Annotated in this window: 52 protein-coding genes, 1 pseudogene and 1 riboswitch (2 of these 54 running past the window's edge); of the genes and pseudogenes, 31 read left to right on the top strand and 22 right to left on the bottom strand. The window is 60.4% G+C overall.

The annotated features are described in order from the left end of the window. The 16 genes from arnC to V6F78_RS04975 form a co-directional block, all read left to right on the top strand. On the top strand, nucleotides 1-561 hold the 3' portion of the coding sequence (arnC, locus tag V6F78_RS04900) for an undecaprenyl-phosphate 4-deoxy-4-formamido-L-arabinose transferase (RefSeq protein WP_047274376.1). It extends 453 nt beyond the left edge of the window; only the last 561 of its 1,014 coding nucleotides appear in the window; its start codon lies off the left edge, out of view; it ends in the stop codon at nucleotides 559-561. Then, nucleotides 558-2,549, top strand: coding sequence for a bifunctional UDP-4-amino-4-deoxy-L-arabinose formyltransferase/UDP-glucuronic acid oxidase ArnA (gene arnA, locus V6F78_RS04905; protein WP_047293504.1), 1,992 nt, complete (start codon nucleotides 558-560; stop codon nucleotides 2,547-2,549). The genes arnC and arnA overlap by 4 nt, the downstream gene beginning before the upstream one ends. Then, nucleotides 2,549-3,433, top strand: a complete 885-nt coding sequence (arnD, locus tag V6F78_RS04910) for a 4-deoxy-4-formamido-L-arabinose-phosphoundecaprenol deformylase (protein WP_047293506.1) — start codon at nucleotides 2,549-2,551, stop codon at nucleotides 3,431-3,433. Before arnA ends, arnD begins: the two co-directional genes overlap by 1 nt. Then, complete coding sequence (gene arnT / locus V6F78_RS04915; RefSeq protein WP_047293509.1) at nucleotides 3,430-5,082, top strand: lipid IV(A) 4-amino-4-deoxy-L-arabinosyltransferase; 1,653 nt, start codon at nucleotides 3,430-3,432, stop codon at nucleotides 5,080-5,082. The genes arnD and arnT overlap by 4 nt, the downstream gene beginning before the upstream one ends. Beyond that, nucleotides 5,079-5,423: a 4-amino-4-deoxy-L-arabinose-phosphoundecaprenol flippase subunit ArnE gene (arnE, locus tag V6F78_RS04920; protein ID WP_047276589.1), complete on the top strand. Its 345-nt coding sequence runs from the start codon at nucleotides 5,079-5,081 to the stop codon at nucleotides 5,421-5,423. The genes arnT and arnE overlap by 4 nt, the downstream gene beginning before the upstream one ends. Continuing rightward, complete coding sequence (gene arnF / locus V6F78_RS04925) at nucleotides 5,420-5,827, top strand: 4-amino-4-deoxy-L-arabinose-phosphoundecaprenol flippase subunit ArnF (protein WP_047274368.1); 408 nt, start codon at nucleotides 5,420-5,422, stop codon at nucleotides 5,825-5,827. Before arnE ends, arnF begins: the two co-directional genes overlap by 4 nt. Continuing rightward, nucleotides 5,824-7,200, top strand: a complete 1,377-nt coding sequence (locus V6F78_RS04930; protein WP_332726748.1) for a UDP-glucose dehydrogenase family protein — start codon at nucleotides 5,824-5,826, stop codon at nucleotides 7,198-7,200. The genes arnF and V6F78_RS04930 overlap by 4 nt, the downstream gene beginning before the upstream one ends. A 74-nt stretch (nucleotides 7,201-7,274) precedes the next feature. After that, the gene (locus tag V6F78_RS04935; RefSeq protein ID WP_332726749.1) at nucleotides 7,275-8,882 is read left to right on the top strand and encodes an ArnT family glycosyltransferase; all 1,608 of its coding nucleotides are present in this window, start codon (nucleotides 7,275-7,277) and stop codon (nucleotides 8,880-8,882) included. Nucleotides 8,883-8,952: 70 nt separating this feature from the next. Further along, the gene (gene pnuC / locus V6F78_RS04940; protein WP_047274361.1) at nucleotides 8,953-9,516 is read left to right on the top strand and encodes a nicotinamide riboside transporter PnuC; all 564 of its coding nucleotides are present in this window, start codon (nucleotides 8,953-8,955) and stop codon (nucleotides 9,514-9,516) included. Then, a complete protein-coding gene (locus V6F78_RS04945; RefSeq protein ID WP_169838998.1) occupies nucleotides 9,513-10,037 on the top strand; it encodes an AAA family ATPase in 525 nt (174 codons plus the stop codon). The genes pnuC and V6F78_RS04945 overlap by 4 nt, the downstream gene beginning before the upstream one ends. Nucleotides 10,038-10,360: 323 nt before the next feature. Continuing rightward, nucleotides 10,361-10,825: a hypothetical protein gene (locus V6F78_RS04950; protein WP_169838997.1), complete on the top strand. Its 465-nt coding sequence runs from the start codon at nucleotides 10,361-10,363 to the stop codon at nucleotides 10,823-10,825. 1 nt (nucleotide 10,826) lies between these two features. Next, entirely contained in the window at nucleotides 10,827-11,390 is a 564-nt protein-coding gene (locus V6F78_RS04955; RefSeq protein WP_169838996.1) for an adhesin, read from the top strand. Between the two features lie 68 nt (nucleotides 11,391-11,458). Continuing rightward, on the top strand, nucleotides 11,459-12,205 hold the full coding sequence (locus tag V6F78_RS04960; protein WP_047293517.1) for a hypothetical protein: 747 nt from the start codon (nucleotides 11,459-11,461) through the stop codon (nucleotides 12,203-12,205). A 60-nt stretch (nucleotides 12,206-12,265) separates the two neighbouring features. Then, nucleotides 12,266-12,946 (top strand): C39 family peptidase, encoded by a 681-nt coding sequence (locus V6F78_RS04965; RefSeq protein ID WP_070414518.1) that lies wholly within the window; start codon nucleotides 12,266-12,268, stop codon nucleotides 12,944-12,946. Nucleotides 12,947-12,992: 46 nt separating this feature from the next. Beyond that, nucleotides 12,993-13,739 (top strand): hypothetical protein, encoded by a 747-nt coding sequence (locus V6F78_RS04970; protein WP_047293521.1) that lies wholly within the window; start codon nucleotides 12,993-12,995, stop codon nucleotides 13,737-13,739. A gap of 46 nt (nucleotides 13,740-13,785) precedes the next feature. Then, a complete protein-coding gene (locus tag V6F78_RS04975) occupies nucleotides 13,786-15,075 on the top strand; it encodes a hypothetical protein (RefSeq protein WP_169838994.1) in 1,290 nt (429 codons plus the stop codon). A gap of 49 nt (nucleotides 15,076-15,124) precedes the next feature. Here V6F78_RS04975 and V6F78_RS04980 read toward each other — a convergent pair whose 3' ends face one another. Next, nucleotides 15,125-16,450, bottom strand: coding sequence for a sigma-54 dependent transcriptional regulator (locus V6F78_RS04980; RefSeq protein WP_047293525.1), 1,326 nt, complete (start codon nucleotides 16,448-16,450; stop codon nucleotides 15,125-15,127). Nucleotides 16,451-16,794: 344 nt separating this feature from the next. Here V6F78_RS04980 and V6F78_RS04985 point away from each other — a divergent pair, with 344 nt between their 5' ends. Further along, nucleotides 16,795-17,061: a hypothetical protein gene (locus tag V6F78_RS04985; protein ID WP_047274621.1), complete on the top strand. Its 267-nt coding sequence runs from the start codon at nucleotides 16,795-16,797 to the stop codon at nucleotides 17,059-17,061. A gap of 86 nt (nucleotides 17,062-17,147) precedes the next feature. Here the strand turns inward: V6F78_RS04985 and V6F78_RS04990 are convergent, their stop codons facing one another. The 6 genes from V6F78_RS04990 to V6F78_RS05015 all read right to left on the bottom strand — a co-directional run bounded on the left by V6F78_RS04990 (nucleotide 17,148) and on the right by V6F78_RS05015 (nucleotide 27,108). Then, on the bottom strand, nucleotides 17,148-17,711 hold the full coding sequence (locus V6F78_RS04990; protein ID WP_319021835.1) for a vWA domain-containing protein: 564 nt from the start codon (nucleotides 17,709-17,711) through the stop codon (nucleotides 17,148-17,150). A gap of 101 nt (nucleotides 17,712-17,812) precedes the next feature. Further along, a complete protein-coding gene (locus V6F78_RS04995) occupies nucleotides 17,813-18,820 on the bottom strand; it encodes an ATP-binding protein (protein ID WP_169838993.1) in 1,008 nt (335 codons plus the stop codon). A 13-nt stretch (nucleotides 18,821-18,833) separates the two neighbouring features. Continuing rightward, on the bottom strand, nucleotides 18,834-22,604 hold the full coding sequence (gene cobN / locus V6F78_RS05000; protein ID WP_047293528.1) for a cobaltochelatase subunit CobN: 3,771 nt from the start codon (nucleotides 22,602-22,604) through the stop codon (nucleotides 18,834-18,836). Nucleotides 22,605-22,607: 3 nt separating this feature from the next. Then, nucleotides 22,608-23,675, bottom strand: coding sequence for a cobalamin biosynthesis protein CobW (cobW, locus tag V6F78_RS05005; RefSeq protein ID WP_047293538.1), 1,068 nt, complete (start codon nucleotides 23,673-23,675; stop codon nucleotides 22,608-22,610). A gap of 92 nt (nucleotides 23,676-23,767) precedes the next feature. Next, a riboswitch (cobalamin riboswitch) is annotated at nucleotides 23,768-23,968 on the bottom strand. A 44-nt stretch (nucleotides 23,969-24,012) separates the two neighbouring features. Next, nucleotides 24,013-25,593: an amidase gene (locus V6F78_RS05010; RefSeq protein WP_048374818.1), complete on the bottom strand. Its 1,581-nt coding sequence runs from the start codon at nucleotides 25,591-25,593 to the stop codon at nucleotides 24,013-24,015. 42 nt (nucleotides 25,594-25,635) lie between these two features. Beyond that, entirely contained in the window at nucleotides 25,636-27,108 is a 1,473-nt protein-coding gene (locus V6F78_RS05015) for a coniferyl aldehyde dehydrogenase (RefSeq protein WP_257011191.1), read from the bottom strand. A 146-nt stretch (nucleotides 27,109-27,254) separates the two neighbouring features. Between V6F78_RS05015 and V6F78_RS05020 the strand changes: the two genes are divergently transcribed. The 6 genes from V6F78_RS05020 (at nucleotide 27,255) to V6F78_RS05045 (ending at nucleotide 33,269) form a co-directional block, all read left to right on the top strand. Then, complete coding sequence (locus V6F78_RS05020) at nucleotides 27,255-28,235, top strand: flavin reductase family protein (RefSeq protein ID WP_047274627.1); 981 nt, start codon at nucleotides 27,255-27,257, stop codon at nucleotides 28,233-28,235. A gap of 50 nt (nucleotides 28,236-28,285) precedes the next feature. After that, on the top strand, nucleotides 28,286-29,059 hold the full coding sequence (locus tag V6F78_RS05025) for a glucose 1-dehydrogenase (protein WP_047293543.1): 774 nt from the start codon (nucleotides 28,286-28,288) through the stop codon (nucleotides 29,057-29,059). 65 nt (nucleotides 29,060-29,124) lie between these two features. Next, nucleotides 29,125-29,916: a fumarylacetoacetate hydrolase family protein gene (locus V6F78_RS05030; RefSeq protein ID WP_169838991.1), complete on the top strand. Its 792-nt coding sequence runs from the start codon at nucleotides 29,125-29,127 to the stop codon at nucleotides 29,914-29,916. A gap of 22 nt (nucleotides 29,917-29,938) precedes the next feature. Beyond that, on the top strand, nucleotides 29,939-30,868 hold the full coding sequence (locus tag V6F78_RS05035; protein ID WP_047277065.1) for an acetaldehyde dehydrogenase (acetylating): 930 nt from the start codon (nucleotides 29,939-29,941) through the stop codon (nucleotides 30,866-30,868). Between the two features lie 10 nt (nucleotides 30,869-30,878). Beyond that, a complete protein-coding gene (dmpG, locus tag V6F78_RS05040; RefSeq protein WP_047274630.1) occupies nucleotides 30,879-31,901 on the top strand; it encodes a 4-hydroxy-2-oxovalerate aldolase in 1,023 nt (340 codons plus the stop codon). 54 nt (nucleotides 31,902-31,955) lie between these two features. Continuing rightward, the gene (locus V6F78_RS05045) at nucleotides 31,956-33,269 is read left to right on the top strand and encodes a spinster family MFS transporter (RefSeq protein ID WP_047293547.1); all 1,314 of its coding nucleotides are present in this window, start codon (nucleotides 31,956-31,958) and stop codon (nucleotides 33,267-33,269) included. On the opposite strand, the gene V6F78_RS05050 is transcribed toward V6F78_RS05045, so the two are convergent. Beyond that, nucleotides 33,270-34,352, bottom strand: coding sequence for an NAD(P)H-dependent flavin oxidoreductase (locus tag V6F78_RS05050; RefSeq protein ID WP_047293549.1), 1,083 nt, complete (start codon nucleotides 34,350-34,352; stop codon nucleotides 33,270-33,272). 121 nt (nucleotides 34,353-34,473) lie between these two features. Next, entirely contained in the window at nucleotides 34,474-36,042 is a 1,569-nt protein-coding gene (locus V6F78_RS05055; protein ID WP_047293551.1) for a L,D-transpeptidase family protein, read from the bottom strand. A 126-nt stretch (nucleotides 36,043-36,168) separates the two neighbouring features. Here V6F78_RS05055 and V6F78_RS05060 point away from each other — a divergent pair, with 126 nt between their 5' ends. From V6F78_RS05060 to V6F78_RS05075, 3 genes are all read left to right on the top strand, one after another. Beyond that, the gene (locus V6F78_RS05060; RefSeq protein ID WP_047293553.1) at nucleotides 36,169-36,882 is read left to right on the top strand and encodes a murein L,D-transpeptidase catalytic domain family protein; all 714 of its coding nucleotides are present in this window, start codon (nucleotides 36,169-36,171) and stop codon (nucleotides 36,880-36,882) included. A gap of 130 nt (nucleotides 36,883-37,012) precedes the next feature. Beyond that, nucleotides 37,013-37,285, top strand: a complete 273-nt coding sequence (locus V6F78_RS05065; RefSeq protein ID WP_047293554.1) for a hypothetical protein — start codon at nucleotides 37,013-37,015, stop codon at nucleotides 37,283-37,285. A gap of 267 nt (nucleotides 37,286-37,552) precedes the next feature. After that, on the top strand, nucleotides 37,553-37,780 hold the full coding sequence (locus V6F78_RS05075; protein ID WP_332726750.1) for a DUF7683 domain-containing protein: 228 nt from the start codon (nucleotides 37,553-37,555) through the stop codon (nucleotides 37,778-37,780). Between the two features lie 64 nt (nucleotides 37,781-37,844). On the opposite strand, the pseudogene V6F78_RS05080 reads toward V6F78_RS05075, so the two are convergent. Next, nucleotides 37,845-38,096: pseudogene (locus V6F78_RS05080) on the bottom strand (DNA adenine methylase); the annotation flags it as partial. Beyond that, nucleotides 38,015-39,094, bottom strand: a complete 1,080-nt coding sequence (locus tag V6F78_RS05085; RefSeq protein WP_442965105.1) for a tyrosine-type recombinase/integrase — start codon at nucleotides 39,092-39,094, stop codon at nucleotides 38,015-38,017. The pseudogene V6F78_RS05080 and the gene V6F78_RS05085, both read right to left, overlap by 82 nt. Nucleotides 39,095-39,540: 446 nt before the next feature. Between V6F78_RS05085 and V6F78_RS05090 the strand changes: the two genes are divergently transcribed. Continuing rightward, entirely contained in the window at nucleotides 39,541-40,161 is a 621-nt protein-coding gene (locus V6F78_RS05090) for a tyrosine-type recombinase/integrase (RefSeq protein ID WP_332726751.1), read from the top strand. Nucleotides 40,162-40,630: 469 nt separating this feature from the next. Continuing rightward, on the top strand, nucleotides 40,631-41,563 hold the full coding sequence (locus V6F78_RS05095; RefSeq protein ID WP_332726752.1) for a hypothetical protein: 933 nt from the start codon (nucleotides 40,631-40,633) through the stop codon (nucleotides 41,561-41,563). A gap of 394 nt (nucleotides 41,564-41,957) precedes the next feature. Here V6F78_RS05095 and V6F78_RS05100 read toward each other — a convergent pair whose 3' ends face one another. Continuing rightward, on the bottom strand, nucleotides 41,958-43,250 hold the full coding sequence (locus V6F78_RS05100; RefSeq protein WP_047292077.1) for a carbohydrate porin: 1,293 nt from the start codon (nucleotides 43,248-43,250) through the stop codon (nucleotides 41,958-41,960). Nucleotides 43,251-44,124: 874 nt separating this feature from the next. Here V6F78_RS05100 and V6F78_RS05105 point away from each other — a divergent pair. Further along, entirely contained in the window at nucleotides 44,125-46,524 is a 2,400-nt protein-coding gene (locus V6F78_RS05105) for a membrane-bound PQQ-dependent dehydrogenase, glucose/quinate/shikimate family (RefSeq protein WP_088500413.1), read from the top strand. A gap of 479 nt (nucleotides 46,525-47,003) precedes the next feature. Here V6F78_RS05105 and V6F78_RS05110 read toward each other — a convergent pair whose 3' ends face one another. From V6F78_RS05110 to V6F78_RS05125, 4 genes are all read right to left on the bottom strand, one after another. Beyond that, complete coding sequence (locus tag V6F78_RS05110; RefSeq protein WP_332726753.1) at nucleotides 47,004-47,798, bottom strand: DNA adenine methylase; 795 nt, start codon at nucleotides 47,796-47,798, stop codon at nucleotides 47,004-47,006. A gap of 150 nt (nucleotides 47,799-47,948) precedes the next feature. Next, the gene (locus tag V6F78_RS05115; protein ID WP_332726754.1) at nucleotides 47,949-48,476 is read right to left on the bottom strand and encodes a lysis system i-spanin subunit Rz; all 528 of its coding nucleotides are present in this window, start codon (nucleotides 48,474-48,476) and stop codon (nucleotides 47,949-47,951) included. Then, nucleotides 48,473-49,018, bottom strand: coding sequence for a glycoside hydrolase family 19 protein (locus tag V6F78_RS05120; protein WP_332726755.1), 546 nt, complete (start codon nucleotides 49,016-49,018; stop codon nucleotides 48,473-48,475). Before V6F78_RS05120 ends, V6F78_RS05115 begins: the two co-directional genes overlap by 4 nt. Before the next feature lie 47 nt (nucleotides 49,019-49,065). After that, nucleotides 49,066-50,112 (bottom strand): phage late control D family protein, encoded by a 1,047-nt coding sequence (locus V6F78_RS05125; protein ID WP_332726756.1) that lies wholly within the window; start codon nucleotides 50,110-50,112, stop codon nucleotides 49,066-49,068. Nucleotides 50,113-50,241: 129 nt separating this feature from the next. Between V6F78_RS05125 and V6F78_RS05130 the strand changes: the two genes are divergently transcribed. Then, the gene (locus V6F78_RS05130) at nucleotides 50,242-50,538 is read left to right on the top strand and encodes a type II toxin-antitoxin system MqsR family toxin (protein ID WP_048374838.1); all 297 of its coding nucleotides are present in this window, start codon (nucleotides 50,242-50,244) and stop codon (nucleotides 50,536-50,538) included. 2 nt (nucleotides 50,539-50,540) lie between these two features. Then, on the top strand, nucleotides 50,541-50,942 hold the full coding sequence (locus V6F78_RS05135; protein ID WP_047275764.1) for a type II toxin-antitoxin system MqsA family antitoxin: 402 nt from the start codon (nucleotides 50,541-50,543) through the stop codon (nucleotides 50,940-50,942). On the opposite strand, the gene V6F78_RS05140 is transcribed toward V6F78_RS05135, so the two are convergent. From V6F78_RS05140 to V6F78_RS05165, 6 genes are all read right to left on the bottom strand, one after another. Further along, complete coding sequence (locus tag V6F78_RS05140) at nucleotides 50,939-51,145, bottom strand: tail protein X (RefSeq protein WP_169862366.1); 207 nt, start codon at nucleotides 51,143-51,145, stop codon at nucleotides 50,939-50,941. The genes V6F78_RS05135 and V6F78_RS05140 overlap by 4 nt on opposite strands. Then, nucleotides 51,120-51,965: a phage tail protein gene (locus V6F78_RS05145; RefSeq protein WP_332726757.1), complete on the bottom strand. Its 846-nt coding sequence runs from the start codon at nucleotides 51,963-51,965 to the stop codon at nucleotides 51,120-51,122. Before V6F78_RS05145 ends, V6F78_RS05140 begins: the two co-directional genes overlap by 26 nt. A 16-nt stretch (nucleotides 51,966-51,981) precedes the next feature. Beyond that, nucleotides 51,982-55,026, bottom strand: coding sequence for a phage tail tape measure protein (locus V6F78_RS05150; RefSeq protein WP_332726758.1), 3,045 nt, complete (start codon nucleotides 55,024-55,026; stop codon nucleotides 51,982-51,984). Nucleotides 55,027-55,174: 148 nt separating this feature from the next. After that, the gene (locus V6F78_RS05155) at nucleotides 55,175-55,483 is read right to left on the bottom strand and encodes a phage tail assembly protein (RefSeq protein WP_332726759.1); all 309 of its coding nucleotides are present in this window, start codon (nucleotides 55,481-55,483) and stop codon (nucleotides 55,175-55,177) included. Between the two features lie 11 nt (nucleotides 55,484-55,494). Continuing rightward, nucleotides 55,495-55,998, bottom strand: a complete 504-nt coding sequence (locus V6F78_RS05160) for a phage major tail tube protein (RefSeq protein WP_047280276.1) — start codon at nucleotides 55,996-55,998, stop codon at nucleotides 55,495-55,497. 12 nt (nucleotides 55,999-56,010) lie between these two features. Next, on the bottom strand, nucleotides 56,011-56,952 hold the 3' portion of the coding sequence (locus V6F78_RS05165; protein ID WP_332726760.1) for a phage tail sheath family protein. The gene runs 231 nt beyond the window's last position; 942 of the gene's 1,173 nt are visible here — the last part of the coding sequence; its start codon lies off the right edge, out of view; it ends in the stop codon at nucleotides 56,011-56,013.

Consider the following 56,952-nt stretch of genomic DNA (forward strand, 5'->3'; position numbering starts at 1 on the left):
GGGGTTGCCATGAGTGACTACGGCTGCATGTTGCGCGCCTATCGCCGTACCATCGTCGACGCCATGCTGGCGTGCCGCGAACGCAGCACGTTCATTCCGATTCTGGCCAACAGCTTCGCGCGGCACACCACTGAAGTGCTGGTCGAACATGCCGAGCGCGAGCACGGCGATTCCAAGTACAGCCCCATGCGCCTGATCAACCTGATGTTCGATCTGGTGACCTGCATGACCACCACGCCGTTGCGCCTGCTGAGCATCATCGGCTTCAGCATGGCTTTGCTGGGCGGGCTGTTCGCCATCCTGCTGATCGTGTTGCGCCTGATCTTTGGGGCGACCTGGGCCGGTGACGGCACGTTCGTCCTGTTTGCGGTGCTGTTTGTGTTCACCGGCGGACAGTTCATTGGCATGGGCCTGCTGGGTGAATACCTGGGCCGCATGTACAGCGATGTGCGGGCCCGGCCACGCTTCTTTATCGAAAAAATCGTGCGCGCCGAGCCGGCCAAGGCTGACGTTTCGACGACCCCTTCTTCTATTTCCACCTCGACACAGGTCCAATCATGAGTTTGAAAGCCGTAGTTTTCGCCTATCACGATATTGGCTGCACCGGCATCGATGCTTTGCTCAACGCCGGGTATGAAATCGCAGCGGTGTTCACCCATGCTGATGACCCGAAGGAAAACAACTTTTACGGTTCGGTTGCCCAACTGTGTGCGCGCAAAGGCATTCCGGTGCATGCGCCCGAAGACGCCAACCACCCGTTGTGGGTCGAGCGCATTCGCAAACTGAACGCCGACTACCTCTTCTCGTTCTATTACCGTCATTTGCTGGGCGAAGAATTGCTCGCCAGCGTCAGCCAAGGCGCCTTCAACCTGCATGGCTCGCTGCTGCCGCGCTACCGTGGCCGGGCCCCGGCCAACTGGGTGCTGGTCAACGGTGAAACCGAGACCGGCGTCACCCTGCACCGCATGGTCAAACGCGCGGATGCCGGTGCCATTGTGGCCCAGCAACGGGTCAGCATTGAACGCAGCGACACCGCGCTGAGCCTGCACGCCAAGCTGCGCGAAAGCGCGGCAGCCTTGTTGGCCGAAACCTTGCCCCTGCTGCCGGAAGGCAAGCTGACCGAAACCCCGCAAGACGAATCCAAAGCCACGTACTTCGGGCGTCGCACCGCCGCTGATGGCCTGCTGCAATGGGCGCGTCCGGCTGAAGAATTGTTCAATCTGGTACGGGCGGTGACGCAACCGTATCCAGGCGCGTTCTGCGCCGTGGGCGAGCACAAACTGATTGTCTGGGCCGCCGAGGTGATGCCGGGTAATGCCGGGCTGGCGCCGGGCCACGTCATCAGCTGTGAACCGCTGCGCATCGCCTGCGGCAAAGACTCGCTGGTCATCACCGCCGGTCAACGCAACGCCGACGGCCTGTACCTGAGCGGCCCGCAACTGGCCCGCGAACTGGGTCTGGTGGATGGCTCGCGCCTGCGCGGCAGTGAGTCCGGGCGCCCTGCCCGCCGCACCCGCGTGCTGATCCTCGGGGTCAACGGGTTTATCGGTAACCACCTGTCCGAGCGCCTGCTGCAAGACGACCGCTACGAAGTGTATGGCCTGGACATTGGCTCCGACGCCATTGACCGCCTGCGCAGCCACCCGAACTTCCACTTTGTGGAAGGCGACATCAGCATCCACACCGAGTGGATCGAGTACCACATCAAAAAATGCGACGTGGTCTTGCCGCTGGTGGCCATCGCCACGCCGATCGAGTACACCCGTAACCCGCTGCGGGTGTTCGAGCTCGACTTCGAGGAAAACCTCAAGCTCGTGCGCTACTGCGTCAAATACAACAAGCGGGTGATTTTCCCGTCGACGTCCGAAGTGTATGGCATGTGCCAAGACAAGAATTTCGACGAAGACACCTCCAACCTGATCGTCGGCCCGATCAACAAGCAGCGCTGGATCTACTCGGTGTCCAAGCAGTTGCTCGACCGAGTGATTTGGGCTTATGGCCAGAAAGGCCTGAAATTCACCCTGTTCCGTCCGTTCAACTGGATGGGCCCGCGTCTGGACCGTCTGGATTCGGCACGGGTGGGCAGCTCGCGCGCAATTACCCAACTGATTTTGCATCTGGTGGAAGGCACGCCGATCCGTCTGGTGGATGGCGGTGAGCAAAAGCGTTGCTTCACCGACGTGGCCGACGGCATCGAAGCGCTGGCGCGCATCATCGAGAACCGCGACGGCAAATGCGACGGCCAGATCATCAACATCGGCAACCCGGAAAACGAAGCCAGCATCCGTCAACTGGGCGAAGAGTTACTGCGTCAGTTCGAAGCCCACCCGCTGCGCGACAACTTCCCGCCGTTCGCCGGTTTCCGCGACGTTGAGAGCCAGTCGTTCTACGGCACCGGTTATCAGGACGTCAGTCACCGCAAACCGAGCGTTGAAAACGCCCGTCGCCTGATCGACTGGACACCGACCACCGAACTGAGCGAAACCATTGGCAAGACTCTGGACTTCTTCCTGCGTGAAGCCATGGTAGAAATCGCGGAAAAACGCTAATGCAAGCAGGCCTGCGTATCGACGTCGACACGTACCGCGGAACCCGAGAAGGGGTTCCGCAACTGCTCGAACTGCTGGATGAAGCTCAAATCAAAGCCACGTTTTTCTTCAGCGTGGGGCCGGATAACATGGGCCGCCATCTGTGGCGGCTGATCAAGCCCCAGTTCTTCTGGAAAATGATGCGTTCCAAAGCCGCCAGCCTGTATGGCTGGGACATTTTGCTGGCGGGCACCGCCTGGCCGGGCAAGCCGATTGGCAAGGAGCTGGGGCACCTGATGCGCCAGACCCTGGCCGCGGGCCATGAAGTGGGCTTGCACGCGTGGGATCACCACGGCTGGCAAGCCAACGCCGGGCGTTGGTCGCAGGCGCAATTGATCGAGCAGATCCGCCGGGGTGTCGACACCCTGAGCGACATCACCGGCCAGGCGGTCGAGTGTTCGGCCGCCGCGGGCTGGCGCGCCGATGAACGCGTGGTCGAGGCCAAGCAGGCCTTTGGCTTTCGTTACAACAGTGATTGCCGCGGGCACAGCCTGTTCCGGCCTCGTCTGGCCGATGGCCAGTTGGGCACGCCGCAAATCCCTGTGGACTTACCAACCTTCGATGAAGTCGTGGGGCCGCACCTGAGCGCGGCCGACTTCAACGCCTACATTCTTGAACGCTTCAGCCCGCACACGCTGAATGCCTACACCATCCATGCAGAAGTAGAAGGGATTCTTATGGCAAACGACTTCCGGCAACTGCTGGCGCAGGCACGCGCCCGCGACATTCATTTCCAGCCCTTGGGCGCGCTGTTACCCAGCGATCCCGACAGCATCCCCACCGGGCAATTGAGCCGTGGCGTGCTGGAAGGCCGTGAAGGCTGGCTGGGAGTGCAGCAACCATGACCCTCAATCGCTGGGCAATACCGTTGCTGATACTGGCGTTTGTCGCGTTCTATCTAGTGCCGCTGGGCACCCACGGCCTGTGGATCCCTGACGAATCCCGGTATGCGCAAATCGGTCAGCAGATCCTGATTGATGGCAATTGGGTCACGCCGCATTTCATGGACTTGCGCTACTTCGAAAAACCCATCGCCGGTTACTGGATGATCGCCCTCGGCCAGGCCATTTTTGGCGAAAACCTGTTTGGCGTGCGCATTGCGTCGGCGCTGGCCACCGGCCTCAGCGTGTTGCTGGCCTACTGTGTGGCACGGCGCCTGTGGAACGACCCACGCAAGAGCGTGGCCTGCGCGTTGATCTACATGACGTTCGGCTTGATCGCGGGGCAAGCGGGTTACGCCAACCTCGATCCGCAATTCACCTTCTGGGTCAACCTGAGCCTGGTGGCGCTGTGGTTTGCCGTGGACAGCCGCAGCGGGCGCGAGCGCGTCATCAGCTGGGCCGTGTTGGGCTTTGCGTGCGGCATGGGCTTCATGACCAAGGGTTTTCTGGCGTTTTTGCTACCGGTGCTGATCGCCCTGCCCTACATGATCTGGCAGAAACGCTTTGTCGAAATGGTCAAGTTCGGCCTGCTGGCCATGCTGGTGGCGGCACTGGTGTCACTGCCTTGGGTGCTGGCGGTGCATGCCCAGGAACCGGACTACTGGCGTTTTTTCTTTTGGCATGAACACATTCGCCGTTTTGCCGGTGAGGATGCGCAACACGGCCGTCCGTGGTGGTTCTACCTGCCGCTGCTGGTGGTATCCAGCTTGCCGTGGGCCGCTTTGCTGCCCGTGACCTTTAAGGATGCCTGGCACAACAGGCGCAACGTCAAGGTGGTGTTTGTACTGCTGTGGATACTGCTGCCGCTGGCCCTGTTCAGCCTGAGCAAAGGCAAACTGCCGACCTACATCATGCCGTGCATGCTGCCGCTGGCATTGCTGCTGGGTCACGCACTGATGCAACGCGTGGAGCATGCGCAAACCGGCGCCTTGCGCACCAATGCACTGGTCAACCTGTTGCTGGCAGGGGTGGGTCTGGTGGCGTTGATCTACTTCCAAATCAAAAAGCCTTTCTACGACAACGAACCGCTGCACATGACCCTGCTGGTGATCGTGCTGCTGACCTGGATCGTCGCCGGTGCCGTGCAACTGTGGCGCCCGCTCTCGCTGTGGGCGGCGCCGGCCCTGAGCATGGGCGCGCTGGTTCTGTTGCTGCCGGCGGCCATGCCCAGCAGCGTGGTGCACAACAAAATGCCCGACCAGTTCGTGCTGGAACACATCGAGGAACTGACGCCGGCCACTTCATTGCTCAGCAACGACCTGGGCGCGGCCTCGGCGCTGGCCTGGCGCCTGCGCCGTCCGGATGTGACGTTGTACAACACCCAGGGCGAGGTGAAATACGGCCTGACCTACGACGACGCCCAAGGCAAAAGCATCGGCCTGGCCGAGGTCGGTCCATGGCTCAGTGCCGCCCGCCTCAAAGGCCCCGTAGGTGTGGTAATGCGGGTAAAAAACAGCGATGAAAGCCATGAAATGGACATGCTGCCCAACGATGCCAAGCGCTACGACGAAGGCAACATGGTGATTCTGATCTTCCCGCAGAGCGCGCCATGACCCTTGTGTTGTTGCTCATGGCCTGTGTGCTGACCTGCGCGGGCCAGATCGCGCAGAAATATGCAGTCGAAGGCTGGCGCGGGGTGGACGCAGGCATTGCCGCCAAGCTGCGCTCGCCCTGGTTGTGGCTGGCGTTGCTGTGCCTCGGGCTGGGCCTGCTGGTGTGGTTACTGGTCCTGCAACGGCTGGAGGTCGGGGTGGCCTACCCGATGCTCAGCCTCAACTTTGTGCTGATTACCCTGGTGGCGCGTTACCTGTTCAAGGAACACATCGACCTGCGCCACTGGTGTGGCGTGGGGCTGGTGATCGCCGGTGTGGCACTGCTGGGGCAACACGCATGAGCTTGCGCCGTGGATTCACCTTTGCCAGCGCCAGTGTAGTACTGGTCAGCAGCGCCCAATTGGGCATGCGCTGGAGCATGACGCGCTTGCCGGAGCCGACCCACTGGCTGGACGCGCTGCGTCATGGCGAGGTCTCGCTGGCCGCAGTGGCCGTGGTCAGTGGCGCCATCGTGGCGTACGCGCTGTCGATGCTGTGCTGGTTGCTGGCGTTGCGCGACCTGCCGCTGGGTCGCGCGTACTCGTTACTGAGCATCAGCTATGCCTTGGTGTACCTGCTGGCCGCCAGCCTGCCGATGTTCCATGAAAGTTTCACGCTTTCAAAAACCCTGGGCGTGACGCTGGTCATTCTCGGCGTGCTCACCATCAACTCTCGACGTCCCCCAAGTTCCAGGAACTGCGCATGAAAATCAGTGTATTCGGTAGTGGTTATGTAGGCCTGGTGCAGGCGACGGTGTTGGCGGAAGTCGGTCACGATGTGATCTGCATGGACATCGATCAACACAAGGTCGAGTTGTTGCAGCAAGGCCACGTCAGCATCTTTGAACCGGGGCTCAGCGCTCTGGTGCGCGAGAACCTCGACAGCAAGCGCCTGCGGTTCACCAGTGATGAAAAGCTGGCCGTGGAGCACGGTCAGGTGCTGTTTATTGCCGTCGGCACCCCGCCCAGCGAAGACGGTTCGGCTGACCTGAGCGCGCTGTTTTGCGTGGGCGATGCCGTGGCCCGTCACCGCGAAGAGCCGGTGATTCTGGTGGAGAAATCCACCGTCCCCGTGGGCACCGGCGACGCGCTGACCCTGCACATCAATAACGCCCTGAAACAGAGTGGCCGCACGCTGCGATTTGACGTGGTGTCCAACCCCGAGTTTCTCAAGGAAGGCTCAGCCGTTTCCGATTGCCGCCGCCCGGACCGCATCATCATTGGCTGCGAACGCGAAGAGGTGCGCGAGGTCATGCGTGACCTGTATGCCCCGTTCAACCGCAACCATGACCGCATCATGTTTATGGACCTGCGCAGTGCCGAGCTGACCAAATACGCCGCTAACTGCATGCTGGCCACCAAGATCAGTTTCATTAACCAGATCGCCGAGCTGGCCGAACACTTGGGGGCCGACATCGAGGCTGTGCGCCTGGGCATCGGGGCCGATACACGCATCGGTTATCACTTTATCTACCCCGGCTGCGGCTACGGCGGCTCATGCTTTCCCAAAGACATGCGGGCGCTGATCCAGAGCGCCAAGCAAGCCAACTGCTCCAGCGACTTGTTGCAAGCCGTCGAAGCCATCAACGAGCGGCAAAAGCACAAGCTGTTCGAGCGCATCCGCGCCTTCTTCAACGGCGATCTGGCCGGGAAGACGTTTGCCTTGTGGGGCCTTGCGTTCAAACCCAACACCGACGACATGCGTGACGCGCCAAGCCGCGTGCTGATGGAGGCGTTGTGGGCTGCGGGCGCGCATGTTCGCGCTTTCGACCCGGAAGCCATGCAAGAAACCCAGCGGCTGTATGGGGACGAGCCGCGCCTGAGCCTGATGGGCACGCCGGAGTCCACCCTGACCGGGGCCGACGCACTGATCGTGTGCACCGAGTGGCAGCAGTTCAAAGCACCGGACGTTGAGCTGATCAAACAGCGCCTCAAAACCCCGGTGATTTTCGACGGGCGCAACCTGTACGACGGTGAGCGGTTGGCCAAAGCCGGCCTGCAGTATTTCCCGATGGGGCGTGGCGAATCCTGCAACTTGCCGCTTTCGCCCGGCACCATGCCGTCGGCTGTACGCCTTTAAGGCGCCTGCAACGCCGCCATTGGCAACAGTGGCGGCGTTTTTTTGTGCATTTTTCGGAGTCACGGAAACTCAATATGCCTGCCCATAGCTCCCGTCCGGCGTTACACCTTCAACGCAGGCAGTCCCTGATAGCCGGAGCGCTGGCGTTGCTGCTGTTTGTGCTGGGTGAGCACACTCAGGCAACCATCGGCTTTGACTCGCGCTTTGTGCTGTTTGCCCAAGAAATGCTGCGCCACGGCCCCAGCGTCTTTCCCACCACCTATGGCCAGCCGTACCCCGACTACAGCGCCACGTCGACGTTTTTGATCTGGCTACTCTCGGTACCGTTCGGTGAAGTCACCCGGCTGACGGCCTGGCTGCCGACTGCGATTGCCAGCGCGACAATCGTGACCCTGACCTGGCGCCTGGTCGCCCCGCATTCGCGGCAGTGGGCGGTGATGAGCGTAGCGTTATTGTTGCTGAGCATGACGTTCATCACCGAAACCCGCGCCGTGTCACTGGACCAGATGCTGGCGGCGGTCAGCCTCGGTGTTTTTTACCTGGCCTACGCCCACGACCATTTGGGTGCACCGCGCCGACACGCCGGTGTGCTGGCCTTACTGGTGCTGGGGTTTGCCTTGCGCGGCCCCATCGGGTTGGTGATTCCCACCGGCATGCTCTGTGTGTATTTCGTACTCGGCGGTCAATGGCGACGGATGCTGACCACGGGCATGCAGGCCGCTGCCCTGCTCGTTGTGTGCATCGGGGTGTTGCTGGCGTTGGCCTGGATCGCCGGCGGTGAAACCTTCGTGCATGAAGTGATCCGCATGCAGGTGACCGGGCGTATGGATGGCACCGAAGGCGCCAGCAGCGTGCTGTATTACTTCACCAGCGCTATGGGCAACTACGCGCTGGCGTACCCGCTGGCCGCCCTGGTGTTGGCCGCTCTCGTGCTGAGCGGTCGCAAAGAACCCGACGCCGCATTAACGCTGGTCAAATACTGCGTGGGGGCGGGGCTGATCGTGATGGTCGGGCTGTCCATCCCCCAGGCCAAGAAAGCCCGCTACCTGCTGCCGATGTTGCCCATGGCGGCGGTCATTGCGGCGTACCCGTTTCAGGGGCGGCAAGGGCGTACTTTTGCGCTGTTGCGCGGCTTGACGCTGGGCGTGTTGCTGCTGTTGCCGGGCCTGTTGTTTGCAGGGTTGGTGATGGCGGGTAAACGTCTCGATGAACCGCTGCCGGCGTTGAACACGGCACTGACGGGATTGGCCGTCCTGCAACTGCTGGCCGTGGGTACGCTGTTCAACACCCGCTGGCGCACGACGGGATTGGCCGCCTGCGCGGTGCTGGCCGTGTGGTCGGCCTACATCATGGTGTACGAGCCTTACGCACGCCGTGAGTACGACACACGCACATTCACCCGTGAGGCCATGCGCCTGATTGATCAAACCCCACAGCCCCTGGTGTTGCATGGCATGGGCAAGGATGCCAAGGCCATCAAGTTCATGGTCAATGTCGAGCGCGATCTGCAACCGGTGTTCACCCAGACGCCTGCCGAACTGGGCACGATCAGCGGGCGGGCCTGGGTCATCATGGACCGCCAGGACTACCAGGGCTTGCACGGCACCGTCTTGGGCAACACGGTGCCGACACTGAGCGGGCGCTTTGACAAGAACGACATGGTGCTGCTGAAAAAACCCTGACGCGCCCAGTGCCCCAAAGGGCTCGGCTGCGGTTACAATCCCCGGCTTTTCCCCACGCCAAGGAACCTCCATGTCAGGGCTTGAACTGTTTGCCGCTGCGCTCGGTGTCATCGCCGTCTGGTTGACAGTCAAACAGAACCCTTGGTGCTGGCCGATCGGGTTGGTCATGGTGCTGCTCTACAGCTGGATCTTCTTCGAAGTGAAGCTGTATTCGGACATGCTCTTGCAGGTGGTTTACGCCGCGCTGCAACTGTATGGCTGGTGGCAATGGACACGCGCCGGTGCACAACACCAGGGGCGCCAGGTCACGGCGCTCACTGCCCGTCAGGTGGTGACCGGTCTGGCCATCGGCGCGGTGGGCAGCCTCGCGCTTGGCGCAGCCATGGCCCACTGGACCGACGCGGCCCAACCCTGGCTGGATGCTGCGCTGACCGGGTTCAGTCTGGTGGCCCAACTGTGGATGGCGCAAAAACGATTGCAGTGCTGGGCGCTGTGGTTTGTGGTGGACGTCATCTTCGTCGGCCTGTTTGTCTACAAAGGTTTGTACCTGACCGCCGGGCTGTATGCGCTGTTCACGGTGATCGCGATTCAGGGCTGGCGCGACTGGCGTCTCGACCCGGCGTTGCGTACATGAAGGTCGTGGTATTGGCGGGTCCGGAATCCAGCGGCAAGAGCTGGTTGTCCGCGCAGTTGCACCAGCACTTCGGTGGCCTGCTGGTGGGCGAATACGTGCGTCACTTCATGGCCCTTCACCCCCGCGATACCTGCCTGGCTGATATCCCGGCCATCGCCCGCGGGCAATTGGCCTGGGAAGACGCCGCCCGCGCGCAACAGCCCTCCTTGCTGATCCTCGACACCCACTTGCTGAGCAATATGCTGTGGAGCACCACCCTGTTCGGCGCCTGCCCGGACTGGCTGGAGCCGGAGCTGCTGAGCCGCCACTACGATATGCACCTGCTGCTGTCGCCCGAGGATGTGGAGTGGACGCCCGACGGCCTGCGCTGCCAGCCGAGCCTGGCCGAGCGCCAACACTTCTTCGAGCAAAGCCGGGACTGGCTGCAACGGCATGCCCAGCCCCTGCGCATCATTCGCGGCAGTTGGCAGGATCGACAGGCCAGCGCCATGGACGCCGTTCGACAATTACTGGCAAATTGACCCTGTTTCACCCAAAAGTGTCCGCTGCTGAAACACACGCCTGCCGCGAAACCCTTATGCCGCAGGGTCTCAAGGGTGGCAGCGGGTGCTGTGTAACACCCTCGTTACAGAGGGCGTTCTGCCCCGTAAACGTCCTGCAGCCCCAGTCTTTCTTAGCCCGCCCCGCCCACTCCCCTGTACCAACGCTGAAACAGCGGTTCGCCTGGCGCCCATCCTCAAGATTCAACCCATTGATTTATAAGTACGTTTAAAAAGCGGCACAGCTTCTGCTCTCTCCTTCACAACGCTGATCAGGGCCAGCGTATTGAAGAAGGAATACGGTCATGGGGACTTCACGCACATTACTCACGCGTCACCTGCTACTGGCGTGCAGCTTCGGTGCATGGCTGGTGTGCGTGAACGCACAGGCCGATGGCACGGGTGAAATTGTGATTACCCGCCATGTCTACCCACGCGCCGTCGGCAGCATTGTGCCGCCACCTGATCCCAACCCCACCACGGTCAATGCCAACCCGGCCGCCCAGATCAATGCCGTCATCACCCACGGCGAACTGGGGGACGGGGACTTTGCTCGCGTCAGCACCGGTTCCAGCATCACCCGCGTCATCAACACCGGCACTGGCAACGTGCCGGGCCTGCTGAATCAAAACAGCGGCATGCCCGGTTTGACCAGCACTGCACGTGCCGGGGGCGGCAGCGGCGGTGGCTCGCTGGGCTCACTCGGCGGCCAGATCAACCGCAGTGTTGAGCAAGGCATGCGCCCGCTCACCTCGCTGGGCGGGCAATGACATGAACAACCTCGCGCTGCTCTTGACCGTGCTGGTCGCTGCACCGGTGCTGGCTGACAGCAATCAGGCCGACATCAATGCCTCGGGTGCCCATTACACCGGCAACCTGATGATCAATCAGGCTTCAGGCACTCAGCAGCAGCAAGTCAACAGCCGCGCCATTGCCATTGGCAATCAGGCCCAGGCCACGGCCGGGGTCACGCAACAACTCACAGGTCCGGCAGACCCCGCGATGAACGCCCGGGCCAGCATTGGCGGCGACTCGTTCAGCCATGGCAGCGGCCTGCTGGGGGTCAACCAGTCTGCCGGTGCCAACAACCAGATGGTCAACGCTGTACGGGTCGCCGTGGGCGCCGGACCGCAAAGCATCGATGACAACGCCTTGTCCCAGCAAAACGTGGCGTTGCAACCAAACTCGGGAGCGGGATCACTCAACACGGGCAGCCGCCAGGTCGTTACCAGCGATCAGGCCTTCACCGGCAGCCGCGGAGTGGTTCAGGTCAACCAGAGTGCCGGGGTGGGGAACCGCATGGCTAACACCCTGAATGTACGGGTCACGCAGTGACTCGGGTTACGCGAAGTGCAATGACGTATGCCAACACACACATAACTGATGAAGCATGGAGAAACATCATGAAACCAACAATGGCTCTCAAACCACTGGTCTTCGCTCTGGCTGCACTGATGGCTGTGGCAGCACAAGCAGACAGTAATCGCCACCCCACCCCGACACCGGCAGCCACGAGTGGCGCCAGCGCCGTGATCGCTGATGTGCAGGTCAGTCATGACAACAACATCACCAATAACGGCACGCTCAACAGCGCAAAAGTCACTGACTCTGTGAAAAGCACCAACGGTAACGTCGGGGTCAACGTAGCGTCCGGCTCGGGTAACCAGCAGGACAACGCCGCCGCCATTGCCAGCAGTGACCAGAACTTTGTGCTCGGCACTGCGGCGGCCGTCGTGAGTGCCAGCCAGACCAACAACTACAACAAAGTGAATAACCACGGCACGCAAAACGGCGCCACGCTCAACGACTCCATCCGAAACACCTCCGGCAACATTGGGGTGAACGTGTCCGCAGGCGACCTCAACCAACAGAAAAACAACCTGGCTATCGCCGTGTCCGGTGGCAATCTGGCCAGTGCGGCAGCCGGCACGGTACAAACCTCCAATAACCTGGCGGTGGTCAATGACCTGAGTTCGGTCAGCACCCACACCCCTTGGCATCACCCCACCACCACCCGTGTGCCGGTGAGCAACAACTCGACCGTCAACGACTCGATCAAGTACACCTCCGGTAACGTGGGTGCCAACGTCTCGGCCGGGGTCGGCAATCAGCAGAACAACTCGATGGCTATCAGCAAAACTTCGATGTAACACGGCGGGTTGAAGGGCCTCTACAGCAGAGGCCCTTTCTTCATGTGAGGTGACTTCATCATGTTGCGGATCGCGCTCGCCCTGTTGTTAGGCCTGACCTGCGAGGTGCAGGCGGCCCGTATGCCAGTTGCGGCGTTACCGGGCGGGAACCTGGTGTTCAAGCCGGTACAGAGCATTCGCGAACGTCGCTTCAGCGATCTGGTGGAGCAAAAAACCGATTTCAGCTGCGGTGCCGCCGCGTTGGCCACCATTTTGCGTCAGGCTTATTGGCTGGACGTGGATGAAGACCACGTGATCAAGGGCATGCTGGTCAATGCCAATGAAGACCTGGTGCGTACCCAGGGCTTTTCGATGCTGGACATGAAGCACTACATCGAGAGCATCGGCATGCGCGCCCGGGGGTATCGCATCCCGGCCCAAAACTTGCGAGACATCAATGTCCCGGTGGTCGTGCTGTTGGACATAAGGGGCTACAAGCATTTTGTGGTACTGCAACGGGCTCAAGACAACTGGGTGTACATCGGCGACCCCGTGTTGGGCCACAAGCGGTACAGCCAGGAAGATTTTGTTAAAGGCTGGAACGGTATTGTGTTTGCCGTCATTGGTCCCGGTTATGACAAGTCCAATGCGCTGCGCACCCCTCCGGTTCCGCTCTCGGCCAAGAACACGCTGGATGCGTTCAGCCCGGTCAAAGATGCCGAGTTGCTGGACTTCGGCTTTATCCAGAGTGACTTTTTTTAACGGCACCCATTCACCATGGCGGGCAGGACGCTCCCGGGAGCAGCACATGAACATCCACTATTGGCTGGCGCTAACTTGCCTTGCGACATGCCTGCACGTGCAGGCCGAAACGTCGTTTAAACCCATAGAGTTAAAAGATCAGGAACTGTCAGAGTTGCGCGGCCGTTTTGTCATGCCCGGTCGCATTATCAGTTTCGGTCTGGTCATGAGCAGCACCTGGACCAATGCTCAGGGCGCGACCATTGGGGCCAGTACCAGCCTGCACCTGCAACATTCGGTCAAGCCGCAGTTTTATGTGTCCACCTATTCCCAACAAGGCACCCCGCAACAAGGCAAGCCCGACACCGGCACCGGCATTGTGCTGGGCGGTGCCGGCCTGGGCAGTGGCCAGGGCGTCGTCCAGAGCGTGCGGGCCGCGGGGGATAACAACAGCGCGCTAAACAATGTGGACATCAGCATCAGCCAATCCGGTCAAGCACCGGCGCTCACTCAACAAGGCAGTGTATTGACGGCCACTAATCCGGTTTCATTAAGCAACGCGGCAGGTAGTGTCAGTGTGGCGATAAACAATGGAGCCATTCAAATGGCTATAGCCGCCAACAACAATCAAGGCAACTCGTTACAGCAAATCGCTCAAGGTGGCGTGTTACAGAACACCACGTTATTGGGCGGCGGCAATGCCGTGAATAACATGACTCAATTGAATATGGTGCTGGGCAATAAACTGCCCAGTACTGAGGGACTTAATTCAAACCTCAACCAACTAAAAGCCCTTCGTGCGGCAGGATATTGAACTAGGCTGTTCCACTACTTAATGGACTACCCGGACGGCTTATTTCATGCATCGATCGTTTACCTTTCGCGCAGTTGTATGTATGAGCGCACTCCTTCCCTCCACCCTGCTACAGGCGGCTTCGGAGGTTGATGTAGAAACGTTGAAACAGGAATTAATGGAGCTGCGCCAGCGGTACGATCAACAACAAAAAGCCTTGGCGGTGCTTGAACAACGCGTCCGCCAAGTAGAAGAACAACCGGCGGTTGCGGCCCCCAAACGCCTGGTCAAGTCACCGGCCGATCTCAAGCGCGGGCAAACGGTGGCCCAATCCAGCGGCGGCGCTGCAGGCGGCACCGGCAGTTCGTACGGCCAGTCGCTCAAAGACGATTCTGAACCCGCGCAAAGTGTCACCAACCTGTACGACGAAGCCAGCGGCTTCTTCGGCGGCGGCAAGTTCAGTATCGAAACCGGGATCACCTATTCGCGCTATGACACCCGCCAGTTAACCCTCAACGGCTTTCTGGCCCTGGACTCCATCCTGTTGGGCAACCTCAACCTGGACCGGATTAAAGCTGATAACTGGACCCTGGACCTGACAGCACGCTACAACCTCGACAATCGCTGGCAATTCGATGTCAACGTGCCCGTGGTGTACCGCGAATCAACCTACCAGTCCGGTGGCGCCAACGGCGGCGATGCGTCGGCAGCGTCCGACAAAACCGTCACCCGCGATCCGACCATTGGCGACGTTAACGTCGGTGTTGCCTACAAGTTCCTCGACGAATCGCCCAACACCCCGGACGCCGTCTTCTCGGTCAGGGTCAAGGCACCGACCGGCAAGGACCCGTTCGGCATCAAGCTGGTCACCGACGGGCAGAACAACAACATCATTTACCCCGAAAGTTTGCCCACCGGGAATGGGGTGTGGTCCATCACGCCGGGCATTTCGCTGGTCAAGACCTTCGACCCGGCGGTGCTGTTCGGCTCGCTTTCCTACACCTACAACCTGGAAGACTCATTCAGTGACATCGGCTCCACGGCCGGTCAGTCACAACCCGGCAGCGTCAAGCTGGGCGACAGCTACCAGATTGGTGCGGGCGTGGCCTTTGCGCTGAACGAGAAAATGAGCATGTCGTTCTCGGTCTCTGACCTGATCCAGAGCAAGAGCAAAATCAAATACAAGGGCCAGGACTGGCAAACCCTGACCACCAGCGACGCCAACGCCGGCTACTTCAACGTGGGCATGACCATTGCGGCCACCGACAACCTGACCATCGTGCCCAACCTCTCGATTGGTCTGACCGAAGATGCGCCGGATTTCACGTTCAGCCTCAAATTCCCGTACTACTTCTAACGCCAGGTGCGCAAAAGGCCCGCTGTGGGTGAACACGGCGGGCCTGCCCCTAGCGGATTTGATGCTTATGTAACAAACGGTAAAACGTCGGTCGCGACACACCCAGCACTTTGGCTGCCAGGCTGAGGTTGTTGCTGTGGCGCTGTAACACGTCACACAACGCCTGCCGCTCAGCGCGGTCCTTGTAGTCTTCCAGTGTGCCCATGGCCAGGCTGGGCGCCTGTCGGGTCTCAAGCCCCAGATCACAGGGCTCAATCTGACGGCCTTCGGCCAGTACCAGGCCGCGACGCACCCGGTTGGCCAGTTCACGCACATTGCCCGGCCAGTCGTGATTGCCCATGGCAACCAGTGCTTGCTCGCTGAAAGTCCGCGGTCGACGCCCGGTTTCCTGGCTGTAAAACCGTGCAAAGTGGTTGGCCAGCATGGCCATGTCACCGTGCCGCTCACGCAAGGGGGCGGTGAACACCTGCAACACGTTGAGCCGGTAATACAAATCTTCCCTAAACCGCCCGTTGATGATGGCGGCTTCCAGGTCCACATGGGTCGCCGCCAACACCCGCACATCCACGGGGATCGGCTGGCTGCCGCCCACGCGTTCGATATGTTTCTCTTGTAAGAAGCGCAGCAAGTTTGCCTGTAGTTCAAGGGGCAGATCGCCAATCTCATCCAGAAACAACGTCCCGCCATGGGCGGCCTCTATGCGGCCGATCTTGCGTTGATGAGCCCCGGTGAACGCGCCTTTTTCATGACCAAACAGCTCCGACTGGATCAGGTGTTCCGGAATGGCGCCGCAGTTGATCGCGACAAAAGGCCGGGCGTGGCGTTGGGACTGGCGGTGCAGGGTCCGGGCCACCAGTTCCTTGCCCGTACCGCTCTCGCCCCGAATCAATACCGGCGATTCCGTGGGAGCCAGTTTGCCCAACAGTTTGCGCAAGTCCCGGATTGCGCGACTTTCCCCTAGCAACTCGTGCCCTGCGCTTTCAATCGGGTCGGTGCTGCGGCCTCGCAGGCGCGCCATGCCAAACGCCCGGCCCAGGGTCACCTGAACCCGCGACACATCAAAAGGCAGGGTATGGAAATCGAAAAACCACTCGCAGACAAAATCCCCCACGGTTTTCAATTGCAAGGTGTCAGGGCTGAGCACGGCAATCCACTCGGTGCCGCTGCGACTGATCATGTCTTTGACCGCTTCGGGTCGTTCCAGGTGAAAAGGTTGTAACCGGATAAGACCGACATCACATGAACGATCAATCACAGCGTCCAGCTCACAACTGTCCACATCCCAGCCAAGGTGACGCAGCCCGGGCACTATCTGATGACAATCATCACAAGGATCAACCACTAACAAACGGCGGGACACGGGCAATTCGAGCATGACTGTTCCTTGGCGCCAAAATATTAAAAGATTAGTAAAAACAGTAAGTTGAGGATATTGCTCCTAACGGTAGTCAACCTTTGAACGGCGCTTGTACTGTTTTCTTATAACCCTAATATCAAACGGAACTTTGCCCACTCATAGCCACAGACGTGCAAGCTGAATCGCTGTTTTTGAACAGCAACAAAACCCTGATCCAGATCAGTCCCATGAAAACCTGTTAAAAAAAAACGCAAATGGGTGTGACCTGCGTGGGGGCATCGGTCATCAGTACAAGTAACCAACCGCACGGTATGCCCAGCCGACGGTTAATCACTTGATGGGCCTATTTGAGAGACGACCCTATGAACGCCCCGCTCCGTTTCAACGAAGCACTTTTGATTGCCGGCCACGCGTTTCAACCTTTCCAGTGCGTGGCTTGGGCTGCACAGGACGGCCATGGCGAATTGAGCCTGACCGTGATTGACCGCACCAGCACCCGTATTGGCCGTAAGCAGATCCCGCGCAGTGCCTGCGCCGACGCCAAACAGCTCGCCAGCCTGCTGGCACAAGCCCGCGCCGAGTTGAGCGAAGAAGGCTACGCGTTGCAGCCGTGGGTCATGCCGGCTTAATCCGCCTGATGATACCGGTGTATCGCGCAACGAGGCTGTAACAGGGTGCCACCCCCGGCCACTCGATCGCAGCCTCGCGTTTTTAGCTACAGGGTTTGAAGTTCATCCAGGTGCCGGTATTCGATGTGCAGATCGCTGGCGATTTGTCGGGCCCGGCCCAGACGAATCGGTCCACGTTCCATGTCGACCAGCAAACCAGGGCATTCAAGTGCGTGTGACGTGCGCCATGCCTTGAGCCGACCGTCAGTGAGCAACAACACGCGTTGCTCCTCCAACGGGAAGCGCCGCCGCCGGGCGTTGAGCCATTCACTGGCTTCGCCCACCGCTTCCAGCAACGGCGTACCGCCCCCCGCGCCCAAGCCTTCCAGCCACTGTTCCAGCCCTTTGGCCGCTTTGATGCCGCTGACGTGCCATTGCGGATTCAAACCGCTGGCGGTCATCACGGCCACCCGTGCCCGTTGCCGATAAGCATCCTCGAACACTTCGGCCAGCAAGCCTTTGGCATCCGTCAGCGCGTGATGACGCCGGGTCGAAGCCGAGGCATCCACGATCACCAGCCACAGCTGGGGCGCGGTGCCACGACGGGTTTTGAACGCCAGGTCCTTACGTTGCCGGGGCCGTCCCTGCAGCAAGGTCTGGACCCAATCCACCGCCCCGCAAGGCGCCGGACGGCTGGCGCCCTGCTTGCCGCTGTCCAGGGTTCCCGGTCGGGGTCTGGCATCCGCCCCCCCGGTTACACGAGGGCGGATGCCTAAGGCTTTTTTGGCCAGCTCGGCACTTCACGACGCGCGCCGGTTGTCTGCGGCTGAACCGGCAATTGCCCCCACAACCCCTGCCCGGCCTCGCTCGCCGTGGTGGGCGAAGGCGTGGGCGGTGGCGGTTGATCCGGCGTGGGGGCGTGCGGCGTCTGCTGGCGACGACGGTGGCGCAGGGCACATTCGGCCACGGCGTCGATGTCCTGCACCTCGATACTGACGGCGCCACGCCACGCGGCATGGGCCCGGGCGGCACGCAGCCAGACCAGATCCGCGCGCAGGCCGTCCACGCCCGCTGCAAAGCAGCGTTCAGTGATGATCGTCAGCGAGGCATCATCCAGCGCAATAGCACCCAGCAACTCACGGGCGTGCTGACAACGCGCGCGCAAGGCCTCCTGACTGGCGCGCCAGTGCGCGCAGAACCCGTGTGGATCGGCATCAAAGTCCAGACGCCGACGAATGATTTCGCCGCGCTCGGCAGGCACTGGCTGGCCGCTCATGGCGACGTTGAGACCGAAGCGGTCGAGCAATTGCGGACGCAGCTCACCCTCTTCAGGGTTCATGGTGCCTATCAAAACAAACCGGGCCGGGTGCCGGTGGGAAATACCGTCGCGCTCCACGACGTTGACGCCACTGGCGGCTACGTCCAGCAGCACGTCGACCAGATGGTCGGCCAGCAGGTTTACTTCGTCGACGTACAGCACGCCGCCATCCGCCTTGGCCAGTACGCCCGGCGAAAACTGCGCCTTGCCCTGCCCCAGGGCCGCGTCCAGATCGAGCGTGCCCACCAACCGTTCTTCGGTGGCGCCCAGTGGCAAGGTGACAAATTGACCGCTGGCAAGCACATCCGCCAGCCCGCGTGCCAGGGTGGACTTGGCCATGCCGCGCGGGCCTTCAATCAACACCCCGCCGATTTTCGGGTCGATTGCCGTCAGGCACAGCGCCAGTTTCAAGTCCTCGGCGCCCACGACCGCAGACAGCGGGAAGTGAGGGGTATCAGTCATGTCAGTGTCCACATCAGTCTTCTTCAATGTCCAGCAGCAGGTTTTCCAGTGCATCCCGGTACTCGCCGGGCTCGCTCCACAAGCCGCGTTGCTGGGCTTCCAGCAGCCGCTCGGTCATGTCGCGCAAGGCATGGGGGTTGTGTTGCTGCACAAATTGCCGGGTGTCCGGGTCCAGCAAATAGGCGTCGGCCAACAAGGCATATTGATGGTCGTCGATCAGGTGCGTGGTGGCGTCGAACGCGAACAGGTTGTCCAGGGTCGCGGCCATTTCAAACGCGCCTTTATAGCCATGTCGCTTGACGCCCTCAATCCACTTCGGATTCGCCGCACGGGAACGGACCACCCGGTTCAGTTCTTCCTTGAGGGTACGAATCTTCGGCAGATCCGGTTGGCTATGATCGCCGTGGTAACTGGCGACCTGCCCGCCGCTCAGGCTTTCGACGGCCGCAAGCATGCCCCCCTGGAATTGGTAATAGTCGTTGGAGTCGAGTACGTCGTGCTCGCGGTTGTCCTGGTTCTGCACCACCGCTTGCAACTGGCTCAGGCGCTGGGCGAACGGGCCGCGGGCCGCCGTGCCTTCATCGGCCCCGCCGTAGGCATACCCGCCCCAATTTAAATAGACCTCGGCCAGATCATCGCGGCTCTGCCACAAACGCCCGTCAATGGCGTTCTGTACCCCGGCGCCATAAGCGCCGGGCTTGGCGCCGAACACCCGCCAGCCTGCCTGGCGGGCCGCCAGTTCCGGGCTTAGCCCCTCACGCTCGAGCTGTTGACGCTCGTTGCGCACCCTGGCCGCCAGCGGGTTCAGGTCATCCGGTTCGTCCAGCGCTGCCACCGCTTGCACGGCCGCATCGAACAGGCGGATGAGGTTGGCGAATGCATCGCGGAAGAACCCCGACACCCGCAGCGTGACATCCACGCGCGGCCGATCCAGCAGGCTCACCGGGAGGATTTCAAAGTCGTCGACGCGCTGACTGCCGGTGGCCCACACCGGGCGCACGCCCATCAGGGCCATGGCTTGGGCGATGTCGTCACCGCCAGTACGCATGGTGGCCGTGCCCCACACCGATAAACCCAGCTGACGCAGGTGATCGCCGTGGTCCTGCAAGTGGCGTTCGAGGAGCAGGTTGGCCGATTGAAAGCCGATGCGCCACGCCGTGGTCGTCGGCAGATTGCGCACGTCCACCGAGAAAAAGTTGCGCCCGGTGGGTAACACATCCAGCCGTCCGCGACTCGGCGCCCCGCTGGGCCCGGCAGGCACGAAGCGGCCGTTGAGCGCGTCGAGCAAGCCCTGCATCTCGGCGGGGCCGCAGGCGTCGAGCCGTGGTGCAACCACCTGCAGCAAGGCGTCAAACATGCTCCGCACCTCGGCCCATTGATCGTCGGGCGGCAAGGACAACGTGCCGTCCAGCGCCTGCTCGATCAGCCCGGCGGCATACAGTTCAAGGCGCTCGCGGGTGTCGCCGGCCGTGCGCCACAGGGCATCGCTGACCGCCGACAGAGGCGCCGGGCGCCGCGCGGTCCAGGGTTCGGCCAGCGCACAGTCAAGCGGGTCAAAACCCAGATCGAAGGCCTTGGACAGTGCCCGTAGCACACTGGACTGCGCACCACGCCCGTCGCCCCGGGGGATGCGCAACAGCGCCAGCAGCGTGTCAATGCGTAAACGGCCTGTGGGCGATTCGCCAAAAATATGCAGCCCGTCGCGTATTTGCGACTCTTTCAAGTCGCACAGGTAGGTGTCCAGTCGCGGCAGCCAGATGGCCGCATCCGCGTCGCTGTCGAGCTGTTCGTCCAGCTCCAGTTCGCGGTCGATATGGGTTTCACGCACCAGTTTGAGAATGTCGCGCTGCAATTCGCGCGCCCGGCGCGGGTCCAGCAACTGCGCTTCGTAATACTCGTCCGCCAGCCGTTCAAGGTCGCGCAGCGGACCATAGGTTTCGGCGCGAGTCAGCGGCGGCATGAGGTGGTCGATAATCACCGCCTGGGTCCGGCGCTTGGCCTGCGCGCCTTCACCCGGATCGTTGACGATGAACGGGTAGACATTGGGCAGCGGGCCCAGCAATGCATCGGGCCAGCACTCATCAGACAACCCCACGCCTTTGCCCGGCAACCACTCCAGATTGCCGTGCTTGCCCACGTGTACCACAGCATGCGCGCCATAGGTGTGTCGCAACCAGAAGTAAAACGCCAGATAGCCATGGGGCGGCACCAGATCCGGGTCGTGGTACACCGCGCTGGCGTCCACCTGATAACCACGGGCGGGTTGAATGCCGACAAAGGTCAGGCCAAAGCGCAGGCCCGCGATCATCAGCCGGCCGTCGCGAAACATCGGGTCATTTTCCGGCCGCCCCCACCGCGCCAGCACTGCCTGCTGGTTGGCGTGCGGCAACGCACGGAACTGCTCGGCGTACTCGTCCAGCCCCAGGCTTTGGTGGCAAGGGCGCAGGTCAAGGCTTTCCAGGTCATTGCTCACGCCGCCCAGCAGCGCTTGAATCAACGCCGTGCCGGACGCTGGCAGTTCGGCGTCCAGCGGATAACCCTGTTGCTTCAAAGCCCGCAGGATATTCAACGCCGCGGCCGGGGTGTCCAGCCCGACCCCGTTGCCGATGCGCCCGTCACGGGTCGGGTAATTGGCAAGGATCAACGCGATGCGCTTGTGCGGGTTCGGCACGCGGGCCAGCTCAACCCAGCGGCGCGCCAGTTGTGCGACAAAGTCCATGCGCTCGGGCTGAGCGCGATAACACACCACATCCGACTGGCTGCGCTCACTGCGCCAGGCCAGATCCTTGAAGCTGATGGGGCGGCTGATGATGCGCCCGTCCAGCTCCGGCAGCGCAATGTGCATCGCCAGGTCTCGGGGGCCCAGCCCTTGTTCACTGTCACGCCAGCCGGGTTCGTTGTCTTGGGCGCAAATCGCCTGAATCACCGGGATGTTGCGCCGGAACGGCCGCACGTGCGGTGCCTCCGGGCTGGACTGGGCGAAGCCGGTGGTGTTGAGAATGACCCCGGCGTCCACCTCATCGAGCAGGTCTTGCACCACCGCCAGACACCCCGGTTCCTTGAGGCTGGCCACGGCGATTGGTAACGGATTGATCCCGGCCGCTTGCAGGCGCTGGCAAAACACATCCACAAAGCCGGTGTTGGCCGCTTGCAAATGCGAGCGATAAAACAGCAACGCAGCCACGGGAAAATCGGGCTGCCATTGGGCCTGCCAGTCGCTGAGCTGCGGGCTGGCATGCACCGGGTGATAAATCGCGGTACGCGGCAGGGCCTGCGGCTCGCCCCAGGGGTAAGCGCGCCCCAGCCACTGGCCTGCGAGGCAGTTGAACAGTTGCAGCGCGTTGTGCCGCCCGCCCTGACGCAAAAAGTGCCACAACCGTTCGGCCTGTTCGGCCGGCACAGTGCTCAGCGCGCTGAGTTCAGGGTCGGGACGATCGTCGCCGGGCACCAGGATCAGGGTCACGCCGCGCTCGGCCAACTGCATCAGTTGTTCGATGCCATAGCGCCAATAGCCAATCCCGCCATGCAACGACAGCAGAATGACCTTGGCGTGTTGCAGCACCTGGTCGACATACAGGTCGACCGAGGCATGATTCTGAACCTGCATCGGATTAGCCAGACGCAGGCTCGGGTAATCGTCGGGCAATTGCTGCGCCGCTTCGGCCAGCAAAGCCAGGCTGGAGTCGCCGCTGCACAGGATCACCAGCTCGGCGGGGGTTTGCCCCAGGTCGGCAATGTTGTCGTCCGATACAAAGCCACCGGGCTGGGTCCTGAGCAAATGCATGGCTTAAGCGCTCAGCGCAGTGCGCAGGGTGGATTCCAGCAGCTCGGCGTCCAGGTCCTGACCAATCAGTACCAACCGGGTGACGCGGTTTTCATCCGCCGCCCAGGCACGGTCGAAATGCTTGTCAAAACGGGTGCCCACGCCCTGAATCAACAGGCGCATCGGTTTGCCCGGAATCGCGGCGAAACCCTTGACCCGCAGAATGCCGTGGCGGATCACCAACTGCGTCAGGGCTTCGAGCAGCACGCGCTCTTCGGCCTGGGGCAGCTCAATGGAGATGGAGTCGAACGCGTCGTGATCGTGGTCGTCATGGTCATCGCCTTCATGGTGATGATCGTGATGGCTGTGGCGGCTGTCGATGTGCGCTTCCGAGCCGTTACCCAGCCCCAGCAACACGTCGAGCGGTAAACGGCCGCTGCTGGCTTCGATGACTTTGACCGCAGGCGGCAGTTCTTCTGCCACTTCCAGACGCACCTTGGCGAGGTCTTCAGGGCTGATCAGGTCGGCTTTATTGAGAATGACCAGGTCGGCACTGGCCAGTTGGTCGGCGAACAGCTCATGCAGCGGCGATTCGTGGTCCAGGTTCGGGTCGAGTTTGCGCTGGGCATCCACCTGGTCCGGGAACGCGGCAAAGGTGCCCGCGGCCACGGCTGGGCTGTCGACCACGGTAATCACGGCGTCTACGGTGCAGGCGCTGCGGATTTCAGGCCACTGAAAGGCTTGGACCAGCGGCTTTGGCAGCGCCAGGCCGGAGGTTTCGATCAGGATGTGGTCGATGTCGCCACGGCGCGCCACCAACTCGCGCATCACCGGGAAGAACTCTTCCTGAACGGTGCAGCACAGGCAGCCGTTGGCCAGCTCATACACGCGGCCATTGGCTTCTTCTTCGGTACACCCGATAGAGCACTGCTTGAGGATTTCGCCATCAATGCCCAGCTCGCCGAACTCGTTAACGATAACGGCAATGCGACGGCCCTGCGCGTTGTCCAGCATGTGACGCAGCAAGGTGGTTTTGCCCGAACCGAGGAAGCCGGTGACGATGGTGACGGGGGTTTTGGCCAGTGTTTTCATCGGATGCCCTTTGGCAAAGCGGCGGGCATACGGGACGAGGCCGCACACGCTGCACGGCCGTATTCGCCACCGGATCACCCCGCCCGGTTGAAGTAAGAAACGCTCACGAGGCAGGTCTCCTGGCTTACGGCTGACAAGCAGCCGGAGGGCTGCGTCTTTCCTTGCGCCTTCCCGCTCCCTGGAGCAGTGGCCTTGCAAGGCAATTGACCGTTTACAGTTGCGGGGGCAGCCGCGGCATACCGCGTTCCCTTCTTAGCTTCGCGTGGCGAAGAACCTCGAACGCGCAAGGCTACGCAGTGCGTTGTAACAGGTCAATGTCAAGACGCGAGCGGGTGGATCAAAGGGTCGGCAATTTGGCCCACGGGTGCGCCTGTTCCAGCTGCGCACTCAGGCGCAGCAGTACATCTTCCCCGCCCATCGGGGCGGTGAGCATCATGCCAATCGGCATGCCGGTGTCACTCATGCCCACGGGCAGCGAGATGGCGGGCTGCCCGCTGACATTGGCCAGCACGGTAAACCCGGCGCTGCCCATGGCGTTGTGGGCGTAACTGTCCCAAGGCTGGTCGAGGCTCAGCAGCCCCAGTTTCGGGGTGACGTTGGCCGTGACCGGGGACAGGATCACGTCGAGCTGGCGGAACTGGTCTTCCATGTAGCCGCCAATCGACTCGAACGACTGGCGAGCGCGATACAACGCTTCGCCCGTGACTTTTTGCGCGTTGCCCACCACCACTTGCGTAATGCGTTCCAGGTCCTCAGGCGTGGCACTGCGGCCCAGCGCTTGCTCACGGTCACGCACCAGGGTCAACAGCGCGTCGCCGATCACTGCGCCATGGGCTCCGAACAATTGCCGCGGATCGACCTGCAAACGCACAGGCTCCACGTCGTGCCCCAGCGCCGACAACCGCTGAGCGGTCGCGTCGAGTACCCGGGCCACTTCAGGGTCCAGCGGTGCACCGGTCAGCGATTCGCGCACCAGCCCCACGCGCAAACGTCCCGGCGCGGCCTGCAACTCGTCCACGTAGGGCCGTGCCAGCGGTTTGGTCCAATACGGGCTGCCGGCTTCATGGCCCTGCCCGGCATCCAGAAACAGCGCCATGTCCCGCACATTTCGCGACACCACATTGCCGACGCTGGCCCCGAACCAGCCTTCGAACTTGCCGGGGCCGCTGGGCGTACGGTAACGGCCCGGCTTGAGGCCCACCAGCCCGCAATAAGAGGCCGGGATGCGAATTGAACCGCCACCGTCCGTGGCATGGGCGACGGGCACAATCCCGGCCGCCACGGCCGCGGCCGCTCCGCCGGAGGAACCCCCGGCACTCATGGCCAGATTCCACGGGTTGCAGGTTTGCCCCCACAGCAGGGATTCGGTGGTCGTGGTCAAGCCGAACTCCGGGCAGGTGGTCTTGCCGAACGGCACCGCCCCCGCGGCTTGATAACGGGCAATCAGGGTACTGGTATGCGGCGCGGCAGCGGCATCTTTGAACAGACGGCAGCCATGGGTGGTGGGCGTGCCTTGCAGGTAGGTATTGAGGTCCTTGATCAGAATCGGCACCCCGGCCAGGCTGCCGGAGGTTGACGTGGCGCTGGCCTCACGCGCTTTGAGCAACGCCTGCGCGTAGTCGTCATGGCGCAGGTTGACCGCCTTGACCCTGGGGTTGACGGCATCGCAACGGGCCATGGCCGCTGCCAGCAATGCCTGCGGGCTGACCTCGCCCTGACGCACGGCCTGCGCCATGCGCCAGGCGTCCATCTGCACATAATCGGCCTGGGACAACGCCGGGCTGTCAGCCGCCAGGGCAAAGCGCCCCAGCAACCCGGCCCCCACTGCCACGGCCCCGGCCTTGAGTACGTGGCGGCGCGGCCAGCCGACAGCGGTTGGCAGTTCGTCAGTGAGCACAGGCGTCTCTTGCACAGTCATTCTCCGAATTTATTGTTGTTTTCAGGGCCGAGCGCGCGACCATCAATCGGCCGTGACCATCGATTGCATCGTCGGCAAAAAGTGCTCGCCATAGGGCGGCAACAAGCCCCATTCGCGACGCGGATCATGGGCAGGTGCCTTGAACACCGTGCGCATGTGGCTGAATTCGAGGAAACCCTCACGGCCGTGGTAATGCCCCATGCCGGACGCGCCAATGCCACCGAAAGGCGCATCGTGCAGGGCGGCGTGCATCATCACGTCATTGATCGTCACCCCGCCGGAATGGGTGTGTTGCAGCACGTAGCGCTGTTCCTCTTCGTTTTGGCCGAAGTAATACAAGGCCAATGGCCGCTCACGGCTGTGAATGTCGGCCAGCGCCTCGTCGAGCTGCACGTACGGCAGCACCACCAGCGCCGGGCCAAAGATTTCTTCGTGCAGGATCTGGCTGTCGCGGGGTGGATTGACCACCACCTGCAACGGCCTTCGGCGCTGCTGCTCATCCACTGCCAACGGCTGCGGATAGCTTTCGATGCGGGCGCCGCGATCTCGGGCGTCCTGCACGTAGCCTTCGACCCGCTGCACGTGCCGGGCGTTAATCACCGCCACCACGTCCGGGTTGTCTTCGATGCGCGAGAACAGCTCACCGTAAGCGGTGCGCAGCGCTCCCAGAAAATCGTCCAGCAACCCCTGCGGCACGTACACCACATCGGGGTTGATGCAAATCTGCCCGCCGTTATTGGCCTTGGCGGCGGCAATGCTGAACGCCGCTTTGGCCAGATCGGCGGTGCGCGAGATGATCACCGGCGATTTACCGCCCAACTCCAGCGTCAGCGGCACCAGATTCAAGGCTGCGTTGCGCATCACCGAGCGCGCCACGGCCGTGCTGCCGGTGAACACCAGATGATCGAACGGCTGCGAGGTGAAGACCTGCGCCAGCTCGGCATCCCCGTTGACCACCGCCACTTCAAGGGGATCGAACAGCTCGGCAAACGCTTGCGCCACCACGGCGGCGGTGCGCGGCACCACCTCGGACGGTTTGAGAATGGCCCGGTTACCCGCCGCCAGCACACACGCCAACGGGCTGAGCAAGGTAAAGAGTGGCGCATTCCAGGTGCCGATGATGCCGACGCTGCCCTTGGGCTGGTGCATGACCCACGCCTTGGCGCCCAACTGGTCATAGGGTGAAAACACCTCGCGCGGCTCGTCTTGCATCCAGTGCTCAAGATGGTCGCGGGCGTACTTGAGTGAGGCCAGCGAACCGATCACGTCGTTCATCAGCGAGAACCCTTGCGGGCGCCCGCCAAAGTCCGCGTCCATGGCGTCCACCAGCGGCTGCTGATAACGCACCAGCAACTCGATCACCCGTTGCAGGCGTTCGCGACGCTGTTGGGCGCTGACCGGGCCATGGGCGACAAACGCGGCTTTTTGTGCCTGTAGCACCTGCGGCAGTTGCTCGGGAGTGATCTGAGTGCACGTCATGGGCGAGTCCTGTGAAAGAGGCTGCGGGTGGGTCAATGCCTCGGAAACTAGCCAATCGGGGCGCCCGACGCCTCGTCCGATCGGACGATAATCGGCCGCCTTCGTTAGTCCGTTGAGACGATGTAGCCCGTGGCCTGGCGACGAATACTGCACGTACGAAAATTCAATCCATGAGGTTCGTCATGGCAATGCAAAGCAGCTTCGACCCGCAGGCATTCCGCACGGCGCTGGGCACGTTCACCACCGGGGTGACGATCATCACCACCCAGGCCCAAGACGGCTCGCCCATCGGCATTACCGCCAACAGCTTCAACTCGGTCTCGCTCAACCCGCCATTGGTGTTGTGGAGCCTGGCCAAGACCGCGCGCAGCCTGCCGGTCTTTACCAGCGGCAAACACTGGAATGTGCACGTGCTCTCCACCGAGCAGGAGCCGCTGTCAGGTCGTTTTGCCATGCAGGGCGAGAACAAGTTCGCGGAAATCCAGCTCGACAACGGCATCAGCGAGGCACCGCTGTTACAGGACTGCACCGCACGTTTTCAGTGCCGCACCGCGTTCCAGTACGAAGGCGGCGACCACGTGATTTTTGTCGGTGAAGTGCTCGCCTTCGATCACAGCGACCGCGCACCGCTGGCGTTCCAGAGCGGGCAGTACGCGCTGGCCACGCGCAAACCGCGCAGTGAACTGCGCCTGGCCACCACCCCGCCGCCGCCCGAGTGCAGCTACACCGAAGATTTGCTCGGGTACTTGCTCGGCCGTGCGCACTACCAATTGCTGGATGCGTTGCACCGCTTGCTGAGCAATCAGCAACTGGACGAGCACGCGTTTTTCATCCTCTCGGTGCTGTGCATCCGCGACAACCTGAGCCTGTCGGAGATCAACACCTTCGTCAGCTACACCGGCCACGTCGTGACGGCCGCCAGCATGCGTTTTCTGGAGAAACAAAACCTGGTGGCCGTCGAGGGCAGTCACCAGGCGCCGCGTTATGTACTGACCGCCACGGGCCGCGAGACCTCGTTGCAACAATTGGCGCTGGCCAAGGCGGTCGAAGAAAACCTGTCGGCCAAACTCGGCCCCGGCGACGCGCAAGCCCTGAAGGTGCTGCTCAAGCGCCTGATTGCCGCCAGCGATCCCGGCCTGCCCGACCTGTGGGCGCCACGCTGAGTCGTGTGCAGAATGCACAAGCCTTCGGATAACAAAAACAAGGGATATTCATGGACATCATTCAACGCTTTACCCTCACTGGCAGCGTGGCCGTCATCACCGGCGGCGGGCGTGGTATCGGCCGCGCCATTGCGCTGGCCTATGCCCAGGCAGGTGCCGACGTGGTACTGGCGGCTCGCACCCTGAGCGATGTCGAAGCCGTGGCCGACGCCGTGCGCGACCTGGGGCGACGCGCCCTGGCCGTGCAGTGCGACGTGAATGACGCCGAACAACGCGCCGCCCTGATCACCCGGGCGCGCGAGCACATGGGCCGCATCACCCATCTGGTCAACAACGCCGGAGGCGCCGGCCCCAATGACCCGTTGACCCTGACCGTTGAGCGCTTCGAAGAGATCATGCGTTTCAACGTGTCCTCGGGGTACCACTTGACTCAGCTGTGCGTGCCGCACATGCGCGACGCGGGCGGCGGCAACATCATCAACATCACCTCCGGTGCTGCCCGTTACGCGCAAACCCAGTTCAGCGCCTATGGCACCGCCAAAGCCGCCCTGAGCCATATGACGCGCTTGCTGGCACAGGATTTCGCGCCGCAGGTGCGGGTCAACGCGATTGCACCGGGGCCAATCCTCACCGATGCCCTGAACCGCGTGCTGCCAGTGCCCATGCGCGAAAGCATGATCAAGGCCACCCCGCTGCACAGCCTCGGCGAACCTGACGACATTGCCGCCGCTGCGCTGTACCTCGCCTCCCCAGCCTCGCGCTGGGTCACCGGGAAAATCCTTGAAGTGGACGGCGGCGCCGAATCGAGCGTGTGGCCGGGCTGAGCCCGCCCCCCCTGCCCAGGTCATCGGGTGTACAGGCCGCGACAACGGGCCCAGAGAGAACATTTATGGACAGCAAACTGATTGAAGCGCTGGGCGATGAGTTGTTTCACGCCCTGCGCGAACGCCGCAGCGTGGCGCCGCTGACGCAACGCTACCCGGACCTGACGCTGGAAACGGCTTACCACATCTCCCTGCGCTTCTTGCAGCGCCGCCAAGCCTTGGGCGAACAGGTTGTCGGCAAGAAAATCGGGGTAACCAGCCGCGCGGTGCAAGAGATGCTCGACGTGCATCAACCCGATTTCGGCTTTTTGACCGATCGCATGCAGGTCGGTAATGACAGTGACGTGAGTTTTGAAACCCACCGGTTAGTGCAACCCCGGGCCGAAGGCGAAATCGCCTTCATGCTCGGGCAAGACCTGCACGGGCCGGGTATCACCGCTGATGACGTAATGGCCGCCACGCACTGGGTCGCACCGTGCTTTGAGATCGTCGATTCACGCATTGTCGACTGGAACATCCGCATTCAGGACACCGTGGCCGACAACGCGTCGTGCGGGGTCTTCGCGCTGGGGGATGAACGCATTAACCCCCGTGAGCTGGACTTGGCCAAGGTGCAATTGAACTTGCGCAAAAACGGTCAGCCCGCGGGCCAGGGCCTGGGGTCTGCGGTTCAGGGCCATCCCTGTGAAGCCGTAGCGTGGCTGGCCAATACGCTGGGTCAGTTCGACATCCCGTTTCGCAAAGGCGAAATCATTCTTTCCGGCGCCTTGGCACCGCTGGTGCCCGTGCTGCCGGGGGATGACGTCAGCCTGACCCTCAGCGGGCTGGGCAGCGCCAGCCTGCGCTTTGTGTCCTGAACCTGTGATCGAGAGCTCAATGATGACCAAAAAGATCAAATGCGCCCTGATCGGGCCCGGCAACATCGGCACCGACCTGCTTTACAAACTGTTGCGCAGCGAGGTGCTGGAACCGGTGTGGATGGTGGGCATCGACGCCACGTCCGAGGGGTTGGTGCGGGCCCGGGACATGGGGCTCAACACCACCAGTGACGGCGTGGATGGCCTGTTGCCCCATGTGCTGAGCGACAACATCCAGATTGCCTTCGACGCAACCTCGGCCTACGTGCATGCCGAAAACAGCCGCAAGCTCAATGAGCTGGGCGTGCTGATGATCGACCTGACCCCGGCCGCCATCGGCCCCTACTGCGTCCCGCCGGTCAACCTGGCGGCCAACCTCGAACGCGGCGCGATGAACGTCAACATGGTGACCTGCGGCGGGCAAGCGACGATCCCGCTGGTGGCAGCGGTGTCCAGCGTCCAGCCCGTGGCCTATGCCGAAATTGTCGCCACGGCGGCCTCCAAGTCCGTAGGCCCCGGCACGCGCAAAAACATTGACGAATTTACCCGCACCACCGCCCGCGCCATCGAACAGGTGGGCGGCGCCAAAAAAGGCAAGGCCATCATCATCGTCAACCCGGCCGAGCCCCCGCTGATCATGCGCGACACGGTGCATTGCCTGACCGAGACCGAACCGGACCAGGCCGCGATCAGCCAGGCCATTGCCCAGATGATTACCCAGGTGCAGCAGTACGTACCGGGTTACAAATTGGTCAACGGGCCGGTGTTTGACGGCAACCGGGTGTCGATCTTTATGGAGGTCGAAGGCTTGGGCGACTTCTTGCCCACGTACGCTGGCAACCTCGACATCATGACGGCAGCGGCGGCGCGAACCGCTGAGATGTTTGCCGAGCAACTCCTCAAGGGCGACCTGCAACTGCGCGCCCACGCCCCGCAACCCGCCCTCGTTTAAGGAGCCGACCATGGACCTTCGCGGCAAAAAAATCACCGTGCATGACATGTGCCTGCGCGACGGCATGCACCCCAAGCGTCATCAGATCAGCCTGCAACAGATGAAAGACATTGCCTGCGGCCTCGACGCTGCCGGGGTGCCGCTGATTGAAGTGACCCACGGCGACGGCCTGGGCGGCAGTTCGGTCAACTATGGCTTCCCGGCCCACACCGATGAGCAGTACCTGTCGGCCGTGATCCCGATGATGAAAAACGCCAGGGTCTCGGCGCTGTTGCTGCCCGGCATCGGCACCGTGGACCACTTGCAAATGGCCCATGAGCTGGGGGTTAACACGATTCGGGTCGCGACTCATTGCACCGAAGCCGACGTGTCGGAACAGCACATTGCCTATGCCCGCAAACTGGGCATGGACACCGTCGGGTTCCTGATGATGGCGCACATGAACAGCCCTGAAGGGTTGGTCAAGCAAGGCAAGCTGATGGAAAGCTTTGGCGCCAATTGCGTGTACCTCACCGACTCTGCCGGTTACATGCTGCCCCACGACATCAGTGCCCGCGTGAGTGCCTTGCGCGCCGCCCTGCACCCGGACACCGAGATCGGCTTTCATGGCCACCACAATTTGTCGATGGGGGTGTCCAATTCCATCGCTGCCATCGCCGCCGGCGCCACGCGGATCGACGCTGCGGCGGCCGGGCTTGGCGCAGGCGCAGGCAATACGCCCATGGAAATTCTGGTGGCGGTGTGTGACCGCATGGGCATCGAGACCGGCGTCAGCGTGTTCGGCATACAGGACGTGGCCGAAGACTTGGTGGTGCCGATCATGGACTTCCCGATTCGCAGCGACCGCGACGCGCTGACCATGGGTTATGCCGGGGTGTATGGATCGTTTTTGCTGTTCGCCAAACGCGCCGAGAAAAAGTATGGCGTGCCTGCCCGGGAGATTCTGGTGGAAATGGGGCGTCGCGGCATGGTCGGCGGTCAGGAGGACATGATCGAAGACACCGCCATGACCCTGGCCCGTCAACGCGCCTGAGCCCTTCAGGGGGTGCCGGCGCTTACGGTGTGTTCAGTGGACAGAGAATCGACAATGCCCAACGCCCATGTCGGCTGGCGCAGCCATGGCCTGCTGTTATTACTGGCCGCCATCTTCGCTGACAACTTTGTCGGGCGGCAGATTCTGGCGGTCATGATTGAACCGGTCAAACGCGAGTTCGGCGTGGGTGACACCGCGCTGGGCCTGATATCGGGCCTGGCGTTTGCCGGTGTGTATGCCCTGCTCGGCCTGCCCGCCGGGCGTCTGGCCGATCGCATGTCGCGCACTCGCCTGCTGGCCGTGGCGTGTCTGTTGTGGGCGATCGCGACCATGGCCTGCGGGCTGGCGGTGAGCTTCTGGATGCTGGCACTGGCGCGCATGGCAGTAGCGGTGAGCGAGTCACCCACCACGTCCGCATCCATGTCGATCATTGCCGACCTCTACCCGCCCCACCGCCGCTCCTTTGCGATCAGCTGTTTTACCGCGGCGCCGACCTTTTCGGCGGTGATCGGGCTCAGCCTGGGCGCGTGGGTGGTTGAACACTATGGCTGGCGCACCGCGTTTATCGCCATTGGTCTGCCAGCGCTGCTGTTCTCAACCGTGCTGGCGTTTGTGGTCAAAGACCCGGCTCGCGGACGCTGGGACCTGGCCGGTGTACACGCCGCTCATCCGTTGCAAAGTTTAGGCGGGGAAGCACGCGCGTTATGGGCCATTCCCGCCTACCGCTGCCTGATCCTGGCGGGCGGTTTGTGCACCCTGAGTGCGTACGCCATTGGCATGTGGAACACCAGTTTTCTGGTGCGCTCCCATGGTTTGTCGCTGCAACATGCGGGGCTGTTGGCCGGTGTGATTGGCGGCGGCGTCGCGGGCATCGGCGCGCTGTTCAGCGGTTGGCTGAGTGACCGCCTGACGCCACGCAACCCGCACTGGCAGGTGAGCATCCCGATCATCGGGCACGTCGCGGCGCTGGCGGCGTTGGTGGCGTATTTGTTGTGGCCGGACACCGTGTTGATGCAACTGGGGAGCCTGCCGGTCCCCGGGGCCATGCTGTGGTGCGCGCTTTACAGTTTTTTTGCCGTGTGGTGGGTGGCACCGTCATACAACCTGGTGACGCAACTGGTGCCCGCCAGCCGACGCGGCACGGCCATGGCCTTGCAGACCATTGTGTCGACCTTGCTGGGTATTGGCGCCGGCCCGCTGCTGGCCGGGTTGCTCAGTGATGCGTTGCAGCCGGCGTTTGGCCTTGAGTCACTGCGTTACAGTTTGTTGCTGGTGAGTGTGCCAGTGCTCGGTTCGATCGGTTTGCTGATTCGCGCCGCAGGTCATGTGGCGCAAACCCGCTACGGTGCCCTGCCGCACAGCGCCTGATCAAACTGGACGGCGGGCCGCGTAATCGTCGATCAGTCTTTTCGTGAGTTCATAGGATGACAGGTCGGCAGCGCGCCCCGGACTCAAAGTAAATGCCTGGCCGGCCCACAGGTTGATGAAATCCCCCGAGCCCTGGGGTTCGGTTTTGGCCTTGAGCGGCAACAGAACCCCGCCTGCCAGTGGAAAGGCCGGGGCCTGAGGATGCATCGGGCCCATCTCGCGCATCACCCGATTGACGATGCCGCGCGCAGGCCGCCCGGTGAACAGATTGGTCAACGCGGTCTGGCTCGACGTGGCTTCACGCAACGCCCGCCGATGGGGGTGAGTCACTGTGGCTTGCGGGCAAAACAGGTAGGCCGTACCGATCTGCACAGCGCTCGCCCCCAAGGCAAACGCTGCTGCAATCCCGCGCGCATCAGCAATGCCCCCGGCGGCGATTACCGGGACTGAAACCGCGTCGACGATCTGCGGCACCAGGGCGAACGTGCCGATCTGGGTGGTCAGTTCATCGCTCAAAAACATTGCCCGGTGGCCACCGGCTTCGTACCCCATGGCAATGATCGCGTCGCAGCCATGGCGTTCGAGCCACTGCGCTTCCTCGACCGTGGTGGCGGAGCTCAGTATTTTGGCTCCGCATGCCTTGACCCGCGCCACCAGCGCCGGTGCGGGCAAGCCGAAGTGGAAGCTGACGATTTCCGGTCGCAACTGCTCGACGAGGGCGCAGGTGGCGTCGTCAAATGGCGCACGGCTGGACACGGGAGTGGGCGCATCGAAGTCGGCGCCGAGTTCGTCGTAGTACGCCTTGAACTGCGTCTTCCACTGCTGAGCCCGTTGGGCATCGGCAACAGGCGTCACGTGGCAGAAAAAGTTCAGGTTCAAGGGCTTGTCGCATGCGTCACGAAAGGCTGCGACTTCGCTGCGAATCGTCGCCAGATCCAGGGTGGCACAGGCCAGTGAACCCAAACCGCCCGCCTTCGCCACACCGATCATCACGTCGGCACCCGCCCCCAACATCGGGGCTTGAATCAGGGGGGCGGCAATGCCTGCCAAGTCGATGAAGCGTGTGTCCGGCCAGCCGTTCATGCGGTTCTCTCTTGGGGAAAATGGGGGGGCCATAGTAAAGCGGGCGTTCAGGGCGTCACAAGGGTGAGCCGTCCTCGATAAAGGGGTGCATGCCACCCCTTGTTGAACCCTGCCAATGACATCAGTCGGCTTTTGACTTGCTCGCCAGTGCCGCGATTAACCGAGGATCGTGTTCGTACACGTCCGGCGCATACGTGATCTTGCCGTCTTTGTCGGCCTGGGCCGTCCAGTACGTCATCAAGATCGGCATCGGCTGTTCCAGCCGGAACTCATGGGTGCGCCCCGTGCTGAGTAATTCTTCAGTGCGGGCTTTCTCGGCAGGATTGACCAGCCAGTCCCGCAGTTCGAAGGCCGACTCCACCCTTACACACCCAGAACTGAAGGCCCGCGGTGCTTTGCTGAACAGCGCCTGGCTGGGGGTGTCGTGCAAATACACGGCGAACGGATTGGGGAAACGCACCACGATCTTGCCCAACGGATTGCGCGGACCTGCGCCCTGGCGCAGCAGGATGTTGCCCGGACGCTCCCAGTTCACCTCTTGTGGTGAAAGCTGCCGACCGCTGCTGTCGAGCACTTGCAGATCATGACGCGCCAGGTACGACTGATCGCGGCGAATTTGCGGCAGTTTGTCTTGCTTGAAAATGGTCGGCGGGATGGTCCAGGTGGGGTTGAGGGTCAAGCGGGTGACGCGGGATTTGAGCAGTGGTGTTTGCCGGTCCGGCCTGCCCACCTGCGTGCGGGTTTGCCAGACCGGCACGCCATTTTGATAAACCATCAGCAACGCGGCCGGCACGTTGACCAGCAGGCTGGTGGGTTCGAAGTCCTGCGCCATCCAGCGAAATCGCTCCAGGTTGATGCGCAATTGATCCCGGCGCGCCTGCGCACTGACGTTCATCTCTTTCAGCGTACCCGGCCCGATGACACCATCGGCTTGCAGGGAATGATCCCGCTGAAAACTCTTCACGGCGGCGGCCAGCTCCGGGCCGTAGGTCGTGTTTGTGGGCTTGGGCAGGTGATCCAGATAGCCCTCGCTCAGCATGCGCTCAGCCAGCACGGGCACCCGTGGGTCCTGCATGCCGGGTTTGAGCAATTGCCCCTGCCCCACTACAGGCCAGTGAGGCAGCGGCCGCACGCGTTCCCGGGCATAGACTTTGCGCAGGTTCTGGTAGCGCTCCAGCGCAGGGCGCGCCTTGTCGAACGCGCTGCGTATGTCCTGCAACCCCGGCCCGGCAATCGCCAGAATCTCGGCCTGCCGGTCCGGCGCTTCATCGCCGGAGTGCCATACAGGCTCGAAACGTGATGGGTTCAGACGACCGAAATGCAGGTCCTGCAAGGCTTGCAGGTATTGAAAACTGGTGTCGATGTCAGCGCACACCCCCTGCTCTTTAGGCAACGGGTAATGCGCCGGGTCCAGCCCATCGTCGGCCAGCGTGGGCAGTTCGGTCTGCAACGCGGCCAGACGGCCGTCCACTGACCACAGCGGCTGATACTGCTGAGTTTGATAAAACGCCTGCAGCCATTGCTGGTCGGCGGGCTTGATCCGCGGGGCCAGCGTCGGGCATTCGCGGGGCAAATCTGTGAGCGCAACCTGAATCATTGTCGCGGGGTCCACAGGCACCTCATCGGCCAGAACGACCAATGGCGCTGCGAGCAAAGCAATGCTCAAGTAACATGCGTGTTTTTTGATCAACTGCTTTACTCCAATCCATGGCCATCATGGTTGATGGATAACCGTAAGACCCGTCGGCTTTACACAGGCAAATAGCTGTCTGGACGGGGCATCTGGAGCCAATACATCAGTGAGAATCCTCGACCTATGCTGACTTTCCTGCGACGGCTTTGTCTGGCCGCCGCGACCCTGGGCACGCTTTGCAGCCCTGCGTTCGCCGCCAGCCCCTCTACACCGGTACTGTTCAACAGCCTCGCCCAGGCAGCACCAGAACTCAATCCCCAAGCACTAAAAAGTGCCATCAGCGCCATGCAATGCGCCGTGAACAATGGCGCCAGTCAAGCACGCCATCTGGCGGTGATTGACTACTCGCAGCCTTCTACAGCGCGCCGCCTGTGGATCTTCGACCTGCAAAGCAAACGCCTGGTATTGCGTGATCTGGTGGCCCACGGGCAAAACTCCGGAGAAAACTTCGCCACCCAATTTTCCAATGACGAAGGCAGCTACCAGTCCAGCCTGGGGTTGTTCCGCACCCAGGAAAGCTACAAAGGCACCCATGGTTACTCACTGCGCATGGATGGCCTTGAGCCCGGCATCAATGACCGGGCACGCGACCGGGCGATCGTGATTCATGCCGCCAGCTACGTGAATCCACTCTGGAGCCAGCGCCAGGGGCGCATCGGTCGCAGCCAGGGCTGCCCGGCGGTTCGCCCGCAAGTGGCGCGTAAAGTGGTAGACAAACTCAAGGACGGACAGTTCATGTTCGCGTGGTACCCCGACAAACGCTGGTTGCAGTCCTCGGCTTACCTCAATTGCCAGCCCCGGCTGGTGGCCAGCATCGTTACGGCCAAAGGTAGCTAAAGCACCGGGGCAATCGTCGTCACGCAAATGCCGACTTCAACACTACAGACCTTCCGCTAAGAGACTACGCTACGAGGTGTCATTAACATGGCGCCTCGTAGCGAGGTTGCGCTAGACAAGGAACGCTGTAGTGACATTTCTCTTGAAATTTGAACAGGCCGGCGAAGCCAACGTCGTTAACGTTTCCGGCATTGAAGAAGCCCTGGCATTCGTCACCCGGGCTGACCGCCCGCTCGATAATCCCACGCTGCATTGCGTGCCCAGGCAAACGTATTGCACCCTCCTTCCCGGCCTGGGTGTCGACAGTGTGGTTCAGGAACTGGACAGCCAATGGGAATGGGCGGCGGACGATCCCCTGCGGATCAATCCCACGCTCAAGCCGAAATACCACGGCTGCCCCTGAAGTCTGCACGCCCATCGATCGCGGGACCGCCCGGTCTATCCGCGGTGATGCCCTCCTGGCGTTTGGATGCGATCACGGCCCCGGCATCCTCGACTGTAAGCCTCTGACCCACTGATCCCCGTCTTCGCTGAGCGCCTTTTGCGGCATGGCGGGCAAGCTTTCCAGAATGAACCACATGTGGGTGGCTTCGGCACTTAAGCGGGTACTGACACGTGGGTGCCAGTAAGGACAAACTAAAGATGCTGATAAAAACAGAGAGGTAGAACCATGAAATTTATCGTCGAAGCATTCGATAAAGAGAAGGAATTTCTAGATTTTGAAGTTGTTCTGCCAAACGACTGCGAAGCCCAACTAGCCAAAATCATGAACTGGTCATCACCACAGCGAGGTGATGAGGGCTACAACCTTAGCAGCACCCAACTGTCTAGCATCGAGGCATTGGCAGGTAAGTGTTTCAGCGACGATAAACACCTATTTCAAGTCCCTGTAACGTGAGCTGAAATACGGCCTCTGATGATTCACGTAGCGGGTACTGACTCATACCCTCGCCACCGTCATATCAAAACAACATCCCCGGCGCCTCTGGCTCCCACTTCATAATCACCAACTCACTGCCAACCTCAGCCTTCCCCTGCCGTTGATTCGCGGTGCTGTACCGAATATCCACGGTCTCAAAGTGAAAGCCCTCAAATACCCGCCGTATATCCGGGTGATCGTTAATGCTGACCATCACCTTGCCTTTACAGCGGCGCATGAAGTCGGCCATCCGTTCATAGTTATCAAACGGGAAGTCCACTCCATACCCAGCCGACGGCGCATGGAGTTCCAGTCCCGGTGCCCCGATACGCTGGCCACCCTAGGAATGTCCCAGTCCATTTCAAACAGTCGGCTGACGCCTTCGTGCCGCAGGTCATGAAAGTGCAGATCCTCGATCCCCAAAAACTTGCAGGCGCGTGTCCAGGGTGCGGATATGGACTCGGCGTTGTACGGGAATATTTCCTCTACTGCCTTGGGCATTGTCTGAATGATGGCCATTGCTTCGGGCGGCAAATGGCACCACACGTCGTTGCCAAGTTTCTGCCCGGGATTTTTCATGTCCCGCACCAGGACACGGTTGCCCGCTTCGTCCAGGTCAGCCCACTTGATTCGGGTGATCTCTTCTTGACGGCGCGTCGAGAACAACGCGAAGGCGGTCATCTTGAGCATGTTGATTGAGCCGGGGCGGTAGGCAAGGATGCCTTGGAAGTGTGTCAGCAGCTTGTCCAGCTCATCCAGTGTCGGGCGTCTGTCGCGTTCACGGCTGCGCATGTTGTAACCCAGCTTGCGCAGTACCTTGCGGGCATCACCCATCGCGTGAGGATCCACCTGATAACCCCATGCTGGGCGAGCGATGGATAGAACGGCACCCAAGTGTGCTAAATCATTACCGGCTGTCTGCGGCAGCACACCGCCGCCTTCTGACCCCATTCGCCAGACCGCATACTCGACCAGTATCTGGCAGTTCAAGTCCTGGTCATTTATCTGGCCCAAGTAGGATTCGCTGATCGCTTTGAGCGTGGCCAGCTTGGTTTTTCCCAGTGCGCGGGCTTTTTCCATTTTGAGCACGTAGCGCTCAATCATTTCTTTGACTGTAGCGCCCACGCGGTTTGCGCGCTCGATGGCGCCTGGTTGATCTAATTCTGCCTCACGCTTGCGAACCCAAGCTTGAGCGGCCTGTTTACGGGCGAAGGCTTGGCTCTCTTGGTAGACTTGCACACCGTCGCGTTTGATGCGGATCTGGGCAGTGTAGGTCACAACCCCACTTGCCAGTTATCTTGCCCTGATAGTTGCCATGAGAAAGTGGTACGCGTCAGTTTCAAAGTGGTACATCGTACCACCGAGCCTTGAAAAACGCCTGAAAACGCCCTAAAACATGCTTAAAACACGTAGAGCAAAATGGTACAGAATTCAGCTACTCCCCACGTAAACACAGGCTCTGCGGTGTCCAGACGCTTTAGCGTGGCCCCTATGATGGATCGAAACGATTGATTTAAAAAACCGTTATTAATCAATAAGTTATGCTTAATTCCAGTGTTGCTGTAGCAAAATTAAAGCAGCCAGTGAGACTTTATTGAAACTGCTCCTCAAACCTTCTCCCTGATCCGTCCAATCAAAGACAGTACGAGCTCTAGTCTTTTCCTACAGTCTTCTGCTGGCCGGTTAGCGACCACTGCTCTGGCTAGCAATCCATTCCTTCCTTACGCGGAGGACTTGCCATGAACATCATCGCTACCTGCAGCCGTCAGCATTGGAACAAAGGAAAATTGGTCGGGCAGAAAACTCCGCTCCGCCTGAGAGATATCTGGGCCATCCGAGTAAGGCTTCAAATTGCAGAAAGAACCCGGGATCTGGCTCTCTTCGATCTGGCCATCGACAGCAAGCGTCGAGCCTGCGACTTAACCAAGCTTCGCGTGCGCGACGTTGCCCATGGTGAACACGTGCCTTCACGAGTCATGGTGATGCAGCAGAAAACGCAGCGACCTGTGCAGTTTGAGATCACTGAGCAAACACGGTCAGCGCTCGTGGCTTGGATACATCAGGCACAACTACGCAGCGAGGACTGCCTTTTTCCTAGTCGGTTACATACCTCAGACCATCTATCCACTCGTCAATACGCTCGTATCGTCAAAGGCTGGGTGAAAGCCGTAGGCCTTGATCCAGCCATGTATGGCACTCACACAATGAGACGTACGAAGGCATCACTAATCTATCGCAGAACGAAGAACCTACGGGCGGTTCAGTTGATGCTCGGCCATACGAAGCTGGAGAGCACTGTTCGATATCTGGGGATTGAGGTCGATGACGCCCTGGAGATGGCGGAACAGACTGAGGTTTGATCATGCATAGCGACGGTCGAAGTCAGGCCGTCGTTAACCGGCCAAAAGCGGTCGCTGAATCTCTAAGAAACCCAGGGCGATTCAGTCTGAAAGGACCGACTTTTTCAACAGAATCGGCCGGTTGCTGCCTCTCGCGAAGGGTTACAGATGCCTTGGCGGTAACAGGCCCGGAGTACATCAGTACGAAGCTGACGCTGTGAGCTGAAAAACAAGGCATTTGCTTAGAGTACCACCTCAAACTCGACATCTACCGGGCAACACGCTCCAATGCAGTAACACTACCCATCGAGAAGCATCGCCAACCGCAGCAAGGGATGATGCATCGCTCACATAGAGGAAATGGCTCATGCGGTTAACGCTGTCATGCATGCAGTGCTTGCAAGAAAACGGACGCCCAGGAGGTGCTTCGCAAATCGAAGTTCGGGACGATGGTTGCTACATGGCAACCTGCCTGTCTGGCCATAGGACCGTGACCGTCCTTCAGCAGCACAAATTCGAAGTTCTGTTTGAAATTGGCGCCCACGCGATACTGGATGGATACTATCGAGAGGCGGTTTCGTCTTTTACCTCCAGCCTCGAGCGCTTCTACGAATACACAATCCGAATATTCCTCGAAAAATCTTCGGGTAGTGACGATCTTTTCCAGGCGGCCTGGAAAAATGTCTCGAACATGTCAGAGCGGCAGCTCGGTGCATTCATATTTCTTTGGGCTAACCACTTCAAAGAAACCCCTCTGCTGTTGCCCACAGGTTTGATCACGTTTAGAAACGAGGTAATCCACAAAGGCAAAATCCCATCGCGAGAAGAGGCTTTAAAATACGGGGATGCGGTCCTCGACGTGCTCCGGCCGAAGATAAAAAAAATTAATGAAACGCTCCCGGAGCAAGTACAAAGCTCAAGCTTCCGGCAAATCATGGCTAGCGCAGAAAAAGCCGGTACCTCGCAGGGAGTAGGGACGATGACCATCAATGCGATCCTAGGTCAATGCAGCAGTATCGAGGGGCCAGAAAAACGCCTCGAAGAGCACCTGATTTTGGTAGATGACATGCGCATTCGACTTGGTAACCTTCAGGAGTACTTCAATCAGATGCAGGCGCCGCAACGCCCCATCATGTCGCCTGATGAAATTCGTGATTTCCTCGCCCGAAAATTCCCCGAGCTGGTCGCCGAGAAACACAACGACCCGGACGGCTGGGCGTTCTTTCTGGGGCCAGCACAGCAAGAGCCAAGCTCCAACTGCATCGTCCGCGCCGCGCAGCACTCACAGGGGGGCACCCAATTCGAGCTGTCGGTGTCGTCACGACTTGAACGGACAGAAAAGATGGTTATGTTTTGTGGGAATGAGGACGTACTGCGTCAAGTTGTCGATGCACAATTACGGATCTACCGCGACCACCTGTAAGCAAAATAAAGGGCGCTCTCCATAAGCGCCCTTTTCACCTGTCATCTGTGCTGCGCATGGTCGGTCTCTTGGAGCTGATACGAGTTTTACCCAGGCGGCTAATTTTGAATGCCCCATACGCAGCCTCTGAAATCCCGAGCAAGTCATCGGTTGCTGAGTATTCGGGCGGGTCAATGAATTCCAGCAGCCTGGGTCAAACTCGTATCAGCGCCAACACCTGGTCCATTGCAGGCATTCCCGATTCTATAAAACGATGTCCTGGTTCAGAGTGTCTGGTGGTAGACCGGGATGACCGCTTATGGCCGATAGCCGCCCTTCGTGACAGGCAGCTATCGGCCAAAAGCAGCCGCTCAAAGTTATCTAGGAAAGCCGGGGCGATTCAAACTCCATTTGTTTAAAACGTCGCTTTGATCTGTAAGCCCACGGCCAAAGCGTTGCCTCTTTTTTTGCCGGAGAACGCTCCAGGCTCAATGTAGTACTGCAGGTCAGGACGCAGCAGCAGCCAAGGGGTGACCTGCGCGCCATAGTTAAGCTCAATCATCTGCTCGCCATTGTCGAGGTTGGCAATCATCTCGTATTCGCCGAAGCTGGTCGCCGCCGCTTCTTGTACATCACGCGTACGGGAGTTGAGCACGGCCCGGCCATAACCCAATGCAATGCTGTCATGCGGGCGGCTGGCAAAAGGCTTTTGCTTAACCAGGCCGACCGAGTACCAGCGACGCATTGGTGAGGTGGCTGCGTTGCTGGTGGCTGCCTGGCCGAAGAGGCGTAGCACCCTTTCAGGGTCTTGCTCATCCCTCCAGATTGCCTGGTCCATCAACACGTAAGCCCCGGTGCGATTGCTGCTTTTTTCTGTGCTGCCAATTTTTTGCGAGTTAGAGCTGTCGTAGTACCAGCCGACTTTGTATTGGCCATTGAGAAAGGCGTTATTATTGAAGATGGCTTCCAGAGGCAGAATGGCCCCGGTGGAGTCGTGGCTGGGCATGGAAAACGCTTCAGAGGGAAGGCTGTTGTGCTCTGGGTTGACCTGGAATACCGCGGTTTGCAGCGTCAGTGAGTCGTTGACGTCGTAACGCAACTCTCCACCCCAGTGGGCCGTCGGGTAGTTGCCCCACCCGCTGCCGCTGGACATGGTCAATGGGTGTGCACAAAAGCCGGCGCTCACAAAGTTGGTCAGGATCGGCATGCCACCAAAATCGGTGCCCATCACCATGTAACCGATTTTGGCAGACACGTCCGGAGAAAACAGATTGCGCTGGTAACTGAACTCGGTCAGTCGCGTGTATTCGCCACCGTAGTTTTCTTGCGCAGAAAGGCGGTTGCCGAGCAAGTCTTCCGTGGCGCTGTGGCCGCGACGGTCGTTAACCAGAATTTGCACAAATCCAGCGTCCGGGGTGTCCAGCAGTTTACTCAGATCAAACTTGGCGCCCACGCGTATTTGTTGCGCATAGCGCGTACCTCGCTTGATCCCGCCATGCAAGTTGGAAATCGTTTCAGAGCTGTAGTCACCGGTCAGTGTGATGCCCTTGTCCACCAGTTTTTGGCGCTCCCCCCCCCAATCGCCGGTTAGTGTCGAACGACTCATCAGGTCGGAAGTGTCAGCCAGTGCTGAAGTCGGGCTCAAGATACACAGCGACAAACCGCTGCACAGGCTGGTGGTCAGCAGCGCGCGGAAAGAAAAAAACATTGGGGTGTGCTCCGTTGCAAAAAATTTTGGTGTATCGCTCAACGACACGCTGGCACGGCAGGAAACTGGCCCGCTTTAGCTTTTCTGGCCTGATACCGTCTTGAGAACTGCGGTGTCATAACCTGAACCCGGGCCGAGTTGATCCCTCCTTGGCTGTGCAAGAGGGTGTCCATGAGCTGGTATATGACGGGGGTGCGGGTGCTCGAAACCGTTCGGATGTTCGCTTCACATGACTAACAGGCCCTGAAAGTGGCAGGGCTGGTGAATGTCATCCCGTGTGAGCCGTAAGGCTAAGTTTATGTCGATATTTTTTTCAGATAAATCCAGGGAACTAAGAAACATTATTGGGGAGACAGTAATAATCGCGGTGGCGATATCCGGCCTTTCGCTTGCAGAAACGGCGATCGTTAGTGTTCAGCGCTTATTGCTTTTGAGGTCACTCGCACGTCAAAAAGAAGAGAAAACATTTGGGACTTCAACCCCCCTCCTTACCATGGATTATTACTATTTCACCAACAATGTTTCTCAAACCTTTGGATTTATCCCAAGAAGCACCTGTATAAACTAGCTCAGAGTCTTCAGCTCACTCTCGGAACGTCGAGCCAGCAGTGCCCGGACAAACACCTTCCCGCGTTTCGTAGAGCCTTCGGCATATTCATTGCGACTGCAGCAACCTGCTACACTGATTGCCGGTGCTCGCTTGCTGTCGGCAGGGCGGTAGTTCTGATTCCAACACCTGCCATGCCCAGTCCTGTTCGGGTTGAACTGAACATTTGACCCAGCTGTTCGCACAGCGTGCGGGCAGTTTTGTATTCACCCATAGAGCATTCACTAAATGACGAATGACCAACCATCTCAAACTTCAAGACGCTCAATGAGCACTATCGCGAGGGTACTCTTTTCCCTATTTGTATTTGCCGTGGCACTAGCTTTGATTTATGGCGGGGTCAAACTAGTGGCGCTGGACGGGTCAAGTTATTACTTGATCGCAGGCTTGACTTATCTCGTACTGGCGGCACTATTTCTGTTTCGCAAGCGTTCGGGTATTACTCTCTCTGTTGCCATATTCCTTGCGACCTGTGCCTGGGCCTTTTATGAAGTGGGTCAGTTCAGCTATTGGGAACTGCTTCCACGCTTGGTCATTCCTGCCATCATCCTGACACTCAGCCTGTGGGTCGGCGCCGCATTGCCGGACACGTCCTTGAGCACCCGGCGCGCCGCTAACCGGTTCGGGTTTGCCGTATTCCTGGCACTGGTCGCGACATTTATTGCTGCGTTCTACCCGCACGGCGGGATCTCGAACCCGGTCGCCGCCACTGACGCACCCAAGGCAGAAGAGCCCTCCAACGTCCCTGAAAACTGGGAGTTCTTTGGGCGTAATGCCTCGGGAACACGGTTTGCTCCTTACACGCAAATCACCTCGGACAACGTCAAGGACCTGCAGGTTGCCTGGACCTACAGAACAGGTCGTCGCACCACAGGTGCCGGCGCGGGTGTAGATGAAAATACACCGTTGCAGATCGGCAATGTTCTGTACTCGTGCACACCGGAAAACCTGATTACCGCCCTGGACGGTGATACCGGGACCCCGCTCTGGAAATTCGATCCCAAAGCCAAAAGCGAAGAGCACGTGACTTGCCGCGGCGTGGGTTATTACGACATCGATAAAGACGACAGCCTAAGCGCTGAAGTCAAGGCGTCATATGGCAATGAGCAGCAGTGCCGCCAGCGTATACTGGTGTCGTCTGTGGATGCCCGTTTGTTTGCGGTTGATGCGCATACCGGCACCCTGTGCCCGAGCTTTGGCGACAACGGTTATGTCGATCTCAAGAAAGGCATGGGCCCGACTGAAAACAGCAAGCGCTATCACCCCACCTCGCTGCCGGTTGTCATGGGCCACCTCACCGTGGTCGGCGGCTGGGTACGGGACATTGTGGCGGGCGAACCTTCCGGTGCCGTACGCGCATTCGACGTTCTGACAGGTGCGTTGGTGTGGGCCTGGGATGTAGGTGCACCCGAGGGCAAGAACGCAGTGGCAGACGATCATCAGTTCGCTCTGGAGACGCCTAACGTCTGGACAATTCCGACCTACGATAAAGAGTTGAATCTGGTCTACCTGCCTACGGGCAATGGCCCGCCCGACTACTGGGGTGGTGATCGCAACCAGGTTAAAGAGAAGTTTGGTACGGCCGTTGTTGCAGTCGATGCATCAACCGGTAAAGCCAAATGGGTTTATCAGATCGTTCACCACGACGTCTGGGACTATGACCTGCCTTCGCAGCCTGTGCTCTATGACATCAAAAACGCCCAGGGCGAGAAGACTCCGGTCTTGATCCAGACCAGCAAGACAGGCAACATTTTTGTGCTGGATCGCCGTACCGGCAAGCCGGTTACAGAAGTTGAAGAGCGTGCGGTTCCTACCTCTCCAGCAGCAGAAGGCGAGCACCTGTCGCCTACCCAACCGTTCTCGGTCGGGATGCCGACCATTGGTGTCGACCCGCTGACCGAGAAGTCGATGTGGGGCGTGACAACTTTCGACCAACTGTATTGCCGGATCATGTTCAAAGACTCCGTCTACCTGGGTCCGTTTACACCGCCAAGTGAAAAACCGTACATCGAATGGCCTGGCTTGCTGGGCGGTATGAACTGGGGTGGTATCTCCATCGACGAAAACACCGGCATGATGTTCGTCAATGACATGCGCATGCCGCTGCGGATGTCACTAGTCAAAAAGGAAGACACCAAGAAGTTCAACGTGTCGACCGATGAAGTCCCGGGTTTCATGGGAACCATTCGCCCACAAGTCGCCGGTATCTATGGCGGGGTGAAAATCGACATTCTGCAGTCGCCACTGGGCGTACCGTGCAACACACCTCCCTTCGGCAGCATGAGCGCCATTGACCTCAACACCCAGAAACTGGTCTGGCAGGTTCCGTTGGGCACCGTCCAGGACACTGGCCCTCTGGGGATCAAAACGCACATGCCAATCCCGCTGGGCATGCCAACACTGGGTGGCCCGACCTCAACGGCATCTGGCCTGGTGTTCTTCGCCGGCACCCAGGACTACTACCTGCGAGCGCTGGATTCGGCCACCGGTAAAGAAGTCTGGAAAGCCCGCCTGCCGGTTGGCGCGGTTGCAGCCCCGCTGATCTACAAATCACCCAATACCGGGAAGCAGTACGTAGTCATCTCCGCAGGTGGCATGAGCCACTCGCCTGATGTCGGTGACTACATCATTGCCTATGCATTGCCGGACAGCATCATCCAGAAATAACCTCTTAATTGACGTTAACTCAAATGGCCCGCCTGCTCTCCAACAGGTGGGCTTTTTTGTTCTATACCAGTTGTTGTTCGGCTTCGGCCTAAATAACGCATTAAATTTTGTGCTTGTTACGAGAAGAGGACTTCGACTGATCTCATAGGTCCGGTAGTCTGCTTTCGGCCCAGGCTGTGTAAAAACGTTTTTCGGTGCGAAAGTTACTCAAAACCAGACTGGAAACCGCGCTTCTACCCCAAATCCACATCTGCTGATGTGCTGATGAATTTCAGATTTAACGCAGAAGCGCGCACTTCGAATTTGGCGACTCGTTTTTACACACTCTGGGCCATAAGCAGTCGCTCAAATGTTTCTACGAAACCAGGGGCGATTCAATCCGAATGAATCGCCCCTTGATTGTAGGCATACTCAATCGTCCGCTTTTGGCCGATAGCAGCCCTTCGTCACGGACTCCTATCGGTTTCAAACCTACCAACCTAAAACAATGCTCCCAAAGACTCCGGTTCCCAATTCATCACTATCAACTCCCCCGTCACCTCAGCCTTCCCCTGCCGCTGATTCGTGGTCGTGTACCGGATCTCAGTCGTCTCAAAATGGAACCCTTCAAACACCCGCCGAATGTCCGGGTGGTCGTTGATGCTGACCATCACTTTGCCTTTGCAGCGCCGCATAAAATCAGCCATGCGCTCATAGTTTTCAAACGGGAAGTCCACGCCGTAGCCAGCGGTCTGCCAGTAAGGTGGATCCATGTAGTGGAAGGTGTGCGCCCGGTCGTAGCGCTCGGCGCACTCAAGCCAGGGCAGGTTTTCGACGTAGGTGCCGGACAGGCGCTGCCAAGCCGCAGACAGGTTTTCTTCAATGCGCAGCAGGTTGATTGCAGGGGCGGTGGTTGCTGTACCGAAGCTTTGACCTGTGACCTTGCCACCAAAGGCATGGTGCTGCAGGTAGAAGAACCGGGCAGCACGCTGGATGTCGGTCAGGGTTTCCGGGCGGGTCATTTTTTGCCACTCGAATATCTGCCGTGAGCTGAGAGCCCACTTGAATTGGCGCACGAATTCTTCCAGATGGTTCTGCACTACGCGGTAGAGGGTCACCAGTTCGCCGTTGATGTCGTTTAGTACTTCGACAGGAGCAGGCTGCGGGCGCAGGAAGTAGAGCGCCCCGCCGCCGGCGAAGACTTCGACGTAGCATTCGTGGGGTGGGAACAGGGGGATAAGGCGGTCGGCCAGGCGGCGTTTGCCGCCCATCCAAGGAATGATGGGTGATGACATTGTTTGCAAGACCTTTGCTGTATGGATAGACAGGTGTTAGGCTCGCTCCGCTTTGTGCACGGAGCAGGAGCCTTGACTGGGCTTGCAGGACAGATCTGCGGGTTCGGTGGCCGGGCTGGATGTTGACGCATCCAGCTTCGGCCGCTCCTTTTATTTCGTGTGTGAGACTTCTTTGGCATAGGCCTGACAGGCTTGCAGCGCAATCAGTCCTTGGTCGCCGTAGCCGGTGATTCCGATAATTCGTTGAGCATGCGCTCGGTCAAGTTGGGCTCTCGCGGTTCCATGAACCACGCCGCAGGAGCCGGTGGTGGCTTGCATTCCGTCACTATCAGTTGCGGCGGTGGTGTCGAGTAGGACTGACAGCCGCAGGTCAGCAGTAGCAAGGCGATCACGCAGGCGGGTTTGAGTGGTTTTGGCATCGGTCAGGGCTCGATAGTGGGCTTGGTCACTGGCAGCCAGCCATTGCTCCAGGGCGAGGCGTTTGCCCTGTTCGGCGAGGATCAGCGCTGAGTTGGCATTGGCCAGATTGGTGCGTTCAGTTTGATAGACGGTTTCTTTGGCTGCTAACTGCTGGCCGTAGGCGTTGGCCTGCCACGTACATGCCGTCCATGCACTGCCAACCATGAGGCCGAGCATCACCAGCAATGCCCCGCCCCCCTTCACCGCATCGAGCTTCACGCCAACACCCTAAGCGCGCGGGCGTACAGCGCCTGACGATCTGCTGCGCCGTTTTGGCCACCGTTGATGCGTTGCGTGATCTTGTCGAACTGACCCGCATCAGCCAAGGTGTTGAGCCCCCTGCTCGCCCAAAACCACGCTGCTGACATGCACGCGTGCTGCGGCTTTTCCAGCAGCTCTGGCTGGTTGATCAGATCAAGGGCCAACGCTTCGCCACATGCGATGTAGTTGGCGCGGCCGGTGATCTGGATCAGCCCCCGGCCGCGATACTTCTGGCCGTCGCCGTCCGCCTCAGGTGTGTTGCCCAAGCGCTTGGCGAGTGAGCCGGTGTCGTATTTGCTCAGGTACTGATCGCTGCCCAATTCGCGCACGTAGCGAAACTGGCCGGACTCGTGACCGATCTGGGCGATGAAGGCGGCGACGCGCTTTGTCCCGATGATCTGGAAGCGAACCATTGCGGTGTTCAGGACAGGAACAAAAACGCCGGCTGTTTGGCCGGCGTTGGGGAGGATCTGCTGGAGTTGTTGCTGGGTAATCGACATAGGCTTGCCCTTATGAAAAACCCGCACAAGACGGGTTAGGTTTGGGATTAATTTGCTTGTAGCTGCACGACTTTTAGCGGGGCTTTGAGCTTTTTGCCTTTGGCCTTGGCTTTGCCTTTCTTGCCGCCATTGCATTCGACGGTGGTGCTCCAGCCGCTTTGGGTGAAAACCTGCTCCACCGAGTCCACCAGGTACTCGCCATCGAGCCCGACCTTGAAGCCTTGGGCATTGATGGTCCGCTCGGCAAACAGGTCAGTACGCCCGGGCATTTCTAGACGCACTCCGGCGGTCGAGCGGTTGAACGCTGCCAGCCGCGCTTTGGCAGCCTGTTCGGCGGCGGATTTGTTGGGATAAATGTGGCGGTCTGTGTGAACGGGCGGTAGACCGTCCGGGGCTTCGTCGTTGTCCAAGGTGACGATGGCCAACTTGCCGGTTTTCTTGTCCTGATGCTGGGTGCTGACCGCCTTGTGGGCACTGCGATCACCCAGCCGGAACTGCCACCGGCTGACGTCGCTACGTGTCAGGGTGATGGTGCCCAGCGCTGTACCACTCGCGCTTTGTCCACCTTGGCGCTGCATCACCAGCAGCTTGCCGTCCGCCACTTTAGCGGTGCAGTCGAACTGCTTGGAAAGTCGGGTGATGAAGTTGAAGTCGGATTCGCTGAGCTGGTCAGCACGCGGCACTACCGTGTCGACCGGGCACACCGGCGACCAGCCGTTACGTGCCGCCACGTCCTTGACGATGCTGGCCAGGCTCACCCCTTCCCAACTGCCGCTGCGCGTGGTCTTGCCACTGCCGCGCATGTCGCTGGCTTTGCCCCGGATCACCAGCGTATCGGGTGGGCCGGACAACTCGACCTCGTCCACGGTGTAACGCCCTAGGCGGGTTAAGACGGTGCCGCTGTAGCCGAGGAACACTTCGATGCTCGCTCCACGGCTGGGCAATGACACGGCGCTATCACGGTCATCGATGCGCAGTTCAAAGTCGTCTGACTCCATGCCGGGTTTGTCACTGGTTCGCAATGAAAGCAGGCGGTCGTTGATCAGCGCGGTGATGTCGGCACCGTCTGCGACGATGCGGAAGGTGGGTGTCATACATTCTCCAGACGTCAAAAGCCCCGCACAGGCGAGGCTGTAAAGAAACATCACTCGGTTATAAAACGGATTATGCTCAGCGCATTAACCTACTTGCCAAATTAAACCAAGTAGGTTAATTTTCGCCGCATGGAGAAAAAGACCCCGCACTGCAAACTACACACCGTTAAAGCCCTGATTGAAGCGGGCAAGGTGCGCTCTACCCTGTCAGCACTGACCGGTGGCGCGGCTTTAGGCTTCGACTTTGACGGCATCGTCAGCGTGGTAATGGCACTGGCCCCCGCTGACTTTTACAAAAGCATGACCACGCATGCCGACCATAAGGTCTGGCAGGACGTGTACCGGCGTAAAACCCATGCCGGCGAGGTCTACCTCAAACTCACGGTCATTGATGATGTGCTCATCGTGTCCTTCAAGGAGCTATGAACATGAAATGTCCATCTTGCGTCTCGGCAGAGCTGGTGCATGACACCCGCGACGTGCCTTACACCTACAAGAACGAGTCCACTGTGATCCCTTCGGTCACCGGCGAATTCTGCCCGGCCTGTGGTGAAACCGTACTGGATGCCAGCGAATCCACCCGCGTCAGTGCTGCAATGCTGGCCTTCAACAAACAAGTGAATGCTTCGATTGTTGATCCAGGCTTCATCACAACTGTGCGTAAAAAACTAGACCTGGACCAGCGTGAAGCGGCCGAGATTTTCGGCGGTGGCGTGAATGCGTTTTCCCGTTATGAGAACGGCAAAACCAAACCACCACTGGCACTGGTGAAATTACTGAAACTGCTCGATCACCATCCCGAGCTGCTGAATGAAGTGCGTTTAGGCTAACCCCACAACATCACCACCTCATCACTCGGCGCAGGCAAATCAGGCAGGTGAATCACCAGCCCGGCCCTAAACGGCTGCACCTCTTCGGCCAGCCCCTGGTTGGCATCGAGCACGGCCTCGACCGAGCCATTGAGGTGGCCGTAGTAGTTCTGGCAAATGGTGTCGAGCACGTCGCCGCTAGCCGTTCTGCAGGTCGTCGCCATAGCGCACAAACTCCAAGGTAAAGCCCTGTTTACGCGGGATACCACCTTGTAGCAGGGCACTCTGTTCTTCTTCGATGTTTTTCAAACACCAGTTGCCCAGCACCTCGCCGTAGCCGGTGGTCAGGCCCAGCGGTTGAAGCTGGGCACCGATGCTGCGCAGGGTGTCGAGTTGTTTGATGCCGCCTTTGAACCCGCCAAAAATCGCACCCGTGAGGGTGATGCGTTCTTCGCCCATGCCCACGGCTTGCTGCGCCGGGCGACGGTTCAGGCGCTCTTGTGAAGCCCAGCGGTATTCGCTGGAGCGCTTGAGTTCGTCGAAGGCGGCGGTGTCCAGGTTGAAGTAGAACGGTGTCGATCCGGGCTTGAGCGGTTGCATGATCAGCAGGTGCGGGAATGGCTTCACCGCCTCGGCGGCCGGGGTCGCGTCTGCGCCCAGCGCGCCGGTCGGCACGATGTTGGCCAGCGACGGGCTGACTTTGCCTGCGATTTTGTTGATCGCGGTCGCCGCCTTACCCGCTTGCTCTTTGAGTACGCCGAGGCGTTCCTCAATTTGCGAGGCCGCCCGGGTGGCTTTGTTGTAGGTGGCCACCACCGCGCCGACCTTGGCCTGCGCGGCGTTGACCCCACGCATCAGCCGTTGCACCTTGGCCCCGACCGCAGGACCAATGAACGGCAAGTCGCTCAGTTCGGAGGCGGCGCCGCTGATTTCTCCAATGGCGCCGTTCACCGGCCCAAGCATGCCGTCCAGGCTACGACGTCCGGTTTCCCCGGCCGCAGTCAGGTACTTCAACCCCGACTGCAGTTGTTCCATGTAGGCCATGGCTTGCCCCTTCTGTTTAAAGATGCGGTTGGTCGTACAGATTCCGGCTCGACATCTGCTGGTTGATTTGCTCGATCTGCCGTTGCAGGTGCGGCTGTAACTCCCGAGCCAGTGCGGCCGGGTCTTTTACGTCGCCTTGCACGGTGATGGACAGCGCCGCATTGACGTCGATCTTCTGATCGATCTTCGGCGGTTCGACCTTGAGCACCGGTTCTGCTTTGGGCGGCATGGCCAGCGGCCCGGCAGGTGCCGTGGCGGCGAACGAGCGCACCACGTCGCCCATGTTCACCGCCCCGGGCAGCTCGCGTGATGCGCTGGCACCGAGTGAGCCCTCAGGCGGCAGCGACTTGGGCCGTACCAGGTCCGCCCCCGGGAAGCGCGGTTTGTTAGCAAAGTGCGGTAACAGGAACGGGGTTTTCGAGTCCGGATCAGCCGGGTCATACGACACCGGTTTGACCACCGGCGCCGGTGATGCTGTCGGCGGCGGCAACGAATCCGGGCGCACCAGGTCCGCCCCGGGGAAGCGCGGCTTGTTGGCAAAGTGCGGCAACAGGAACGGGGCTTTCGAGTCCGGATCAGCCGGGTCGTATGACACCGGCTTGACCACTGGAGCCAGTGGCTCGCCTGCCGCTTTGGCTTCGGGCTTCGGCGGTTCAGCGGGCTTTTCATCGTCCGACCCGAACCATGATTTACCGAGGCTGCCCCCGATGGATTCCCCGCCCATGCTGCCGAGGATGCCGCCGATCAAGCCACCGACCGCCGTGCCCAAAATCGGTACCACGGAACCGATGGCCGCACCGGCCGCAGCCCCTGCCAGCGCACCGGCCATGTTGCCCGCAGCGGCGCCGTAGCCTTCGGCCTTTTCGTCCTTGGTTTCGGCGTTCTGGTAGGTGTCGATGGCACGCATGCCGCCTTCCAGCAACGACGCCCCGGGGAGCAATTTGCCGACTTTACCCACCTTGCCGGCCAGCCCCATGACCCGGCCAAGACGCCCCGGCGGTGCTGGTGGTGGAACAGGTGGCACGGGCGGACGCGGCGGCCTAGGCCCACCACCACCACCACCACCACCACCACCACCACCACCACCCGCACGGCGGCGGCCGTTGCGATTGCCACCGCCGCGACGTCGACCGCCACGACCACCGGCACCGCCTCCACCACCGCCACTCATGGCGGCGGCGTTGACCACAAACACCTTTTGCGGCCCCGTGTCTTCGCCGCCGTCTTCGTCGTTTTTCGCTTCGCGGAACACGTCGAGCAGTTTCAGGCCGGTATCAATCGGGTCAAAGCCTTTACTCTCGCCGCCTTCCTCGCTGTCCCCGTCATCGTCCTTTTTGCCACCGAAGGCCTTCAGGCCGATCTCCGCGAGGGCCAGCACTTTGGAGCCCTTGCCGTCTTCCTTGTCGTCATCACCAGCGTTGGTGACAAAGACCTTTTGCACGCCCTTGGCATCGCGGCCGCCCATGGCGCCGCGTGCGAGGTTGAACAGGCCCTTGCCGATCTTGAACGAGCCCAGCAGCCCTTGCAGGGTCAGCGCTCCACCGGCCAACACCGTCAGCCCCATGGCCAACCCGGGCGTGCGGTCGCTGAGCGAGGTAATACCCTTGGCCACACTGGTCAGCCCTTCGGCCACGCCGTCGGTGATCGGCCGGATCGCATCGCCCACCGAGCGCATGGCGTCGTCCATCGACTGGGCCATTTCCTTCCATTTTTGCGACGAGGTTTCGCGGCGCTCCGCCAGGTTCTTGTCGAGGATGCCGCTGGCTTCGCGCGATTCGCGCTTGAGCTGGCCGTACAGCTCCTTGTTTTGCATGTAGGCCGTAAGCGCGGCCTTGACTTGCATGTCGGAAAAGATGTCGCCGGTGCGCAAGGCCTGCTCCAGTGACGCGAGCATGGCCTTGGCTTTTTCCGGGTTCGATTCCTTGCTGATCTGCGCCGTGGCTTCGGCCATCTTGGCGGCGCGTTTGGGGTCGGTTTGCTCGATGTACTTCTTGGCCAGTGCCATGCTCGACTCAAGCGTCGACATGCCCTGTTGAATGCCGGTTTGCATGGAAGCTTCGTAATCGATCCCGGCCTTGCCGTAAGCATCCACGGTCTGCGATGAACTGATCTTGTCCATCCAGTTTTTGAGGTTGTTGGCCGCCTCGTCGGAGCTGCCCGCCGTTTTCATCTGGACTTGCAGCATGGCCCCCAACTGGGTCACGGCGTCCATGCCCGTGATGCCCAGCTTGCCCATGTTGGCCAGCAGTTCGGGAAACCACTTGGCCATGTCGCTGGCCTCAAAACTGCCCGCCTGCCCTTGAAACGCAATGGCTTCCAGCGCCTGCTGCATTTCCTGGGCGCTGGTGATCTTGGCGTTCTGGCCAAGGGCGTTGATCATCTTGGCGGTTTCGCCGCCGTCCGAGCCCTGCCCGATCACGAACTTGGCCGCCACCGGCGCGTACTCCATGGCCTTGGCCAGGTCCATACCGGCACCCACCAGCTCGTTGACCACGGTGGCCACCTCGTTACGGGCCATGCCGGTGTCACGCGAGGTGTCGATGATGGTGCGCGACATCTGCTTTTCTTCGGGGGCATTGGCGATGCCCGCCTTGATCGCGATGTCGCGGATGATGGCGTTGTAATCGGCGCTGACTTTGGTCGGCACCGCCAGTGCTGCCGCCCCCACGGCTGCCCGGCCAACCGTGCTTTTGACACTGGCCCGGCCTTCGTTGATTTGTGCATGGCCCTTGGCTTTCAGATCCGCCTGCCGCGCAGTACGGCCGAGCATTTGATAGGCCCGGTCGAGTCGCCCGACCTCGATCCCCTGCTTGCGCAAACTGTCGAGGTTGGCATTGAGTTTGGTCAGCAGCGTGGACGCACCCGCCGCACCGCTGTCGTGGGCCTTTTTCCATTCGTTGCGCAGGCGGATGGTGTCACCGATCTGGCGTTGCATGACCCGGGCCTTGGCCCCGGTCGCTTCCAGCTTCTTGATCCGGCTATCAACGTCCTTGAACGCTGAGCCCACGGAGGAACTGACCGCCCCGCCGATCACCAGCCCGAGCGCGAGTTTGTTTGCCATCTGTTCGCCCTGCCCTGTGGTTGCGCGTCAGGCGGCTCAATCCGTGAGCCACCAGACCATTTCCGAAAACGGCATGGCCATGATCTCGGCGGCGGAAAAGCTCGTTTCCGCTGCCAAGCGCTTGGCCAGTTGTTTCAGGGTTTGGGGGTTACAGTTCGCTTTCTTCGACCATACGAAAATAGCCATCTTGCACGCGGCTGTAATCCACCACCTTAAGCCCCTCCAGATCGCCGGGCGGGATTTCGGTCAGGCTGGAGAACAGTTGCAATTCGCGCTTTTCAGCATCGCCGCCCGAGACCGCGCCCGCTGCCCGCACATCGCGAACGGTCGGCGCGCGCATGACCACCTTGTCGGTTTTGACATGGTTGAGTTCAGTCGGGTAACGCAGGGTGATGGTGACGCCTTCGTCAGTCAGGGTGAGCCAAGACGGGATTTTCTTTTCAGTGTTGGTAGTCATGCGGGAATTCCTTAAAGGCCCAGGGCGCTGCGTACATCTGCCATTTGGTCGACGCCATCAATTACGCGCACGCAATTGACCATGTCGATTTCGTACATCACACGACCGTCCACTTCCAACTTGTAATATTGGAGGGCCATCGCGTACTTGTTCTCGGCCTTATCGCCGGGTTTCCAGTCGCCCATGTCCAGTTCTTTGAGCATGCCGCGCATCGTCGCGATCACGGGGGTGACCTTGCCACCCAGACCTTTAAAAGCTCCGCGAAACACGGCATTGCAGCTGGTCTGATCAGCAAGACCGAAGTACTTCATGGATTCGCGGCGGACGCCGGTCGTGACGAAACTGGACTCCAATTTCTCCAGCCCCATGTCCATCTCAATCTCGCCACCCATGCCGCCGCCCCGGAACGAGTCGGTTTTAACGGTCAACTTGGGCAGGGTCACGGACGGCACATCACCGGAAAAACTGATCCCGCCCAAAAACAGGTTGGTATCAAAAAGCACTTGAGGAATCATTGAGCGGCCTCCTTAGGCGGCGGTGTCCACGACTTCAGTCAGACCCTGATTGGTCACTTGAACGAGGAAGTTCGGGTTCTCGGCAGGCGGGACGTCCGTGAAGCGGATGTTCCAGTAAATTTTGCCCTGCTCCAGCTGGCTGGCCGTGTTCATCTCAGGGTCCGCATACACCTCGAAGTACAGCACCGCGCCGAGGTTTTTCAGATCCCGCATGAACGCATCCAGACCATCTGTAACGTTCTTTACGTAGGTCTTGTTGATCGGAAGATCGACCGCCCATTTATGTCCGGCCTGAATCGCGTCCATCACGATGTCGACGGTGCGCACCCGTGTCACAAACGACCATTTCGAATCAGATGACAGCGTACGGTTGCCCCACAGCCGGTAGCCGCCGTCGCGAATGATGGTGGCAATATTGGCGTTGTTGAGCAGGTTGGCGCGGCAGGTTTCATCACCTTCCAGAAACTCAATTGGGCGTGTGGTGCCGGTGATGCCGACAAATTCCTTGTTCGATGGCGAGGCCCAGAAGCCATACTCGGTGTCGGTCCAGGCGAACAGGCCAGCGGTGAACGCAGAGGCCGGGGCGTCAATGGTTTTGCTGGTGACCATGTCCCACTGCTGCACGCCCGGATCAACCATGTAGATGCGCTTGCTGCCGAATTCCTGCGCGTAGGCCAGCACCGCCTCGTCGGTGGTGTTGGGGCCGTCGACGATGGCGATGGCGCGCAACTTGCCCGCCAGTGCATCCATGGCCGTAGCCACCGCTTGCGTGGCGGAATGCTTGGGCGCGATCAACAGCCGCGGCTGGGCGTTGAAGCGGCTTTTGCCGTCGAGCAAGGCTTGCAGGCCGGTACGCTGGCCCGAGGCCAAAACACCGCCGATGATGGCCGAGGTTTGCAGCGCTTCGTCTTCCAACTTGGCCACGCCGCACGCGACGATCACGGCCTTGGCTTT

It is taken from the genome of Pseudomonas sp. ESBL9 (assembly GCF_036668715.1).
In the GTDB taxonomy this organism is placed as follows: Bacteria; Pseudomonadota; Gammaproteobacteria; order Pseudomonadales; family Pseudomonadaceae; genus Aquipseudomonas; species Aquipseudomonas lundensis.

What these genes read in the sequence shown, in the direction of transcription:
- V6F78_RS04950 (WP_169838997.1), top strand. Translation starts at nt 10,361, where the DNA reads ATGGGGACTTCACGCACATTACTCACGCGTCACCTGCTACTGGCGTGC.
- V6F78_RS05105 (WP_088500413.1), top strand. Translation starts at nt 44,125, where the DNA reads ATGAGCACTATCGCGAGGGTACTCTTTTCCCTATTTGTATTTGCCGTG.
- V6F78_RS05025 (WP_047293543.1), top strand. Translation starts at nt 28,286, where the DNA reads ATGGACATCATTCAACGCTTTACCCTCACTGGCAGCGTGGCCGTCATC.
- V6F78_RS04960 (WP_047293517.1), top strand. Translation starts at nt 11,459, where the DNA reads ATGAAACCAACAATGGCTCTCAAACCACTGGTCTTCGCTCTGGCTGCA.
- arnD (WP_047293506.1), top strand. Translation starts at nt 2,549, where the DNA reads ATGCAAGCAGGCCTGCGTATCGACGTCGACACGTACCGCGGAACCCGA.
- V6F78_RS05100 (WP_047292077.1), bottom strand. Translation starts at nt 43,250, where the DNA reads ATGTTTTTTTCTTTCCGCGCGCTGCTGACCACCAGCCTGTGCAGCGGT.
- V6F78_RS05035 (WP_047277065.1), top strand. Translation starts at nt 29,939, where the DNA reads ATGACCAAAAAGATCAAATGCGCCCTGATCGGGCCCGGCAACATCGGC.
- arnE (WP_047276589.1), top strand. Translation starts at nt 5,079, where the DNA reads ATGACCCTTGTGTTGTTGCTCATGGCCTGTGTGCTGACCTGCGCGGGC.
- V6F78_RS04975 (WP_169838994.1), top strand. Translation starts at nt 13,786, where the DNA reads ATGCATCGATCGTTTACCTTTCGCGCAGTTGTATGTATGAGCGCACTC.
- V6F78_RS04985 (WP_047274621.1), top strand. Translation starts at nt 16,795, where the DNA reads ATGAACGCCCCGCTCCGTTTCAACGAAGCACTTTTGATTGCCGGCCAC.
- cobW (WP_047293538.1), bottom strand. Translation starts at nt 23,675, where the DNA reads ATGAAAACACTGGCCAAAACCCCCGTCACCATCGTCACCGGCTTCCTC.
- V6F78_RS05155 (WP_332726759.1), bottom strand. Translation starts at nt 55,483, where the DNA reads ATGACTACCAACACTGAAAAGAAAATCCCGTCTTGGCTCACCCTGACT.
- arnF (WP_047274368.1), top strand. Translation starts at nt 5,420, where the DNA reads ATGAGCTTGCGCCGTGGATTCACCTTTGCCAGCGCCAGTGTAGTACTG.
- V6F78_RS05050 (WP_047293549.1), bottom strand. Translation starts at nt 34,352, where the DNA reads ATGAACGGCTGGCCGGACACACGCTTCATCGACTTGGCAGGCATTGCC.
- dmpG (WP_047274630.1), top strand. Translation starts at nt 30,879, where the DNA reads ATGGACCTTCGCGGCAAAAAAATCACCGTGCATGACATGTGCCTGCGC.
- V6F78_RS04970 (WP_047293521.1), top strand. Translation starts at nt 12,993, where the DNA reads ATGAACATCCACTATTGGCTGGCGCTAACTTGCCTTGCGACATGCCTG.
- V6F78_RS05010 (WP_048374818.1), bottom strand. Translation starts at nt 25,593, where the DNA reads ATGACTGTGCAAGAGACGCCTGTGCTCACTGACGAACTGCCAACCGCT.
- V6F78_RS04995 (WP_169838993.1), bottom strand. Translation starts at nt 18,820, where the DNA reads ATGACTGATACCCCTCACTTCCCGCTGTCTGCGGTCGTGGGCGCCGAG.
- V6F78_RS04980 (WP_047293525.1), bottom strand. Translation starts at nt 16,450, where the DNA reads ATGCTCGAATTGCCCGTGTCCCGCCGTTTGTTAGTGGTTGATCCTTGT.
- V6F78_RS05020 (WP_047274627.1), top strand. Translation starts at nt 27,255, where the DNA reads ATGGCAATGCAAAGCAGCTTCGACCCGCAGGCATTCCGCACGGCGCTG.
- V6F78_RS05130 (WP_048374838.1), top strand. Translation starts at nt 50,242, where the DNA reads ATGGAGAAAAAGACCCCGCACTGCAAACTACACACCGTTAAAGCCCTG.
- V6F78_RS05045 (WP_047293547.1), top strand. Translation starts at nt 31,956, where the DNA reads ATGCCCAACGCCCATGTCGGCTGGCGCAGCCATGGCCTGCTGTTATTA.
- V6F78_RS05075 (WP_332726750.1), top strand. Translation starts at nt 37,553, where the DNA reads ATGAAATTTATCGTCGAAGCATTCGATAAAGAGAAGGAATTTCTAGAT.
- arnT (WP_047293509.1), top strand. Translation starts at nt 3,430, where the DNA reads ATGACCCTCAATCGCTGGGCAATACCGTTGCTGATACTGGCGTTTGTC.
- V6F78_RS05145 (WP_332726757.1), bottom strand. Translation starts at nt 51,965, where the DNA reads ATGGCCTACATGGAACAACTGCAGTCGGGGTTGAAGTACCTGACTGCG.
- V6F78_RS05125 (WP_332726756.1), bottom strand. Translation starts at nt 50,112, where the DNA reads ATGACACCCACCTTCCGCATCGTCGCAGACGGTGCCGACATCACCGCG.
- V6F78_RS05060 (WP_047293553.1), top strand. Translation starts at nt 36,169, where the DNA reads ATGCTGACTTTCCTGCGACGGCTTTGTCTGGCCGCCGCGACCCTGGGC.
- cobN (WP_047293528.1), bottom strand. Translation starts at nt 22,604, where the DNA reads ATGCATTTGCTCAGGACCCAGCCCGGTGGCTTTGTATCGGACGACAAC.
- V6F78_RS04945 (WP_169838998.1), top strand. Translation starts at nt 9,513, where the DNA reads ATGAAGGTCGTGGTATTGGCGGGTCCGGAATCCAGCGGCAAGAGCTGG.
- V6F78_RS05140 (WP_169862366.1), bottom strand. Translation starts at nt 51,145, where the DNA reads ATGGCGACGACCTGCAGAACGGCTAGCGGCGACGTGCTCGACACCATT.
- V6F78_RS04935 (WP_332726749.1), top strand. Translation starts at nt 7,275, where the DNA reads ATGCCTGCCCATAGCTCCCGTCCGGCGTTACACCTTCAACGCAGGCAG.
- V6F78_RS05030 (WP_169838991.1), top strand. Translation starts at nt 29,125, where the DNA reads ATGGACAGCAAACTGATTGAAGCGCTGGGCGATGAGTTGTTTCACGCC.
- V6F78_RS05135 (WP_047275764.1), top strand. Translation starts at nt 50,541, where the DNA reads ATGAAATGTCCATCTTGCGTCTCGGCAGAGCTGGTGCATGACACCCGC.
- V6F78_RS05160 (WP_047280276.1), bottom strand. Translation starts at nt 55,998, where the DNA reads ATGATTCCTCAAGTGCTTTTTGATACCAACCTGTTTTTGGGCGGGATC.
- V6F78_RS04930 (WP_332726748.1), top strand. Translation starts at nt 5,824, where the DNA reads ATGAAAATCAGTGTATTCGGTAGTGGTTATGTAGGCCTGGTGCAGGCG.
- V6F78_RS05120 (WP_332726755.1), bottom strand. Translation starts at nt 49,018, where the DNA reads ATGTCGATTACCCAGCAACAACTCCAGCAGATCCTCCCCAACGCCGGC.
- arnA (WP_047293504.1), top strand. Translation starts at nt 558, where the DNA reads ATGAGTTTGAAAGCCGTAGTTTTCGCCTATCACGATATTGGCTGCACC.
- V6F78_RS04955 (WP_169838996.1), top strand. Translation starts at nt 10,827, where the DNA reads ATGAACAACCTCGCGCTGCTCTTGACCGTGCTGGTCGCTGCACCGGTG.
- V6F78_RS05150 (WP_332726758.1), bottom strand. Translation starts at nt 55,026, where the DNA reads ATGGCAAACAAACTCGCGCTCGGGCTGGTGATCGGCGGGGCGGTCAGT.
- V6F78_RS05090 (WP_332726751.1), top strand. Translation starts at nt 39,541, where the DNA reads ATGAACATCATCGCTACCTGCAGCCGTCAGCATTGGAACAAAGGAAAA.
- pnuC (WP_047274361.1), top strand. Translation starts at nt 8,953, where the DNA reads ATGTCAGGGCTTGAACTGTTTGCCGCTGCGCTCGGTGTCATCGCCGTC.
- V6F78_RS04965 (WP_070414518.1), top strand. Translation starts at nt 12,266, where the DNA reads ATGTTGCGGATCGCGCTCGCCCTGTTGTTAGGCCTGACCTGCGAGGTG.
- V6F78_RS05110 (WP_332726753.1), bottom strand. Translation starts at nt 47,798, where the DNA reads ATGTCATCACCCATCATTCCTTGGATGGGCGGCAAACGCCGCCTGGCC.